This is a genomic window from Burkholderia sp. AU31652, assembly GCF_002223155.1.
Classification (GTDB): Bacteria; Pseudomonadota; Gammaproteobacteria; order Burkholderiales; family Burkholderiaceae; genus Burkholderia.
In genome coordinates, this window is the sequence record NZ_NKFG01000005.1 from 2,561,460 (window position 1) to 2,618,530 (window position 57,071).

Genomic DNA, 57,071 nt, shown 5'->3' on the forward strand with positions numbered 1-57,071 from the left:
GGCAGGCCAGCACCTCGACCTCCCGGGCGCCGAGCGCGAGATATTCGGCAAGCGCCGCATTCGCGGGGTCGCCCGCATGGATCACGTCGAGCTTCGCGCGATGCCGCTCCGCGAGCTGGCGGCCGGTTTCGAGCGCGGCCGCGTCGTTGCGGCTATAGCGCGCGACACCGCTGACCGGATGGCGGCCGACGGACACGAGCACCGCGATGCGTTGCAACTGGCGGGGGGCGTTCATGCGGCGACTCCTTCCGGTTCACGGGTGCCGACCGCGGCCGGCGATTCGCCACGCGCGGCGCGCGCGGCCTGCACCTGTTCGATCAGTGCGGCGATCGTGCCCTGCGCGTCGCCGACCACCGTCAGGTTCGCGCGCTTCGCGATCGGCGCGCTGCCGTCGAGGTTCACCGCGATCACGTGGCGGCAATCCTTGATCCCCTGCAGGTGCTGCACCGCGCCCGAGATGCCGAACGCGATGTAGACGCTCGCCTCGACCGTCTTGCCGGTCGCACCGACCTGCTTGTCGCGCGTGAAGTGGCCGTTGTCGACCGCGACGCGGCTTGCGCCGATCGCCGCGCCGAATGCGCCGGCCAGCCGCTCGAACGCGCCGATGTCGGACACGCCGTTGCCGGCCGACACGATGAAATCGGCTTCCTCGAGCGCGACCTGGGCCGCGTCGATTTCGTCGAGGCCGAGATCGCGGTACGGTTGCGCGGCGTCGTGCGCCGGGCGGATGAAGTCGGCGGCCAGCCGTTCGCCCGCACCGACGAACGGCAGCTTCGCGTCGACCGCGTTCTGCGCGAGCAGGATCACATCGGGCAGCGCTCGGGTGGCAAACGCGCGCCCGGCCTGCGCATACGCGCCGACATGCTTCGCATCGATCTCGACGACGTGGGTCGCGACGCTCGCGCCGGCGGCCGCCGCGTAGCGCCGGCCGAGATCGCCGTCGCCCGTCGCGTTGTCGGGCACGAACACGTGTTTCGGTGCGAGCGCCGCCACGCAGGCCTGCAGCGCTTGCAATTCGCTTTCAGGGTCGAACGTACGCCGATCGAAGCCGGCGAGTTCCAGCAGCTTGTCGACGCCCAGTTCGGCCACGTCGTCCTTCAGCTCGCCGAACGCGAGCAGCGCGACTTCGGTCTGCGCATCGGCGAGCAATGCGGCGGCGGCGATCGCCTGCCGCGAATGATCGTCGAGCGCGCCGCGTTCACTGTGCGCGACCACCAGCATCACGTGCTTCGGATCCTGCACCGCGCGGCGCGGCTTCGCGGCCGCTGCGCCATGACCATGCGCGAACCCGTGCACGGCGTTCGCATCGGCGCTGCCTTCCTCGCCGAGCGTGATGCGCTTCAGGCCGGCGGCCGTGATGATGAACGGCCGGCGCGGATCGATTCGTTTGATCGTGTTCATCGATTCACTCCAGCGAGGCGGCAACGAGTTCGGCCACGTCGAGCACGTCGGGGCGCGGGCCCACGACGCCTTCGAGCATCGCCGTGCAGTTCGGGCAGGCAACCGCGACCACGTCCGCGCCGATCGTGCGGGCGTCGGCGATGCGGATGTCGGGAATGCGCTGCTTGCCGGGGATGTCGGTCAGCGGCGCACCGCCGCCACCGCCGCAGCAGCGGCCGCGCATGCCGTTGCGCTCCATCTCGACGACCTGGATGCCGATCGTCTTCAGCAGCTTGCGCGGCGCGTCCGTCTCGCCGTTGTAGCGGCCGAGGTAGCACGGATCGTGATACGTGGTCCGCTTGTCCTGCAGCGCTTCGACGGCCTTCGGCGCGATCTTGCCGCTGTCGGCCAATTCGGCGAGGAAGGTCGTGTGGTGCTTGACCGTCACGCGCAGCCCGAGCGCACGGTATTCGTTGCGCAGGCTGTGCATCACGTGCGGGTCGGCCGTCACGATCTGCTGGTACGACAGCGTGCCGAGCGTGCCGATCAGGCGCTTCGCCATCTGCTGGAACGTCGCTTCGTCGCCGAGCCGGCGGGCGACATCGCCCGTGTCGGTCTCGGTCGAACCGAGCACCGCGTAGTCGACACCCGCCTTGTTCAGCACCTTGACGAATGCGCGCAGCGTGCGCTGGTAGCGCATGTCGAACGCGCCTTCACCTGCAACGAACAGCACGTCGACCGGCTTGCCCGGTTGCGCGACCGGTGCGCTCAGGTCGACCGACCAGTCGTAGCGCGCGGCCGTGTCGTAGCCGCCCATCGTGCCCGTCTCGCGCAGGTTCGCGAGCACTTCCTGGCCCTTGCCCGGCACCGTGCCGTGCACGAGCGTGCGGTTGCGGCGCATGTCGACGATCGCATCGACGTGCTCGATCAGCATCGGGCATTCCTGCACGCACGCGCGGCAGGTGGTGCACGACCACAGCGTCTGCTCTTCGATCAGACCCGACACGATCGGGCCGTTCGGCTCGCCGCGATGCTGGCCGACCGCGAGGCCCGGCGACGGGCTGCCCGCGTACGCCGCATCGGTGCCGCCCGCCATCCCGACGACCAGATCCTGGATCAGCTTCTTCGGGTTCAGCGGCTGGCCCGACGCGAACGCGGGGCACGCGGCTTCGCACTTGCCGCACTGCACGCACGCGTCGAAGCTCAGCAGCTGGTTCCAGCGGAATTCGACCGGCTTCTCGACGCCGTACTCCTGATGCTCGATGTCCGGCAGCTTCAGCGCGGTCGGCGGCGTGGCCGTACCGTTGCCCGTGAACGAGTCGCGGGTGGCCGCGAAGCGTTCCTGGCGCGGGTGGAAGGCCAGGTGCAGGAGGCCTGCGATCGCATGCTTCATCGGGCCGCCCTTCGCGGCGCCGACCGTCATCGTGAAGGCGCCGACACCGATCAGCACGGCGCAGAGCACCGCGAACGCGCCCGACATCGCGCCGGTCGGCACCAGCATGAACAGCACGAGGCCGAGCGCGAACGAGCCGAGCAACCAGGGCAGCGTATTCCACGGGCCGCGCGACAGGCGGGCCGGCACGTCCTTGGCCGCACGCCGGCGCCACACGAACACCGCGCCGACCAGCATCGCGAGCGCCGCGAGGAAGATCAGCTTGTCGAGCCACGGCGAGTAGATCGCGAGGCCGTAGTTGATGAATACCAGCGCGAGCGCGCCGATCGCGCCGCCGGCCGTCGCGACGTGCGTCTTCGCGATGTACGGATCACGGGCGACCACGTGGTGCAGGTCGACGAAGTAGCGCTTCGGGATCGCGAACAGGTTCGCGACGCCGAACGAGCCGGGCGCGGTGGCCCGGCCCAGACGCCAGTAGGACGAGCGCTTCGCGACCGCGAATGCGAGCCCCGCCACCGACAGCCACAACAGGGCGGTAATGAGGAAGGACGGGTTCATCGTTTAGAAATCCTTCACGAGACGCAGCGAGTCGTAGATCGCCCCGTGGACGTTGTGCATCGAGATGCAGTCGCCGACACGGAACAGCAGGAAACGGCCGTTGCCGAGCTCTTCCGACAGGCACGGCTGCGGCTCGGCCGCGAACAGCGTGTGCGGATCGATCTGGCCGCGGTTCACCGATTCCGGCTTGAGCTTCCAGTACAGCTCGTCGTTCGGCGACGAGCCGTTCTCGATCACCACCTGGTCGACTGCGCGCTCTTCCAGCTCTTCCGTGTACTCGTTGCGCAGCACGGCGATCAGCTTGCCGTCCTCTTCGTAGACGCGATCGAGCATCGTGTTCGGCGTCGGGATCACGCCGAATGCGTACAGGCGGCGATAGAAGATCGGGAACGTCGTGCCGCCGCAATCGTCGGCGACCTTCACGTCCGGCGTGACGACCTCGACCTTCGAGCCGCGGCTCGCCATGAAGTCGGCCACGCCGGCGCCCGCATGCGTGCTCACGCCGTCGAACAGCAGCACGTTCTGCTTCGGCTCGACCTTGCCGGTCAGGATGTCCCACGAGCTGACGGCCAGCCCCTCGGCCACGCCCCAGCCCGGCACCTGCCACGTGAAGCTCGACCCGCCCGTCGCGAGCACGACGATGTCCGGCTTCTCGGCCATGATCATCTTCTCGTCGGCGGCCACGCCGAGACGGCGGTCGACGCCCAGGCGCTTCGTTTCCATGTCGAACCAGCGGATGATCCCCGACATCTGTTCGCGCTGCGGCGCCTTCGCGGCGATCATCACCTGGCCGCCCACTTCGGCATTCTTCTCGAACAGCACGACGTCGTGGCCGCGCAGCTTCGCGACACGTGCGGCCTCGAGCCCCGCGGGGCCCGCGCCGACCACCACGACCTTGCGCTTCGGGCCGCGCGACTTCTCGATGATGTGCGGCATCGTCGCTTCGCGCGACGTCGCCGCGTTCTGGATGCACAGCACGTCGAGGCCGTTGTACTGGCGGTCGATGCAGTAGTTCGCGCCGACGCACTGCTTGATTTCGTCCTCGCGGCCGTCGCGGATCTTGATCACCATGTGCGGATCGGCGATCTGCGCGCGCGTCATGCCGACCAGGTCGATCATGCCGGTCGCGAGCAGGCGCTCGGCCTGGCCCGCATCGCGGATGCTCTGCGCGTGCATCACCGGAATCTTCACGACCGACTTGATGCCGGCCGCGAGGTGCACGAACGGCTCCGGCGGCAGCGCCATCGGCGGCATGCAGTTGGCGATCGTGTTGTGCGTGTCGCCGCCCGAGCCGACCACGCTCAGGTAGTCGATCAGGCCCGTCTCCGACATCGCCTGCGCGATTTCCTTCAGCGCTTCGTGATCGAGGCCGTCCTCGTGGAATTCGTCGCCGCACATGCGCAGGCCGACGCAGAAGTCCTTGCCCACCGCCTCGCGCACGGCCGTCAGCACTTCGATGCCGAAGCGCAGGCGGTTCTCCAGGCTGCCGCCCCATTCGTCGGTGCGGTGGTTCGAACGCTTGCTCCAGAACTGGTCGATCAGGTGCTGGTGGGCGGCCGAGATTTCGATGCCGTCCATGCCGGCCGCCTTCACGCGCTTCGCGGCGGCCGCGAAGTCACCGATGATGCGGCGAATTTCCTCGATCTCGATGATCTTCGCGTTGCCGCGGTGCACGGGTTCGCGCACGCCCGACGGCGACATCAGGTGCGGCCAGTGCTCGCCGTGGAACGACGAGCGGCGGCCCATGTGCGTCGCCTGGATCATGATCTTCGCGCCGTGCTTGTGCATCGTGTCGGCGAGGCGCGTGAGCGGATCGATGATCTTGTCGGTCGACAGGTTCACCGATTTCCACCAGCCCTGCGGGCTGTCGATCGACACCGGGCTCGACCCGCCGCAGATCGCGAGGCCCACGCCGCCCTTCGCCTTTTCTTCGTAGTAGCGGATATAGCGGTCGCCCGGCAGGCCGCCCGGCTCGGCATACACCTCCGCATGCGCGGTGCTGACGATCCGGTTGCGCAGCGTCAGCTGGTTCAGCTGCATGGGTTTGAACAGGTGGGGATAACGCATCGCTGGCGACCTCTGGCGTTCGAATGTCTCGTGTTGCGGGTGTTGTTGTGCTTCGGTGAATCCGTGCGTCAGGGCGTCAGTGCGCGATCGGCGACACTTCGAAGACGCAGTGGTCGTGATGCTCGGCCGCGCACTGCACTTCCTTAGATTGCGCACGCGGCGCGCCCTTGCCTTCCGGTGTCGTGTCGTTGACCCAGTCCATCGCGCCGGCGAACCAGCCCGCGAACATGTAGCAGAGCTTGCCTTCCTTGCCCGGCTGCTGGAGCACGAACGACGAGTGGCGCAGCTCGATCTTCGCGCGCGCGCTGGCCGGGTCGGCCTCGATGATCGAGAACAGCCCCCAGCCGCGCTGCGACAGGCGCTTCAGGTAGTGCTCGAACACGGCCATGCCGGTCAGGCCGTGCAGCTTCGCTTCCTTGTCGCACCAGTGGTAGGCGGACTTGTAGCCGGCCTTGTAGAGGATCTCGGCATACGCTTCGACGCCGAGCGCTTCCTCGACGGCGACGTGGTTGTTCGTGAAGAAGTGACGCGGCACATACAGCATCGGCAGCGCGTCGGTGGTCCAGACGCCGGTATCGGGATCGACGTTGATCGGCAGTTGCGGTTGCATCGTGGTGACTCCGTGAGGAAAGTGGCCGCGCGGCTCGGTGCGCCGGCGCGACATCGTCCGCGCGCCCGTGCGGCTTGCACGGGCACGTCCCGATTTCTTTTAATGTTGAATCGCTGAAGGGGGTTCGGCGTTCGCGGCGCTTATGCGCCCCACACGTCCTTGAACACGCGCACCCAGTTCTCGCCCATGATCTTGCGGATACGCGACTCCTTCCAGCCGTGGCGTTCCATCGCCGCCGTCAGGTTCGGGAATTCGCCGATCGTGCGGATGCCGTCCGGGTTGATCACCTTGCCGAAGTTCGTCAGCTGGCGATAGCGGCCCTTGTCATGCGTCAGCATGTCGAAGAATTCCTTCGCGTAATCCTGCGTGAAGTCCGTGCCGATGCCGACCGCATCCTCGCCGATCAGGTTCACGACGTAGTCGATCGCCTCGATGTAGTCGTCGATGTTCGCTTCGATCCCGCGCTTGAGGAACGGCGCGAACATCGTCACGCCGACGAAGCCGCCCGCATCGGCGATTTCCTTCAGCTGTTCGTCGCTCTTGTTGCGCGGATGCTCCTTCAGGCCCGACGGCAGGCAATGCGAATAGCACACCGGCTTCTTCGAGAACGCGATCGCTTCCGACGACGTATTGCCGCCCACGTGCGACAGGTCGACCATGATGCCGACGCGGTTCATCTCCGTGATCACTTCGCGGCCGAAGTCCGACAGGCCGCCGTCACGTTCGTAGCAACCGGTGCCGACCAGGTTCTGCGTGTTGTAGCAGAGCTGCACGACGCGCACGCCCATGTCGGCGAACGCTTCGATGTAGCCGATGTTGTCCTCGAACGCGTGCGCGTTCTGGAAGCCGAGGATCACGCCGGTCTTGTCTTCCTTCTTCGCGCGGAAGATGTCTTCCGTCGTGCGCACCAGCGTCAGCAGCTCGCTGTTGTCGCGGATCTTCTTCTTCATCACGCCGATGTTGTCGACGGTCTTGGTGAAGTTCTCCCACACCGACACCGTGCAGTTGGCGGCCGTGATGCCACCCTTGCGCATGTCTTCGAACACCGGCTTCTCGAACTTCGAGATGTTCAGCCCGTCGATGATGATGCTGTCTTGATGCAGCGTGCTCATGTGTTGCTCCAGTATTGTCGGGTCGGTGGGATCAATAGATCGGGAAGCGTTCGCACAACGCGAAGATCTCGCGGCGCACGCGCTGTTCGGTCGCGTGGTCGCCTTCCGGGTTCGCGCGCAGCGCATCGAACACTTCCAGGATCAGGCGGCCCACCTCGCGGAATTCCGCGACGCCGAAGCCGCGCGTCGTGCCGGCCGGCGTGCCGAGGCGGATGCCCGACGTGACGGTCGGCTTCTCGGTGTCGAACGGGATGCCGTTCTTGTTACAGGTGATGCCCGCGCGCTCCAGCGCCTGCTCGACCGGCGCGCCCTTCAGGCCCTTCGGACGCAGGTCGACCAGCAGCAGGTGGTTGTCGGTGCCGCCCGTGACCAGATCGACGCCGCCCGCCTTCAGCACTTCGCCGAGCGCCTGCGCGTTCGCGAGCACGTTGTCGATGTAGGTCTTGAAGTCTGCATGCAGCACTTCGCCGAACGCGACGGCCTTGCCGGCGATCACGTGCATCAGCGGGCCGCCCTGCAGGCCGGGGAACACGGCCGAGTTGATCTTCTTCGCGATCTCCTCGTCGTTGGTCAGCACGAAGCCGCCGCGCGGGCCGCGCAGCGTCTTGTGGGTGGTCGACGTGACGACGTGCGCATGCTCGACCGGGTTCGCGTGGCGGCCCGCGGCGATCACGCCGGCGATGTGCGCCATGTCGACCATCAGCTTCGCGCCGACGCTGTCGGCGATCGCACGGAAGCGCGCGAAGTCGAGCGCACGCGGGTAGGCCGAGAAGCCGGCGATGATCAGGTTCGGCTTGTGCTCGTGCGCAAGCGCCTCGACCTGGTCGTAGTCGATCCGCATCGTGTCGCGGTTCACGCCGTACTGCACGGCGTTGAACCACTTGCCCGACAGCGCCGGCTTCGCGCCGTGCGTCAGGTGGCCGCCCGCGTCGAGCGACATGCCGAGCACCGTGTCGCCCGGCTTGGCCAGCGCGAGCATCACCGAGCCGTTCGCCTGCGCGCCCGAGTGCGGCTGCACGTTCGCATAGCCGGCATTGAAGATCTGCTTGACGCGCTCGATTGCCAGCGCCTCGACTTCATCCGCGAATTCGCAGCCGCCGTAATAGCGCTTGCCGGGATAGCCTTCCGCGTACTTGTTGGTCAGCACCGAGCCCTGCGCCTCGAGCACGGCGCGCGACACGATGTTTTCCGACGCGATCAGCTCGACCTGCGACTGCTGACGCTCGAGTTCCTTCAGGATGGCGCTGCGCACCGGCGCGTCGCGCTCGGCAAGGGGCTGCGAGAAGAAAGGCTGGGTGTTCGACATAGTGCGTCCGTGACGAAGAATAAGGGGCTGAAACCGAAGCTCAAGGCCCGCCCTGCCTGGGTTTCCCGCTCGTCCCGTACAAGGCTGCCGACGGCTCTATTCTTGTCGTTCGGATTTTCGGCGGATTGATGAATTTAGACGCGTTCTTTGCCTTTTCCGCCATCCGCGTCCGTTTTATACAAGTGACCGGTCGTGCTTTTTCGGATGACCAACAAAAGTGGTCGAGCCAGTTCACCTATGAACAGGCACGCCGGCGGTGCGATTGCCGCCCGGTCGGGGTGCAGCCCGTCACGAATACGGTGCAGTGCAGCATGCCGCTTTCAGCCAGACAACGTATGGATCTAGGGTTTAGCCGTATGGCACGCTTGTTGCGCTGGCTCACACAATATCGCAGCCCGATCGGTGCCCCCGGGCATAAAGCTATTAGAGATTCTAGGAACGCTCCCCATGTCGCCCGACCGCACAGCGTCGCTGTCCCATTTCGCGTTCATGCCGTTACCGAACTTCACGATGATCGCGTTCACCAATGCGATCGAGGTGCTTCGGATGGCGAACTACCTGAGCGGCCAGCCGCTCTACCGCTGGTCGGTCATCAGCCCGGACGGCGGCCCGGTCACCGCGAGCAACGGCCTGACGGTCGACACCGGCCCGGCCGAATGCGTGGGGCAGCCCGACATCGTGTTCGTGTGCGGCGGCGTCGACGTGCAGCGCGCGACCACGCCCGCCCATCTGTCGACGCTGCGCCGCTTCGCGCGCGCGGGCATCCCGCTCGGCAGCCTGTGCACGGGCACCTATGCACTCGCGAAGTCGGGGCTGCTCGCGGGCTACGCGTGCGCGATCCACTGGGAGAACATGTCGGCGCTGAAGGAAGAGTTTCCGGACACGCGCTTCCTGAAGGAGCTGTTCGTGATCGACCGCGATCGCATCACGTGCACGGGCGGCGTCGCGCCGCTCGACATGATGCTGAACCTGATCGCCGCGCGCGTGGGCACCGCGCGCGTCACGCAGATCGCCGAGCAGTTCATCGTCGAACACGTGCGCGACACGAGCGCGCAGCAACGCATGCCGCTGGTCGCGCGCCTCGGCTCCGCGAACAAGTCGCTGTTCGAAGTGATCTCGCTGATGGAGAACAACATCGAGGAGCCACTGTCACGCGAGGAACTCGCGCGGCTCGCGAACATGTCGCAGCGGCAACTGCAGCGCCTGTTCCGCGAACACCTCGGCATGACGCCGACGCACTACTACCTGACGCTGCGGCTGCGCCGCGCGCGCGAACTGCTGCTGCAGACCGACATGTCGATCATGCACATCACGATGGCGTGCGGCTTCCAGTCGGCGTGCCATTTCAGCAAGAGCTATCGCGACGCGTTCGGCGTCGCGCCGACCCGCGAGCGCCGCAAGCAGGTCGCGCCGCTTGCGCAGGGTGCGGCGAGCGCCAGCCCCGCATTTCCGGTGCACGTGCTGCATGCGTGATCCTCTCCGCGCTTGATGCAAAAAAAAGCGACCTCGAAGGTCGCTTTTTCTTTGCGCTTACGATCCCCACACCTGCATTTCATCGAGCGAATACCCCCACTGCGTCGCGCGCTTCGTGCCGAGCATCCGCACGTAGCGGCCATGCCCGTTCAGGTTCGGCAGCGTCACGTGGCCGTACGACACGCCGTTGTTGGTCGAGTAGATCGTCGTCCAGTTCGCATTGTCGTTCGACGTCTGGATCTGATACACGAGCGCGCCCGCATCCCAGTAGAGATCGATGCTGCTGATCGTCTTCGTCGCACCGAGATCCACGGAGATCCATTGCGGATCGACGCCCGCGCCTTCCGGCGAATCCCAGCGCGTGCTCGTGGTGTTGCCGTCGAACGCCTTGTCGGCCGTGAGCGACGCGTTGTAGCTCGCCGATGCGGCAGCCGGACGACCCTGCGACAGCAGCGTCGGCTGCGCGGCGGCCGGGCCGCCGTAGTAGCTGGACCCGAGCTTGGCCTTCGTCGTGTCGGCGTTCACGCCGAACTGCGACAGGCTCCAGCGCTGGCCGGTCGTCACGTCACCGACGTAGAGCTGGTAGCCGCCCGCCGTCGTCGACGAGAAGAACACGTAGTTGGTGCCGCTCACCGGCGCCGGATCCGAGTTGTTGCTCACGCAGTCGTTGATCGGCAACGCGTTCGGCGTCGACGCCGGGTCCGCGGCCTTCGCATAGATCTGGTCGGCCTGGCCGCTGTCTTTCCAGCGCGCGTAGAACACCATGCCGTCCCCACGCACGATCGGGTAGTACGTCTGCAGCCCGGCCGGGTGATCGAACGTGGCGGTGGCGCCGGTCGCGAGCGTGCGCTTCATCAGCCCCATGTTCGCGCCCGTGCCGGTCGCGTAGTACACGGCGCTCGCATCCGGCGAAAGATACGGCATCGAGTATTCGGCGCCGGACGGTGCGTTCGTCAGGCTCACGACCGACGTGAACACCGGGCCCGCGCTCGTGTACGACAGCGTCGCCTGCTTGACGTCGCCGTTCTGCTTGAACACGAGCGTCTTGCCGTCCGTGCTGAATTTAGGATCCTCGTTGCGCGTGGCGCCCGTGCTGTTGGTCAGGTTGACGGGCGGCGTGCCGGCGCCGAGCTGCAGCATGAACACGTTCCATGCGCCGTTGCTGATGCCCATGAACGCGAGCCACTTGCCGTCGGGGCTGAACACGCCGTTCATCGGATCGGTGATGCCCCACGCGCTTTTGCTCAGTTGCGTCAGCGTACGGGCCGAGAAGTCGTACAGGAACAGCTGGCTCGTGCCGTCGCCGTACTTGACGTAGCTGTGATAGACGAGCTTGCCGGTCAGTGCGGCGGGGAACGACGCGTTGGATTGCGTGGGCGGATTGCTGATGCAGGCGGCCTGCGCGGCGCCGCCGAGGAGGTTGAGGGCAACGCCGGCCACGAGGCCCGCGACGAGAGTATTCAATTTCACGCTGAAGTTTTCCGGTTAGGGTCATGACACCGCTGACTACACCTCGCACGCACAGGCGCACGGGGCACGGATCAGCCGGCGGACAGCGTGAATTCCGTATCGGTCAATGTCGGGAACAAAGATTGCTCGAGGGGCGAAAGCATGCCAGCGCGTCGCGCCGAAAAACAGGATCAGAGCCCGAGAAAAACGAGCGGATCACGGGATAACGACCCTGTGGCGCGGCGCGCGCCGTGCTACTCTTTTTTCGGCACAAAGCTGCTCGACTTGAGGCAGGCATGAAGCGTTATGCGAAGCTCGCCCGAACGATTTCCGAGTCGATCCGGCGGGGAGATCTGGCCCCCGGTACGCGCATCCCCACCGTGCGCGCCGCGTGTCGCGCCTATGGCGTGAGCCCGTCCACCGTGTTTCGTGCGTACTACGCGCTCGAAGGCGAGGGTCTGATCGTCGCGCGTGCACGGTCCGGTTATTTCGTTGCGAACGTCGACGACAAGCGCGTGCGGTTCGGCCATGAACCGCCGCGCAAGCCGGCCACCCCGCCCGTGGGCAACGGCGATACGTTGTTCCGGCTGCTCGACTCGCTCAGATGCGAAAACATCGTCCCGCTCGGCTCCGCCTTCGCCAGCTATTCGTTGTTCCCGATGAGCAGCCTGTGGCGCGCGATGGCGTCGGCGGCCCGCAACATGGATCGCACGGCGCTGCTGTCCGGCGCGCCGCCCGGCCACGACGGGCTGCGCCGCCAGATCGCGCTGCGCTACCTGAATGCGGGCGCGGCGTTGCCGATGGACGAGATCGTCATCACGACCGGCGCGCTCGAAGCGCTGACGCTCAGCCTGCAGGCGTTGACGCGCCCCGGCGATATCGTCGCGATCGAGCGACCGGCGTTTCATGCGGCCCTGGAGGCCGTGCAGCGCCTGCACCTGAAGGCCGTCGAGATTCCGGTCGACCCGCGCACCGGCCTCGATCTCGACGCGCTCGAGAAAGCGCTCGACACGCATCCGGTGCGGGCCTGCTGGTTCATGACGTCGTTCCACAACCCGACCGGCGCGACGCTGACCGACGAGCGCAAGCGCGCACTGATCGACCTGCTCGCGGCACGCAACGTGCCGCTGATCGAGGACGACGTCTACGGCGAGCTGCATTTCGGCACGTCACCCACGCGCCCCGCCAAGCTGTACGACGACAGCGGTCTCGTCCTGCATTGCGGTTCGTTCTCGAAATGCCTCGCGCCCGGGTTCCGGATCGGCTGGGTCGCGGCCGGACGCTACGTGCGGCAAATTCGTCAGGCGAAGGGCGCAAGCGCGCCGGCGGCCGACGTGCCTGCGCAGATGGCGATTTCGAGCTACCTGCGCGACGGCGCGTACGACCGCTTCCTGCGCAAGCTGCGCCGCAATCTCGCCGCGCACCAGGCGCAGATGCTCGCGGCCGTGCGCGCGTATTTTCCGGCCGGCACCGAAGTGTTCGCGCCGCGCGGCGGGTATTTCCTGTGGATCGAACTGCCGCCGCGCCTGGATGCGATGCACCTGTTCGGCGATGCGATGGAAAGCGGCGTCAGCATCGCGCCGGGGCCGATCTTTTCCGCGACCGGTGGATTTCGCCGCTATCTTCGGCTCAATTACGGCCGGCCGTGGACGCCGGCGGTCGAGCACGCGATGGAGACCATCGGGACGCTCGCGGCCCGGCAGCGGCGGGACGGTTAGCGTGGAACCGACGACTCACGACAGCCTGTTTGTGCCTTGCGTTTCACGCGCCGGCGGCCAAGAATGAAGCGGTAGCCCATCACGGACGAACGTGTTCCGCGCACCCGATGTCACGGAGAATCCCATGAACACCGCATGCGAACGACAGTCGACGAGGTACGCTCCCCTGCATTCCGGCACGGGCCGATCGGCTGCCGTGCCGGAACGGATCATGACGGCCGGCGAACATTCGCCTCGTTGACGGCGCCCACCCGCTTCCAGCGATGCGAGTCCTCCCCAATCGCACCATTCGCGCACGCGATGACTGGCGCGCGATCCTGACCGCGCGAGCCGAAGCGCGGCGCACCGCCAGCTTCCGCTGCAGGGAATGCGGCTTCGTGGCCTTCCGTGCGCTCGAGCACTGCCCCGTCTGCGGACGGCGGAACTGGCCGTTCGATTCGATCCCCCGCGCACCGGATGCCACGCATGCTCCGCGCGCCTTTCACACGTGGTCGTCGCGCATCGCGCGCGCGCTTCGCAACGCGGCGTTCCAGCAGCCTCGCGCATCGACCGCGCCGATCCTGAGCATCCTGACACTCGTGCTGCTGGTTGGCGGCTATGTGGTGGTCGACCGGACATGCAAGGCCGATCCCGCCTGTCGCGGTTCGAATGATTCGCGCGCGATGGCGAGCGATGTCGCCCCGTACGCATCGAACGACCCTGTGCTGCCGGTCTTGCCCGCACCCGTCTATCCGTTTCATTCGACTGACGGAACGCAGGCGACGGTCGCCCGACCGGGCAGCCCGGGCCCGGCGGCCGCCCGCGCACCCGCGGGACGGACGGCAGTCGCGCGAGCGGCGCCGGCCATGCGCGCACCCGACCGGCCGCACCCCAGCGCCACGGTTCGCCTGGCAGGCTGGAAAGGCAATCACGGTGCCGCGCATCGCCCACATACCCTCCACCGCGTGAGCACGCACACCGCACGTGCCCGACGCCCCGCCGGCAATACGCAGCAAATCGCGCAGCTCTATCGCGGCCACTGAGCGCGCAGGCGTGGTCCGCGCAGGCGCGTTCGTCGAATCATTTTTCTAAACCACCCGTCACAAAACCTCGTTTGCGTCGCGACTCACGCGTGACGTTCAATGGGTCATTCGCCCGCACCGGCGCATCTCGCATATCGCATCTCGCGTATTGCGTTCCGCGCCGGCCGCCTGATCCACCGAACGGAGTCGTTGATGAATGCACTGCAACTCGTGGCCCTTGCCGCCATCTGGGGCGCGTCCTTCCTGTTCATGCGCATGGGCGCGCCGGAATTCGGCGTCGTCCCGCTGATCGCGCTGCGCGTCGCGATCGCGGCCGTGCTGTTGTCGCCGGTGCTGCGCAGCGCGCAGGCGCGACAGGAATTCCGCTCGCATGCGTTGCCGCTGTTCGTCGTCGGCATCACGAACTCGGCGCTGCCGTTCTGCCTGCTGACCTACGCGGCGCTGTTCGTGTCGGCCGGCACCGATTCGATCCTGAATGCGACGACGCCGTTGTGGACCGCGATCGTCGCGTACGTGTGGCTGCGTGCGCCGCTGACGAAGCCGCAGGCGATCGGCCTCTCGCTGGGTTTTGCGGGTGTCGTCGTGCTCGCCGGTTCGGCAGTCGGCGCCGGCACGCCCGGCGCATCGCGCGCGATCGCTGCCGCGATGCTCGCGACGCTGTCGTACGGGTTCGCCGCGCATTACTCGAAGCGCAGGCTGGCGAACGTCCGGCCGTTCGTGTCGGCGTTCGGCAGCCAGTTGTTCGCGGCGGTCGCGCTCGTGCCGCTCGCGCTGCCGAGGTGGCCACACGGCCCCGTTCAACCATCCGCGTGGATCGCGGTGGTGCTGCTCGGCGCGATCTGTACGGCCGTCGCCTATCTGCTGTATTTCGGGCTGATCCGCAACGCGGGCGCGCAATATGCGGCGTCGGTCACGTTCCTGATTCCGATCTTCGGTGTCGTATGGGGCGCGATCTTCCTGCACGAGACCGTCACCGTGCAGACGCTCGCCGGGTGCGCGATCATCCTGCTCGGCACCGCGCTCGCGACCGGCAAGCTCAAGGGCTTCGCGACCGCCACCGTGCGCGGGTCACGCCAGTAGGTCGCGCGGGCCGTCGTCGCCGTCGCCGATCTCGGTCGCGAGCCAGTCGCGGAACGCGGCGATCTTCCACTCGTGCTGGCGCGCTTCGCTGCACACGACGTAATAGGACAACTCGGTCGGCCAGGGCCGTGCGAGCACGCGCACCAGCCGGCCGGCCGCGACTTCGTCCCGCGCATAGATGTCGCGCACCAGCGCCACGCCCTGCCCGGCAGCCGCCGCCTTGATCAGCAACGCATCCTCGCTGAAGCTCGCGCCGCGCGGCGCACGAGGATCCTCGATGCCCTGCGCGCGCAGCCACAGTGCCCAGTCGGCGCGATCCGCGTCCTGCAGCAGCGGATACGACAGGCAGTCGGCCGGCGCGGCGATCGGGCGGGCGGGATCGAGCAGTCGCGGGCTGCAGACGGGCCACAGCTCGGGGGTCCAGATACGGAACGATGCGTGCCCGGGATAGTGGCCCAACCCGTGCCGGATCGCGACGTCGACATAGTCGCGCCGCAGGTCGACCAGCTGCGCGCGCGTTTCGACGGTGATTTCGATGTCGGGGTACGCGGCATTGAATGCGCCGAGGCGCTGCACGAGCCACGTGTTCGCGAAGGACGCGGTGGTCGTCACCGCGAGGCGGACGACGCGCCGGTTCGCACCGTGCACGTTCGCCCATGCGGCCTCGATTTCGTTGAAGCCGCCGGCGAGCTGGTCGAACAGCGCGCGGCCCGTGCCGGTCAGCTCGAGTTCACGGCCGGTGCGCTCGAACAGCCGCACGGCGAGGCGATCCTCGAGATTGCGGACATGCTGGCTGACGGCGCCCGGCGAAATGCAGAGCTGGTCGGCCGCCTGTTTCATGCTGCCGCAGCGCGCCACTTCGACGAACGTGTGCAACGCTGCGAGGGGAAGTGACTTGGCCATCCGTGGATATGCCGCCGAACGGCGGCGATGGGGTCGGGAACGGGCGATGATTATCGCAGCAATTGCGGGTGCCCGGGATCGCGGGGCGCCCGTGTTCCGGGCCGCGCCGAACGTATGCGTGGCCGGCTCTCCCCTGCACCTCCCCGGCAAGAAACGGCGGCCCGTTTCCGGCAACGCCCGTTTCGCGCGACGCGTCACGCGCGTCGAACGCCGGTGCATCACGCACCCGCCCCGGCACGGACGATGCCACCGGCGCACGCGCCTTGCGTTCTGGCCGGTGCGCGACAAAGAATGAAATCGGAAGGCGGCGTGACGACCGTGACGAAGTGAACGGCGCGCGGTCGGCACGGCCGCGCGGCGGTTTCAGCGGAGGAATTCCATGAGCACCGAGAGCACACTCCAGGCGACGATCCAGGCACTCGTTCAGGATGGCAAAGGCTTGCTGGCGGCCGACGAAAGCGGGCCGACCATCGCGAAGCGCTTCAAGACGATCGCGGTCGAATCGACCGAAGAGAACCGCCGCGCATGGCGCACCCTGTTGCTGTCGACGCCGGGCCTCGGCGAATTCGTCAGCGGCGTGATCCTGTATGAAGAGACGCTCGGGCAACGTACGGACGATGGCACGCCGTTGCCCGAACTCGCCGCCCGCCAGCAGATCGTGCCCGGCATCAAGGTCGACGCAGGCAAGATTCCGCTCGCACTCGCGCCCGGCGACGAAATCACGCAAGGGCTCGATGGGCTTGCGGCACGCCTCGACGGCTACCAGCGGCAAGGCGCGCGGTTCGCGAAATGGCGCGCGGTGTACAACGTGTCCGCCACGCTGCCGGGCCACGCGGCGATCGAAGCCAACGCCGAAGCGCTGGCGCGCTATGCGGCGATCTGCCAGGAGGCCGGCGTCGTGCCGATCGTCGAGCCGGAAGTGCTGATGGACGGCGATCATTCGATCGGCCGCTGCGCGCAAGTGACCGACGCCGTGCTGCACGCCGTGTTCGACGCGCTGCACCGGCACCGGGTCGCGCTGGCGCACATGTTGCTCAAGCCGAGCATGGTCGTCGCGGGCAGCACGCACGCCGAGCAGCCGGCCCCCGCCGAAGTCGCGGAAGCCACGGTGCGCCTGTTGCGCAGCATCGTGCCGGCCGAAGTGCCCGGCATCTTCTTCCTGTCCGGCGGACAGACGCCCGAGGAAGCGACCGCGCATCTCGATGCGATGAATCGCGTTGACGGGCGGCCGTGGGTGCTGAGCTTTTCCTATGGACGCGCGCTGCAGGAGCCGCCGCTGGCCGCGTGGAAGGGACAGGCAGCCAACGTACGCGCCGCGCAGGAGGCGCTGCTGCTGCGCGCACGCCTGAACAGTGCGGCCTGCTGCGGTCAGTACGACGCTGCGATGGAGCGCACCGCGTGAACGGAGCCGGGCGAATGGCGCCCGGTCGATCGTTCACGCGTGAGCTTCCCGCCCGGTTCCATCGCGGGCATTGAGCGCGCGCTTCCGGAACGACAAAGGGCCGAGGCGCTTGCGCGCCCCGGCCCCTTTCGATTGCCGCGCGGTGGTCGGTCGCGTTACGCCGCCAGCAACCCGTGCGGGTCGATGACGAATTTACGCGGCGCGCCGCCGTCGAACTTCTTGTAGCCTTCCGGCGCCTGGTCGAGCGAAATCACTTCGACGTTGACGATCTTCGCGATCGGCAGCCGGTCGAACAGGATCGCCTGCATCAGGTTGCGGTTGTACTTCAGCACCGGCGTCTGGCCCGTGAAGAACGAGTGCGACTTCGCCCAGCCGAGGCCGAAGCGGATGCTCAGGCTGCCGTGTTGCGCCGCCTTGTCCTTCGCGCCCGGATCGTCCGTCACGTACAGGCCCGGGATGCCGATCGCGCCGGCCGGGCGCGTGATTTCCATCAGCGAGTTCAGCACCGTCGCAGGCGCTTCCTCCGCATGGCCCGACGAACCGTGGCCGTGCGCCTCGAAGCCGACGCAGTCGACCGCGCAGTCGATCTCGGGCACGCCGAGGATCTGCTCGATCTGCTCGCCGAGCGATGCGTCCTTCGACAGGTCGACCGTCTCGAAGCCCATCGCGCGTGCGTGCGCAAGGCGTTCCGCGTTCATGTCGCCGACGATCGTCACGGCCGCGCCGAGCAGGCGCGCCGAGGCGGCCGCCGCCATCCCGACCGGGCCCGCGCCCGCGATGTAGACCGTCGAGCCCGGCTTCACGCCCGCGCTCACCGCGCCGTGATAACCGGTGGGCAGAATGTCGGACAGGCAGGTCAGATCGCGGATCTTCGCCATGGCCTGATCGCGATCGGGGAATTTCAGCAGGTTGAAATCGGCATACGGCACGAGCACGTACTCGGCCTGGCCGCCGATCCAGCCGCCCATGTCGACGTAGCCGTACGCGCCGCCGGCACGCGACGGGTTCACGTTCAGGCACACGCCCGTATGCGTGTCCTTGCACATCGCACAGCGGCCGCAGGCCACGTTGAACGGCACCGACACGAGATCGCCGAGTTTCAGCGTCTCGACGTCGCGGCCGATCTCGACCACCTCGCCCGTGATCTCGTGACCGAGCACGAGGCCGACCGGCGCGGTCGTGCGGCCGCGCACCATGTGCTGGTCGGAGCCGCAGATGTTCGTGCTCACCACTTTCAGGATCACGCCGTGGCCGATCGCGCGGCCGCTCGGGTCGACCATCTTCGGATAATCGATTTTCTGGACTTCGACCTGGCCCGGCCCAAGATAGACGACACCTCGATTGCTGCTCATCGTATTGTCTCCATGTCTCGTTGGATGGCGCCGCGGCGCGCCGGCGCCATGCGGCGCACGCGCAACGTGCTGTTCGAGAGTAGTCCCGGAGGCAGGGGCGCCGATGTCTCAAACGCGACACGCGTTTGAACGGCGCCGACATCGATGGCGGAAATGCGAAAGTCGGGTGGGAAACGACGGGAGGGTTTGGCGTGCAGGGGGGCGCGCTGGATGGTGATGGTGCTGGAGGTGCAGGAGGGCGCTGGAGGCGCTGGCGAGCGCCGCAACACGCCGGGCGGCCGGCCGGTCGTGACAACCGGCCGCCCCCACTCTCGGGCCGGCGTTACCCGCCCTGATTGTCGCGGATGATCGCGGCCGCGGCGCTTTCCGCGTCGCTCGCGACGCCGTCGTGCACGCGCGTGCTGACGGCCGGCGTCGGCGGCTCGCTGTCGAGCGCGTGGCCGTTGCGATCGTGCGTGTCGACCGTCGCGCGCATCGACAGCCCGACGCGCAGCGGATGCGCGGCGAGATCGCGCGCATCGAGCGCGATCACGACCGGCACGCGCTGCACGACCTTGATCCAGTTGCCGGCCGCGTTCTGCGACGGCAGCATCGAGAACGCACTGCCCGTGCCCGCCGAGAAGCCCTGCACGCGGCCGCGATAGGACACGCGCGAGCCGTACAGATCCGACACGACCTCGACCGGCTGCCCGATGCGCATGTGGCGAATCTGCCCTTCCTTGAAATTCGCCTCGATCCACAGCTGGTTGAGCTGCACGATCGACATCAGCGGCACGCCGGGCCCGACCTGCTGGCCGACCTGCACCGAACGCTGCCCGATCGTGCCGTCGACCGGCGCGACGATCGTCGTGCGCTTCAGGTTCCGGTACGCGAGCTTGAACTGCGCGGCCGCCTGCACGACGGCCGGGCTTTCGTCGACGGGCAACCGGGTGCCGAGCGCGCGTGCCGCATCGAGCTGCGCCTGCGCGGCCGCGAGATTCGCCTGCGCACCTGCGACCGCCGCGCGCGCACGCGCGAGTTCCTCGGGCGCGACGATCTCGACCGATGCGCCCGAGCGTGCGGCGAACGCGCGCTGTGCGAGTGCCAGGTCGGCGCGCCGCGCATTCACGGCCTCGACGTACATCGTGTTCGAGATCTTCGCGTTCGCGACCTGCCGCACCGCCTGCGCGAGCTGTGCCTTCGCCTGCGCGAACGCGACGGACGCCTCGGTGTCGTCGAGCTTCACGAGGATCTGGCCGGCGCGCACGGCCTGCGTATCGGCCACCACGACGTCGGTCACCGATCCGGGGATCTGCGCGGCGACCTGGACGATGCTGCCGGCGACGTACGCGTCGTCGGTGTCTTCGTAATAGCGATCGCTCAGCAGCCAGTACGCGATCCATGCAAGCGCGGCCACCAGCACGACCGCGAAGAACGCGATGAAGCGCTTGCGGCGCGTCGCGCGGCGCGCGTCGAGTGCCGGGTCGTTCAGTGCGGCCGGCGGCGCGGCGGAATGGAGGTTGTCGTGGTGCATCAGTCGCTTTGCGTAACGATCAGACGATCGTGCTGGAACAAGGGAATCGATGGTGTGACCGACGGGCTCGGCGCCGGATTCGCCGCTGCCGTGTGCGCGAGAACGGCGGTGCTGCGCGGTGTCGCGGCGACGGCCGGCGTGCGTGCCGCGTCGTCGCGTCGTGCGGAACCCGCATTCGATGCAGCGGCGATCGGCGGCACGGCCACGCTCGCCGCACGCACATCGGCCGACGGCGTCGCCATCGGTCGGATCGCGGTCGACGCGTTCGACGCGTTCGATGCGGTCGCAGCGGCCACGGCGGGCGCCGCGGGCGCGCTAGTCGAAGCGCCTCGCTTCGCCGCCCCGCTACGCGCCCGATGCGCGGCCGGCGCCTGCGCAACCGTCGCGCCCGCATCGAATCCACCGCCCAGCGCGCCGATGAGCCCGATGCGCAGCGACCGCTGCCGGCCGAGCAACGCGATCATCTGCGCGCGCTCGTCGATCAGCGTGAGATCGGCGACGTCCACGTCCTTCTGCATCAGCACGCCGCGCCGGTGCCGGTCGGTTGCGATCTCAACGATCTTCTGCGCGGCCGCGACCGCGTCCTGCTGCTGCGCGACGAGCGTCTGCGACGTCTGCAGCGACGTGACGAACTGCGCGACCTGCCCGAGCGCGTCGTCGACGGTCTTGTTGTACAGCCCGATCGCGACGTCGGCCTGCGCGACATCCGCACCGAGCTTCGCCTTCAGCCGGCCGCGATCGAAGATCGGCAGCGAGATCGCCGGGCCGATGGAACCGGCGAGCGCATCGCGCGAGAACAGCGACGCGGGCGTGAGCGCGAACACGCCGCCGAGCGCGACGAGGTTCACGTCCGGATAGAACTGTGCGCGCGTCGAATCGGCATTCGCGAACGCGGCTTCGACACGCAAGCGCGCGGCGACGATGTCGGGCCGGCGCCCCAGGAGGTCGGCCGGCAGCCGCGCGGGCAGCGCGCCGCCCGCGAAGACACCAACGCGTGGCCGCTGCAGCGCGAGCCCGCGCTCTGGACCACGGCCGGACAGCACGCCGAGCTGCAGCTGCGCGAGCTTGATCTGCTCGTCGTTCATCGCGATCTGCGCGAGCAGCTTGCTGCGCTTGATCGATGCGTCGCTCGCGTCGTACGCGTTGTCGAGCCCGCGCGCGGTGCGCTCGCGCAGCACCGTCGTCACGCGCTGGCTGACCTTCAGTTTCTGCTGCAGCAGGTCCTGCGTCGCATACGCCTGGTCGAGCTGGCAGTACACGGTGACGATCGCGATCGCCAGCGTGAGCCGCACCTGCTCGGCCTCGACCCGCGCCGCTTCGCGCAGCGACATCAGGCTCTTCGTCGCGGCGCGGTTCTTGCCCCACAGGTCGAGCTGGTAGGTCAGCCCGACGAACACCGACGACGGCGAGGTGTTCGGATCGCCGAAGATCTCCACCGGCACGCGATAGCCGCTGACCGACACGTTGGCGACGTCGTCGCCCGGCTTCGGCATCCGCGCGCGGCTGACGGTCGCGCCAGCCGTGCCCGTCAGCCCCGTCAACGAATCGAACTGCTGAAGCTGTGCCTGCGCGATCCGCAGCCGCGCCTGCGCGACCTGCAGGTCGGGGTTGTTTTGCGCAGCCTCGGCGACCAGCGCGTCGAGCTGCGGGTCCTGCAGCTGCTTCACCCAGTCGGGCGCGGGCCACGCGCCGTTCACGCCGGGGCCGGCCGTATGCGCGAGCGCATCGTCGGCCGGCGCGCGCAACGACAGCGACGGCAGGAAGCCCGACGGCACGCATCCGCCCAACGCCAGCGACGCGGCCGCGGCGACGATCATCATCGAGCCGCCCTTCACGCCACGCGCCACCTTCGCCGCTTCATTCACACGCCGCATCGCGCCCCTCATCCCTGCTGCACGCGTTGCGCACGCGCGGCCAGACGCGGCCGCGTGCGTTCGAGCGGCCCGAGCCGGCCGAACAGGCCATCCGCGACGCCGAACAGAATGCCGGCGAGCTTCGCGCGCTTGTCGCATTCGACGAGCGCGATCTGCACGACCTGCCATATCGTCAACAGGTTCGGCACGATCGCCACCGGAAAGCGCAACCCGTACTGCATCCCGAGCTGCACCGCATTGCGCGCGCTGTAATAGCGCCGTTGCCACGAGTGATTCATCGACGTCATTTCAAAAGGGCCGAGCGCATGACGCTGCTTCGCGCCGATCCGGTGCGGCAGCACCAGCGACGGCACGACATAGAGCGGCACGTTGCGCGACAACGCGCGGAAGCTGTATTCGGTATCGACGTGATCGATGAACAGCGTCTCGTCGAAGCGGCCGAGCACGTCGAACGCGTCACGCGACACGACGCAGCCCGACGAAATCAGGAACGCGCAGCGCTGCAACGACGCGCCCGGCTCGATGCGCAGGCGGCGCAGCCCGATCCCGTTGGTCGACAGTTCGGGCAGGAAGCTGCGCGCGTTTTCGTCGAAGATGCGCGGGCCCGCCAGGAACGGGCGCCCGCCAAGCCCCGCGCAGACTTCGCGCATCGCGGGGAAATACGCGGCCGGCACCGACGAATCCTGGTCGAACAGCGCGACGGCATCGATCCGATCGCGAAACAGCGCCGCGAGCCCCGCGTTGTACGCGCCCGCGATCCCGCCGCGATTGCCGTGATGCAGCAGCGCGATGCCCTCGCGCGCGCACAGCTCGCGGGCCCGCGCATCGGGCTGCGGCGTGTTGTCGACGACGAGCAGCGCGTCGCACGCGTGCCGCCATGCGCCGAGCGCGTCGAGCTGTGCATCGCTCGGGTGATACAGGATCACGAGTGCGCCGAGTGTCGTCATGTTCCTCTCCTCAATGCCCGAACGACGCCGCCGCGCCGCGTTTCGGCCGCGTCAGCCACATCATTGCCGCGAGGGCGAGACACGTCATGCTCGCCATCCAGAACATGTCGTTGGTCGCCATCATGTAGGCCTGCTGCATCACGACCTGGTGCAGCGTCGACAGCTCGCGCACGCCGTCCACGCCCATCGCGTTCAGCGTATGCACGAAGCGCTGCGTGTTCGCCGACGCGTGCGTGACGGATTGCGACACGACGTCGTAGTGATAGGTCGCGCGGTTGTCCCACAGCGTCACGCTCATCGCGGTGCCGAACGCGGCGGACAGCGTGCGCAGGAAGTTCGACAGGCTCGACGCGGCCGCGAGCCGGTCGTCCGGAATGCGCGACAGCGTCGCGGCGGTCAGCGGAATGAAGAAGCACGGCAGCCCGATCCCCTGGATCAGCCCCGGCGCCGCGATCTGCGCGAACGTCATCTTCAGCGTGAAATGCGCATCCCACGCGAGCACGGCCGCGAACACGAGGAAGCCGAAGGTCGCGAGCACGCGCGCGTCGAAGCGATGCGCATGCAGCCCGACGAGGATCGAGAACACCAGCGCGAGCACGCCGAGCGACGCCGTGGCGAGCCCCGCGTGAAACGCGTTGTAGCCCATCACGGCCTGCATCCACAGAGGAAACACGACGCCGACCACCGAGAAGCTCATCATCCCGAGCGAGATGATCAGGACACAGAACGAGAACGTGCGATCGCGGAACAGGCTGAGATCGACGACGGGATGCGCTTCGCCCGCCTCCCAGATCAGCAGCGACGTGATCGAGAGCGCCGCGACCACCGCGAGCGTGACGATCAGCGGCGAGCCGAACCAGCCGCGATCGTGGCCGAGATCGAGCATCGCCTGCAGCGAGCCGACGCCGATCACGAGCAGCACGATGCCCGGCACGTCGATCGGGCCGGCCGTGCCGCGTTGCGCGTCAGGGCGCAGCATCGCGGTGCAGACCGCGAACGAGAACAGCCCGATCGGCAAATTGATCAGGAAGATCCACGGCCACGAGAAGTTGTCGACGATCCAGCCGCCGACCACCGGCCCGAAGATCGGCGCGAGCAGCACCGTCATCGCCCACAGCGCGAGCGCGATCGTGCGCTTGTCCGGCGGGAACGTGCGCAGCAGGATCGTCTGCGACAGCGGCACCATCGGCCCGGAAAACAGCCCCTGCAGCGCGCGGCAGATCACCAGCACGTGCAGGTCGCGCGCGAGCCCGCACAGCAGCGACGTCAGCGTGAACAGCAGGATCGCGCCGACGAACAGCCGCAACTCGCCGACGCGGCGCGCGAGCCAGCCCGTCAGCGGCACCGCGATCGCGGCCGCGACCGAATACGAGCTGATCACCCACGTGCCCTGGCTGTTCGATACGCCGAGACTGCCGGAGATCGCCGGCACCGCGACGTTCGTCACGGTCGAATCGAGCACCTCGATGAAGGTCGCGAGCGACAGCGCGAACGTCAGCAGCGCGAGCCGGACGCCACGCACCGGCCGCGCGGCCGGCGCTGGCGCCGGCACGTCGAACGCGGACGGCGCGACCGGCCCGTCGTGAAGCGGCGACGCGGTGCTCATGCGCCGGCCACCGCGGCTTCGGGCCGCACGGCAGCCCGCCCGTGCGCCGGTGCGAACCGTTCGATGAAATCGGCGGCGGCGTCGCAGCCGTCCCGCTCGGCGGCAAGCAGCGCGCGCGTGCACGCCGCGTGCACCGCGAACGACGGTTCACCGAGCACGCGCGCGAGCGCCGCGCCGAGACGCGCACCGTCGACCGGGCCGTCGACCCGCACGCCGCAGCCGCTCACGGCGACCCGTTGCGCGTTGTCGAACTGGTCGTGCGCGAACGGCGTGACGACCTGCGCGATCCCGGCTTCGAACGCGAGCGCCGCGGTGCCGATCCCGCCGTGATGCACGAGCGCGCGGCAGCGCGGCAGCAGCGTGCGCATCGGCACGAAGCGGCGCACGAGCAAGCGGTCACTGTCCGGCGCCGCATCGTGCGGCGTCAGCAGGATCCCGCGCGCACCGGTCGCGCGCAGCGCGTCCGCCACCGCGCGCGCGTATGCCGCGTGATCGACGCGTGTCGAACCGGCCGTGAACACGACCGGGGGTTCACCGGCCGCGAGATACGCATCGAGTGCCACATCGTCTTCGGGGGTCGCAATATCGTTGAACAACGGGAAGCCGCTTTGCAGATGATTCGACGGCCAGTCCGGCTGCGGCGGCGCGAACCAGCCGGGAAACAGGCACAGCACGCCATCGGTCGAATGCAGCCAGCGGCCCAGCACACGCCGCGCCGGCGCGAGCCCGAGCGCGCGGCGCACCGCGTTGAGCGCGGGGCCGCACGTGCGATCGAGCACCTGCCGCTCGATCAGCGTCATCAGCGCCGCCTTCACGGGCAGCGGCCAGCGCGCGGGAATCGTCAGGCGCGGGTGCGTCGGCGGCGCATGCGCGGACAGCAGCGTCGACGGCGACACCTGCACCGACACGTACGGCGTACCGTGCAGCTCCTGCATGAAGCGCGCGGAGAACGCCCACAGCGTGCCGACGAGCACCGTATCGTCGTCGGTCAGCGCGCGCAGCGCGTCGTAATGCGGGCGCAGCGTCGGCGCGATCACCTCCCACAGCGTGCGAAACGACGTGCGCGAATCCCACAGCGCGGGGTTCGCCATCGCGGCTTCGTAGTCGGTCGCGGTGCCGATCGGCACGAAGGCGAACCCGCACCGGCGCACCGCCGCCTCGAACGGCGCATGCGTGCAGAACACGACGTCGTGACCGCGCGCCGCGAGCGTGCGCGCGACGCCGAGCAGCGGATGCACGTCGCCCGCCGAGCCGATCGCGGTCACGATCATCTTCGCCATCGCGCGCCTCGCGGGGTTCAGTAGAAGCCGGGAATCAGCGCCGCGACTTCGCGACGGTACTGCGTGTACGCCGGCCCGAAATACCCGGTCAGCCAGCTCTCCTCGACGCGCACCTTGTACGCGAGCGACGCGAACACGAGCAGCACGCCGATCGCACCGCGCCATTCGCCGCCGATCAGTGCGGCGCCGACGAGCGCGATCAGGCAGCCCGTATAGATCGGGTGACGCACGAGCCCATACGGCCCCGTGCGGACGAGCTCATGGTCTTCCTTCAGCGTGACCGACACGCTCCAGTTCGTGCCGAGGTGCAGCCGCGCCCACACCGAGAACAGCAGGCCGGCCACCAGCACCGCGAGCCCGCACTGCGCCTGCAGGCCGAAGCGCTGCCAGTCCGGCACGAGCGCCTGCCACGACGGATCGGGCAGGATGATCAGCGCGCCGCCGACGATCAGCGGAATCGACTGCAACGTGCGCGAGCGCGACGCTTCCTTGCGCACGGTCGTCTTCACGCCTTGCGAAGTGGCGATCCAGTAGGCGAGCCACACGGCCCACGGAACGACGATGGCGATGGTCTGAACGATATTCACGGCGGGCCTGCCTCGTTGGGATGGGAGTTCGGGAGCGCCGCGCGTATCGGACGCACGGCGTGCGGTGTCACGACGACAGCGCGTGCATCGGTGCGGGCACGCACGACTGCGCGGCGGCGAGCGCCATGCCGGCGGCGAGCTGCGACCCGCCGCAGAAAAAGTCGAGCAACGCCGAGCGCGTGTATTCGCGCTGCGCGCGGCCTTCGATGTCGAGGAAGTGGCCGGCGTCCGGCACCGTCGCGAACCGTGCGCGCGGCACGTGCGCGCCGAGCTGGCGCACATCGGCGGGCGTCGTGTATTCGTCGCGCTCGCCGTTCAGGAACAGCAGCTCGCAGCCGATGTTCGAGAACTCGCTGAGGTAGCGCTCCGGCTGCAGCGACAGGATCTGGTCGACGTGGAACGCGACCTGGTCCTGCTCGTCGCGCGGCAGGCGCGTGAGATACCGGTAGTTGTACAGCTTCATGATGCGCGGCAGGTAGCGGCCGACGGTGTCGTTCAGCAGCTGCGCGGCCTTCAGGTTCTCGCCGGCCGCGATGTGGTCGCGGGCGCGCGTCACGTAGTCGACCATCGCGTCGTTCAGGAACGGCGAGAACGAGCAGATCGCCGCGCGCCGCACGCTCGGGCAGCCGCGTGCGAGCGCGAACAGCGACGCGACGCCGCCCCACGACACCGACACGAGGTACGCCGGCGCGAAGCGCTCGACCAGGTGCTGCAGGATCGCGGCTTCGTCGTCCTTCGTCAGGATGAAGCAGCCCGGGTTGTGCTGGCGCGACTGCCCCGCATACGGCAGGTCGAAGCAGATCGTGTTCATCCGCTCGCCGAGATACTGGACGGTCTGCCCGAACGACGCGGTCGTCGCGAGCGCGCCGTTGACGAGCATTGCCGTGTCGAACGCCGGGTCGAACACGTTCCGTTCGACGTAGACCTTCAGACCATTCGGCAATGGGACCACGTGTTTTTCGGTCAGCATCGTCGTTCTCCGGTGGATGCGGCGTCTCGACGTCGCGGCATGCTGCAGGTGCGCAATGACTGCGCCGGTTTGTCACGCGCGTCCGAATCGCGCGATTGGCCAATGCACCGCGGCAATACCGGCGGCATCGATTCATTCCTCGTAGTGCGGCGCCATACTAATACGGACAATATTACTGACTCAAGTCATTCCAACGATACCCTCTACTCTGTTAGGAAATACGGCAGATTCAAATTATTCCAGCATTTTTTATGGTAAGCGGAATCCGATCGAGGGCGGTCGCAATCGTTTGCGGAGCGGCAGCCGATCCCTATTTAATCGAAACATTTCCATTTACAATCAATACGTTAATTCGTTTCATTCGCCTATTTCAAACGGATTTTCATGAATGAATCGTGACGCTGTTTCGCGCGTCGGCTTCCACGCTTAACCAAATATCACACAGCTCATTATTCTTTCATTCCGTAATCGATTCGACACCTGCAACGATTAACCGGATTGATTGCTCGCTTCAGAAAGCGTTTTAAACAAACTTCATCTTTCTTAATCATCTTTCAATCATTTTTCCGCACCTGCACAACGCGGGATCGGAGGGCCTCGCGCACCTGCCGGGTACCCGTCTTCATCGTCAGACCCCGATTTTTTGTTGATTGAACGATCAATAAAAAACCGCTAAGCTCTCGACTTCCATGGACGGCCCGTCCGGGCGAAGGGAGTCGCGATGCCGAAAGTCGGAATGCGGGAGATTCGCCGCGCGCAGTTGATCGACGCCACGCTGCGCTCGATCGACGAAGCGGGCCTGCCCGGCACGACGCTCGCGTCGGTCGCGCAACGCGCGAACATCTCGACGGGCATCGTCAGCCACTACTTCGGCGACAAGGACGGCCTGCTCGAAGCGACGATGCGGCACGTGCTGCGCGACCTGTGGTCGGCCACCACGCGCCGCCGCGTGGCGGCACGCAAGGATCCGCGCGCCCGGCTGCGCGCGATCGTCGCCGCGAACTTCGACGTCACGCAGGTCAGCGCGCCCGTGATGAAGACCTGGCTCGCGTTCTGGTCGCAGAGCATGCACGACCCGATGCTCAAGCGCCTGCAGCACGTCAACACGCGGCGCCTCCACTCGAACCTGTGCGCCGAATTCGCGAAGGCGTTGCCGCGCACGCAAGCGCGCGAAGCCGCCAGCGGCCTCGCCGCGCTGATCGACGGCCTGTGGCTGCGCGGCGCACTCGCCGGCGGCCCCATCGACACCCGGGCTGCATTGAAGCTCGCCCACGATTACATCGACCTGCTGCTCGCGTCCGACTGACGCGCGACGCAGTCGCCCTCAAGGAGATCCTCATGTCCGTATTCGGTTTGCAGCGCCTCTACATCGGCGGCGGTTACGCCGACGCCACGAGCGGCAAGACTTTCGACACCTTCGATCCCGCCACCGGCGAACTGCTCGCGCAGGTGCAGCAGGCCAGCGCGGCCGACGTCGACCGCGCGGTGGCGTCCGCGCAGGAAGGCCAGCGTGAATGGGCCGCGATGACCGCGATGCAGCGCTCGCGCATCCTGCGCCGCGCGGTCGACCTGCTGCGCGAGCGCAACGACGAGCTCGCGGCGCTGGAAACGCGCGACACGGGCAAGCCGATCGGCGAGACGCTCGCGGTCGACATCGTCACCGGCGCGGACGTGATCGAGTATTACGCGGGCCTCGCGACCGCGATCGAAGGGCTGCAGGTGCCGCTGCGCGCCGAGTCGTTCGTCTACACGCGCCGCGAGCCGCTCGGCGTGTGCGCGGGCATCGGCGCGTGGAACTACCCGATCCAGATCGCATGCTGGAAGACGGCCCCCGCGCTCGCGGCCGGCAACGCGATGGTGTTCAAGCCGAGCGAAGTCACGCCGCTCACCGCGCTGAAGCTCGCGGAAATCTATACGGAAGCCGGCGTGCCGGCCGGCGTGTTCAACGTCGTGCAGGGTGACGGCTCGGTCGGCGCGCTGCTGACCGGCCACCCGGACATCGCGAAGGTGTCGTTCACCGGCGGCGTCGAAACCGGCAAGAAGGTGATGTCGCTGGCCGGTGCATCGTCGCTGAAGGAAGTGACGATGGAGCTCGGCGGCAAGTCGCCGCTGATCGTGTTCGACGACGCGGACCTCGACCGCGCGGCCGACATCGCGGTGACCGCCAACTTCTTCAGCTCGGGCCAGGTCTGCACGAACGGCACGCGCGTGTTCGTGCACCGCTCGATCAAGGATGCATTCACGCAGCGTGTGCTCGAGCGCGTGAAGCGCATCCGCGTCGGCAAGCCGACCGATGCCGATACCAACTTCGGCCCGCTCGTGTCGGCCGCGCAGCTCGACAAGGTGCTCGGCTTCATCGAAAGCGGCAAGGCAGAAGGCGCGAAGCTGCTTGCGGGCGGCACGCGCCTGACCGACGGCCACTTCGGCAGCGGCCAGTACGTCGCGCCGACCGTGTTCGGCGATTGCCGCGACGACATGAAGATCGTTCGCGAGGAAATCTTCGGGCCGGTGATGAGCATCCTCGATTTCGAATCGGAGGACGAAGTGATCGCCCGCGCGAACGACACGCACTACGGCCTCGCGGCCGGCGTCGTGACCGAGAACCTGTCGCGCGCGCACCGCACGATCCATCGTCTCGAAGCCGGTATCTGCTGGATCAACACGTGGGGCGAATCGCCGGCCGAGATGCCGGTTGGCGGATACAAGCAATCCGGTGTCGGACGCGAGAACGGCATCACGACGCTCGAGCACTACACTCGAATCAAGTCGGTGCAGGTCGAGCTCGGCCGCTACAACCCGGTGTTTTAAGGATCACGAAAGGAGACTGACCGTCATGACGACACGCGAATACGACTACATCATCTGCGGCGCAGGTTCCGCGGGCAACGTGCTCGCAACGCGCCTGACGGAAGATCCGGACGTGACGGTGCTGCTGCTCGAAGCAGGTGGCCCCGACTACCGCTTCGACTTCCGCACGCAGATGCCGGCCGCCCTCGCCTATCCGCTGCAGGGCCGCCGCTACAACTGGGCCTACGAAACCGACCCCGAGCCGCACATGGACAACCGCCGGATGGAATGCGGCCGCGGCAAGGGGCTCGGCGGCTCGTCGTTGATCAACGGCATGTGCTACATCCGCGGCAACGCGCTCGACTACGACAACTGGTCGACGCACAAGGGCCTCGAGAACTGGACGTATCTCGACTGCCTGCCGTACTTCAAGAAGGCCGAAACGCGCGACGTCGGCCCGAACGATTATCACGGCGGCAGCGGCCCCGTGTCGGTCACGACCAGCAAGCCGGGCGTGAACCCGCTGTTCGAGGCCATGGTCGATGCAGGTGTGCAGGCCGGCTATCCGCGCACGGATGATCTGAACGGCTATCAGCAGGAAGGCTTCGGCCCGATGGACCGCACCGTCACGCCGAAGGGTCGCCGCGCCAGCACCGCGCGCGGCTACCTCGACCAGGCGAAGGTGCGGTCGAACCTCGAGATCGTCACGCACGCGCTCGCCGATCGCATCCTGTTCGACGGCAAGCGCGCGTCGGGCGTCACGTACCTGCGCGGCAGCGAACGTGCGACCGCGCATGCGCGCCGCGAAGTGCTCGTGTGCAGCGGTGCGATCGCGTCGCCGCAACTGCTGCAGCGCTCGGGCGTCGGCCCCGGTGCGTGGCTGAAGGCACTCGACATTCCCGTCGTGCTCGACCTGCCCGGTGTCGGCCAGAACCTGCAGGATCACCTGGAGATGTACATCCAGTACGAGTGCAAGGAGCCGGTCTCGCTGTACCCGGCGCTCAAGTGGTGGAACCAGCCGAAGATCGGCCTCGAATGGATGCTGAACGGCACCGGCCTCGGCGCGAGCAACCACTTCGAGGCGGGCGGCTTCATCCGCACGCGCGACGACGATCTGTGGCCGAACATCCAGTATCACTTCCTGCCTGTTGCGATCAACTACAACGGCTCGAACGCGATCGAGATGCACGGCTTCCAGGCGCACGTCGGCTCGATGCGCTCGCCGAGCCGCGGCCGCGTGAAGCTGCGCTCGCGCGATCCGAACGACCATCCGAGCATCCTGTTCAACTACATGGCCGAAGCGCTCGACTGGCGCGAATTCCGCGATGCGATCCGTGCGACGCGCGAGATCATGCGGCAGCCGGCACTTGATCGATATCGCGGCCGCGAGCTGAACCCGGGTGCGGACTGCAAGTCCGACAAGGAGCTCGACGCGTTCGTGCGCGCCCGCGCGGAGACCGCGTTCCATCCGTCGTGCTCGTGCAAGATGGGTTACGACGACATGGCCGTGGTCGATGAAGAAGGCCGCGTGCACGGGTTGGAGGGGCTGCGCGTCGTCGATGCGTCGATCATGCCGATCATCACGACCGGCAACCTCAATGCGCCGACGATCATGATCGCCGAGAAGATCGCGGACAAGATTCGCGGGCGCAAGCCGCTTGCGCGCGTGGACGTGCCTTACTTCGTCGCGAACGGGGCAATGGCCCGCAATATCGCGAAGGCCGTGCGGCAGCCGGAGACGGTCTGACGACGGCGGGCGTGGTGCCCGCACATCGACGTACTTTCGAAACGCCGCCGACAGCAATTGTCGGCGGCGTTTTGCATGGATTCGTCAGCCGCTGTTCACTTCTCGCTTCAAGCGCTCGACGTCGACGTGTTTCAAGTAGTTCGTAATGTTCTGCCAGATCGGATGGAACCCATAGCCGCCGTGCTGCAGTTCATCGAGCGCCTGCTCGCGCGTCCAGCCCTGGTACACCATCCGGTACAGCGCCGACACGAGGCCGGTGCGATCGGCGCCGTGCTGGCAGTGGATCAGCACCGGGCCGTCCTGGTCGGCCGTGCGCAGCGCCTTCAGCGCGGTCACCATGTCCTCGTCGCGGATGTCCCACGTGTTGATCCGGATGCGCTGCATCCGGATCTGCGTGCCGGCCAGGATGGTGTCGTCCGCGTGAAACGAACGGAAGCTGATGACCTTGCGGATGCCGAGCTTCTGCAGTTCCGGCACGTCCGAGCGCGACAGCTGGGCACTGCGATACAGCGTCGGCGTGATGCGATGCAGGTTGTTCACATGCGCGTCGGCCACGCTCTGCGCCCATTTGATCGGCCGGGCGGACACCTCGGAGGCCGGGTCCGCGTGGGCCGGCTGCACGCGCCCGGCAAACGCAACGGCGATCGCGGCAATGATGGCGATTTTCATGTCGGGTCAGGGATCAATAAAAGGCGCGCTTGCGCTCGCGGGAAAGCATGAACAGCACGATCGCAGCGGCGCTCATCGTCCAGTAGTCGGTCGGGGCCACGCCCAGCCAGTGGATATGCCACGGCACATTCGCCGGATTGAAGCGGGCCAGGCCATACGCCGGATTCAGCACGAACCACAGGAAATCCTCGGTCAGCCAGAACACCATGATGCACGCGATGATGCGGGCTTCGATGCGCCACGACCACCGTCCGTTGAACACGGCCGGCAGGTGAAAGAACAGCGCGACGAACGGGAACACCCACGCGTGGTAGCCGGTCATCGGCCGCCCACCCCAGAAGAGGTCGAGCAGCCAGTGATGCTCGATGCGCCACGTCGGCAGGTTGGCGGCCCAGCCCGCGCTGCCTTCGATCTGGATCTCGACGTTCGCGAAGAAGTACGCGAGCAGCACGACCCACGCAACGACGAACACCGTATGGCGCGTCGGCACAAAACGCGCGACGCTCATGCGGCCGGCTCCAGGCCCAGCACGCGATCGAGCACGAAGCGGCCGGCGAGCGGCCGCCCGAGCGGCGCGAGACGGCGGCGCATGTCGGCGAGACGCTCGGGCGTCTGCAGCAACGCGCGGATCCGGTAGACGAGCGCATCGTCGTCGATCGCCTTCAGCGCGACACCCTGTTCGAGCAGGAAATCCGCGTTGCGCTCTTCCTGGCCCGGAATCGGCGAGTTGACGATCATCGGCAACTGCATCGCCAGACATTCGGACGTCGTCAGGCCGCCCGGCTTCGTGATCACGAGATCGGCGCAGGCCATCAGGCGCTCGACCTGCTGCGTGAAGCCCTGCGGAAACAGCCGGCCCGGATGCTGCGCGGCGAGTTCCTGCAACGACGTCAGCATCGCCTTGTTCTTGCCGGCCAGCGCGATCAGCTGGAAGTCAGCCTCCATCTCGAGCAGGCGCGCGGCCAGCACGTCGAGCCCGCCGAGGCCCGCGCCGCCGGACATCATCAGGAAGGTCGGGCGCGCGGGATCGAGGCCGAATTCGGCCGCGCAGGCCGCGCGATCGAGCGGCTGGCCGAACGCCGGCATGATCGGGATGCCGCTGACGTGCACCGTGTCGGGCGCCATGCCGCGCGCGTGCATGCGCCACGCGATCTCGTCGTTGGCCGCGAAATAGCCGCGCATGTTCGGTACGACCCACATGCTGTGCAGGTCGAAATCGGTGACCTGCACCCACACCGGCGTGTCGACGCGCCCCTTGCGGATCTCGCGCGACAGCAGCTCGGCGGGCAGGAAGTGCGTGCAGATGATCGCGTCCGGGCGCTGCCGCTCGATCTCCGCGAGCAGTGCCCGGCAATTGAGGCGCTCGATCGCGCGCCGGATCTTCTGCGACGGCGCGGCGGGATCGACTTCGTCGGTCTTCTGGTACAGGTAGCCCCACAGCGCAGGCTGGCTGCTGACGAGCTTGATGTAGAGATCGGTGTACAGCTTGCGGAAGCCGGTGGACACGAAATCCATCACGTCCAGGTGGGTGGCTTCGATGCCGGCGGGATGGTGGTCGGCGAACGCGCGGATCGCTTCGGCCGCCCGGGTATGGCCGGCGCCGGCGCTGACGCTCAGGAGGAGGATCTTCTTGTTTTGCTTTGACATCTGACTGACCGTTTCGATGAAAGGGGGTCCGGCGGCGGGTTCGCGGCGGCGCTCTCACGCGGCGGCTGTTTGCGTCCGGCTTACAACAAGCTTGGCAGATCTTTGGCGGTGCGGGCGGGCCGTTATAGCGGAGCGATCGCCGGCATCGACTGCGGAATCATACTGCGTTCGGTCGATGGTGCCTGGATCGGGGGTGGCGCGAGACGGTCTGGCGGTCTGGCGGTCTGGCGGTCTGGCGGTCTGGCGGTCTGGCGGTCTGGCGGTCTGGCGGTCTGGAAGGATAGATGGCGTGGACGGCGTGGCGCGCGGCCGGTGTGGACGCTGACAGCACGAAGGCTCAGCGCGCCGCCTGACGCCCGTTCGCGCGTACGAACGAGGCCCGTCATTTCGGCGCGAGCCAGGGTGATCGTGCGCGATTCGTTTGGAATCCTTGAGTATCGATTCGGCAAAAGCGATGCATTAGCCTGCCGTGTCCCCGTGTTCCTCAAATCAGGGCGTTACAACACCCCGCTTCCGCATCCGCTTCCCGCGGACGATCGGATTCCATCGCGACGTCAGGCTCATTGCACCGCGCAGGCCTTCGAACGCGTCGTCCTCCTTCGGCCCGAATCGACTGACCGCCGGCCACGCGAGCACGTGATCGAGCCACGCCTGCCATTCATCACCATGAAAGCGGCGACCGACTTCCCGAACGGCATCCGGCGCTGCAATCACGATGCCCGCCAGCAGGTAGTACGCCCAGAAGCTGCCCGCGCCGACGAGCCGATCGAGCCGACACACGGACAACGCCGCGAGCAGCCCGTCCACCGACGCGAGATCGGCGCGATGCGTGCGGATCGCCCGGGCAACGAGGTTGTGCTGACCGCCATACGCGGCAACAGAGGCCCCGTCGCCAGCGGCGAGTGCGGCCGAGAACGTCACGAGCGCCGCCATCTCGTCGATGCGCGATGCATCGTCGCGCGGCCCGCACACGCGCAGCACGATCGCGTCGATGACGGTGCCCGACATGACCGACGTTTCCCCACTCGCCGCCGCGACCACGGCCAGTCTTTCTCTCAGGTTCTTCGCTGGCGGCATGTCGTCCTGCGCGCCCTTTTCATGTTCAGTGCATTCGCCGTCATCGCCCCCGCCGCATTCGACACCACCGGCAATCCGATCGAGTGCGGCCCAGCCGACATCGGGGTCGTCGAACGTGCATGCATCGATCACACCGTGCGCAGTGTCGAACACGGCGCGCGAGCCGGGACAACTGCGTTCAGCGTCGGCGAGCTGCTGCATCGACGGCACATGCGAGCATGCACTGCGCGGGTCGCTCAGATCGCATGCGCAAATGCCGCCGTCCGAGGCGATCCACGGCGCGAGCCGGTGAAGCATCGCTGTCGCTTCCCGAGACAGGTTCGCGCCAGCCCGCATGCGTATCGCGTGCGATGCGATGACGGACGTGTCGCCGGCGTCACCCGCCTCCGCCGCGCACGCATCAGCATCGAGTCGTTCGATCAGGTACTGCAGCCACGCGGCCGTGCGCAGCCGGTCAGGCGTCGCGCCGCGGGCATCTCCATACTTTGCTGGATCGGTAAGCATGGGTCTTCCGGGAGTTTTCTGGCCAATTGGAATCGTGTTTAATTCAGTCGGATCGGATGGCGCGGTACGCCGTGCCGCCCCTGCAACACCGTGCGCATCGGATCGCGATACGTACGGTCAGCCTGTCGTCGCGCTGATATGGACGAAGGCTCGAAAGCATCGAGGAAGCGGAAAGCCGCTAGCATCCCGCACGCTCTTAGTGCACAGCGAGCGCCCCGCTTCGATCTGCGATCGCTTACTGAACGTGGAACTTCGGCGACGTCATGACCGTGCCGTTCACGTTGCAATCGGGCATCAGCACGGTGTTGTTGAACGCCGTCGACGAGTTCTGATCGTTCCACGCCGCCGTGACCTTGCTCGGCCCGCATGTGCCGAGCAAGGTCACATTCAACTTCACGTTGTTGATCGACACTTGCGTCGTGCTGTCCACCTGCCCCGTCCACGGCGCCGCACTGGACGCACTACCCGTGATCAACCCGCACAAGGCATCACCGGTGAATTGGGTCGACGTGATATTGATGATGCCGGTCGACGTGACGGTACCGTTGAGCGTCAACGTACAGTTGATCGGACTGACCGCACCCTTCTGGAGCGTCGAGAGCCCCGCCGCCGAAAACGGCTCGCCGTTCGGATTCATCGGCTGGCCGTCCGCGCGCGAAACGGTCACCGCAAAAGCAGGTGCAGCCGAAACCGCAGTGAACACCACTGCAGCAACAAGCGATGCAATTTGACGAATTTTCATCTGTATGGCCCTCTCTCTTGATATATGGCGGCCTTCCACGAGAAACGCGACCGCTCTGCAGAATGAATCCGGCCGCCGCGCCGATACACGCGACGGCACGAACCCATCGAAACCGCGGAAGCCCGCCGCACATACCGCACGGCCCTCGCGCGCGGCGGGCACCCGCTTAGATCCGCGACGCTTACTGCACGTGGAACTTCGGCGACGTCGTGACCGTGCCGGACACCGTGCAGTTCGGCGTCAGGACGGAGTTATTGAACGTCAGCGACGAGTTCGCATCGTTCCATGCCGTTACCACCTTGCTCGGGCCGCACGCGCCGAGCAGCGTGACGTTCACGTGCACGTTGTTGATCGACAACTGCGTCGTGCTGTCGGCCTGGCCCGTCCACGGCGACGTGCTGCTCGCCGTGCCGCTGATCAAGCCGCACGTGCCGCCGCCGGAAAACTGCGTCGACGTGATGTTGACGATACCGGTCGACGTAATCGTGCCGTTGAACGTCGCGGTACAGGCTGCACTGATCGATCCCTTGCTGAGGTTGGTGAGCCCCGATACGGAGAACGGCTCGCCGTTCGGGTTCATCGGCTGGCCGTCGGCACGCGAAACGGTGACAGCGAAAGCAGGCGCGGCCGAAACCGCGGTGAAAGCCACTGCAGCAACAAGCGATACGATTTTGCGAATGCTCATTTGAACTGCCCCCTCTCTTCACAAATGGCGGCACGCCGCCAGGAACGCGACCTTCCTGCCGGAAGGGTCCGGCCAGCCGGTCGCAGGAAGCCGCCGACGCGCGTCATGCGCGCCGGACGGCTCAGAACTTGTAGGAAATCCCGACGAACGTGATCAGCGGATCGGCCTTCAGCCGCGTGCGCGTGGTGGCGAGCGTCGAGCCGTCGGCCGCCTTGATCACGAGCGACGAGTAGGTCTTCAGCGGCATGTACGTCAGCGTCGCCGTTAAGCCCCAGTGCTTGTCGATCGCATAGCTCGCGCCGACGTTGTAGACCGGCGTGAACGACGACGACGCCTTGCCCTCCACCGACGTCGGGCCCGGCTTGCCGGCGCCGGCCGCGAGCACGCTGCCGAGGTTCTCGTTGATGTCCTTCGCGAAGTTGCCGTTCAGCTCGATGTTGCTGAACCAGCTGTAGGCCACGCCGATCCCGACGAACGGGCGGAACCGCGCGGTCGACGAGTTGAAGTAGTACTGCAGAATAATCGTCGGGCTCCACTGCCGCGCGTTCTTCACCGCCGGCTGGTTCGCCGGGTTGTCCATGTTGACGCTGCCGAGCGCGCCGGCCGGGCCGGGCGGCCGGATCGAGCCGTGCCCGGTCAGCGTGAACTCGGGCGGCACGCCGAGCACCGACGTCACCGCGATATGGTCGGTGAAGAAGTGCGTGAGCGTGAGGCCGACGGTATCGGCGTTGTTGACCGTCAGGCTCGTGCCCGGCGACGTGAACGACCCGGGCAGGCGCAGCGGCCCATTGATCGGCATGCCGGCAAGATTCGTCGTCAGCCCGTTGGTCGAATCCTGCGGCATGATGTGCAGCCACCCCAGCGTCGCGACGTTGTCGCCCGCCTGCTGGGCCGATGCGAGCGTCGACACGCCTGCGACGACACCCGCGACAATCAGCTTCTTCATGAAGTCTCCCCTCATTCTGTCCGGGCCCCGCGCTTCCGCGCGCGGCGCCACCGTGTCTCCATCCAGGCGTGCGTCACTGCACGAATGCGCCGACCGTGAAGTACGGGTTGCTCGTATCGTTCATGTCGAGGAACCCGAATACGCCGCCGGTGAACACGAACTTGCCGGTCGCCGGCCCCGACGCCGCATCCGCATGCACGGTCGTCACGACGCCCGGCATCTTCTGCGTGTAGTCGAGGTTCAGCGCACGCGTGAGCGCGGCCTGCGACGCATTGAACGGATCGAGCAGCGTGGCCTGCGCGCCGACGAGCGCGGTCGCGCGGTAGTTGAACGCGCTGTCGACGCCCGTGTACTCGCCGTTCTGCGAGCCTTGCGCGATCGCCGTCTGCGGGCTCAGGAACGAAATGCCGGATTCGTCGTCCGCGCTCGGCGGGCCTTGCGTGAGATCCGCGTTGGCCGCGCCGGTGCGGATGAAGATCGGCACGAGCTGGTTGCGCAGCTTGCCGACGATCAGGATCCCCTTGCCGGCCTTCGCCGGATCGACCGCCGCGAGCGTCGGCGGAATCTGCGGCAGGTAGTTGAGCGACTGGAACGCCGGCGCATCGGGCCGCAGCATGAACGGCTGGTTCACGGTCGCGCTCGATGCAAGCGGCTGCCCGCCGTTCTTCTTGCCGAAGTTGTCGGTCTCGACGTAGCTGCCGTCCGCGTTGATCGTCACCTGCTGGTCGAGCGCCACCGGCTGGAAGCTCTGCGACGGCACCTGGTGATAGCCGAGCTGGTTGTACTTGCCTGCGATCTTCGTCAGGTCGGTTTCCAGCGACGAGAAGCTGATGAACGGGTAGTACGGGAACGTCGTCTTCGTGATCTTGCCGACGCCGATCACGCCGTCGAACTGAATCGTCGCGCCGGGAATCGCGCCGCCCAGCACGCCCTCGCCGAGGAACAGCCGCGCGGGCCGGTTCGGGTCGAGGCTCGCGTTCTGCATCCGGAACGTGCACTGGTTCAGCTTCACCGTCGGCAGCCCCGTTTCGTCGGAGAGCGTGCCGTCGACCACGTTGGCCGGCGCCGTGTCGCGCGTCGGCTGCACGGTGCCCGTGGTGGTCGGCACCGGCGATGCGAGATACGTCATCCGGTACGTCATCTTCGTCGTATCGAGCTGCACCTTCACGAGCTCGCCCGATCCCGACCCGCCGATGAACACCGTGTTGTAGTCGATCGTCTGCGGGCACAGCCGGACCGCCGGTGCGGGCGGCGGGTCGCCGTCTCCGCCGCATGCTGCCAGCACGGGCGCGAGCGAGGCCGCGGCCATCCATTGCTTCAAATTCATAGGAATCCTCTTTAAATTCGATTCGCCGGCGGCGACGCATGCGCCGCCGGTGTTACATGTTCAATGCAGTGTTACTGGACGAATGCGCCGACCGTGAAGAACGGATTGACCTGGCTGTTGTTGACGACCATCGCGTAGACGTTGCCGGCCTTCACGATCCAGCCCGTATCGCCCTTCTTGAAGATCGCCACGTCGCCGCCGGCGCCCTTCGCGTTGAAGTTCTGCGTGGCCGTGACCTTGATCTTGCCGGGTGTCGCCTGCGTGTAGTCGAGCCCGAACTGCGAGGTCACCGATGACGTCTGCGGATCGATGAATGCCGCGGTAGCCCCCTGGAACAGCGTCGACGTATAGTTCGCGGCCATCGTCGACACGGCCGTGCCGTCGTTGCAACTGCCGGCCTGTGCCAGGAAGAAGGTGCCGTCGAAGGTGCCCGGCAGATCCGGATGCGGGATGTTGTTGTTGAAGCTCGGTCCGGACGTCGCGATCGCAAACGTGGCAGTGCTGGGCGCCACGATACCGCACGCTGAAGCGCTCGTTGCGCCTATGAAGCCACCCTTCAGCGAATTGGCCGCGACGGCGGCGGTCCGCGACAGCATCGAGATTCCCACCTCGGCGTCAGCGACCGATGCCAGGAGGTTGCTCGCGTCGATATGCGTGTAACCCACGCGAATCACGATCGGCACCAGTACGCCGTTCAACTTGCCGACGATCATGATGCCCTTCGCCTGACTAGGTGCGGCAATCACGATCGCGGACCCCTGCCCCGCGAGCGGATACATGGGCACGCCGCCCGCGGTCGCCACGGGATTGCTCACGAACACGTTGTCGGACGAGCCGTCCGCGTTCTTGCGCAACGCCCACGGCGTTCCTGTGGTCTGGCACGAGTAGTCGCTGCCTGCCGTGATGGTGCACGAGCCGTCGGCATTGAACGTCTGGTTCCAGTTGACGACATCGGGTTGCCAGCCGACGGCCCCCGCGCTGCTCTGCGCGTTTCCGCCGACCGGCGACAGGTGGATCCCGAGTTCGTTGTAGTTACCCGCCACTTTCGTAAAGTCCGTTTCGGTGTTGGTGAAGCCGATGAACGGATAGAAATCGAAAGTGCGCGACGGCACGACGCCAAGCACGACGCCCGGGAACGGCTCAAGACCGGCGAACGCAATCGTCGCCCCCGGAATCCCCCCGCCCACCACGCCATTGCCGACGAACAGCATCGGCGGATCGGCACGGTTGATCGTCACCGAATACGCACCGTCGCTCGTCGCGCCGCTGTCGAGCACGAATGCGCAGCGGTTCTGCTCGGCCGTCGGGAGCGTGGTCGGATGATGGAATGCGCCGCTGATCGTCAAGCCCGCGCGGGTATTGTTGACTTGCCCTGCCGACGTCGGCACCGACGATTCCAGGAACTGCATCTGATAGGTGAGCTTCGTGGTATCGAACTTCACCTTCACGTACTCGCCGCTACCTGCGCCGCCCGTATAGGTCGTCGTGTAATCGAGCGCGTCCGGACACAGCTTCGTCACGACCGGCGGCGTCGTTTCGGCCCCGCTCGGCCCGCATGCGCTGCCCGAGCACTGCGGCACGTTGATCGGCCCCGGATCGTCGCCGCCGCCGCAACCGGCAACGAACGGCAGCGCCAGTACCGCGCACGACAGAATCGCTTTCCGCCATTCAGGAATGCAAATCATCAACCCCTCCTTTTCAGGTACGACAAGTCTCGTCCGGACAGGCTGCATGGCCCGCCGGTTGGTATCGCGCCGCGGCACGAAAGCGCGGCGCATGACGGTGCGCGCAAGACAGCCGCGATGCCGGTCAGGCACATGCGGCACACGCCGCGGCGGCAGGCAAGCGCTCTCCCGCGGCGCCGTGATGCGGCACGGCGCCGTGAGAACGATCGAAACGGGAAATGATTCGCCGCTACACGGCGACAGGACAACGCAGGTACGCAATCGGCATCGCGCCTGCATTCAGCGAAAAAACGGGAAACGGCAGTCCGACTGGCCCCGCGGATAGGCGTCTCATGTATGGGTCTCCATCCGTACGCTTGATTCGTTATCGTGATGCGTCGTTGGTGGAGACTATGATCGGACGATACCCACAAGTAAATGGATGCAGAGTTCCAAACGACCGAAACCACGCCATCCTAGCGTTTACACGGTATTTGACAGATTTTCAAACAGCCTTCAATTTATTTGCTCAGACAAATACCCGGGCGGTATAACACGCGTTTGAATGGCGGCCGCCAATCCGCGCCTGGCCAAGCCAGCCGGGCCTCAGCCGCCCGCCTGCATGTTGCGGCGCAACCTTACACGTCGATGATCGCGAGCGTGCCGTGGCTGCCCGGCAGCACCGCATGAGACACACCGGCGCGCGCGAGGTACATCTGACCGGCCTCCACGATGATCGTCTCGCCTGCGACCTCGAGCATCATCCGGCCGTCGAGCACCAGCAGGCCTTCGTTGTAGTCGTGCACTTCCGCTTCGTAAGCCTGCGCATCCATGCGCAGCACCTTGATCCTGGCCGGCCCGACCTCGCCGACGATCGTGGATTTCCATGCGACGGCCTGCGCCGCCGCCACGGATTTGAAATCGACCAAAGACATGCGCGCCGCTCCGTAAACGATGAAAGAAACGCATTATCGCGAGCGCCGCGCACGCCGTCCCGGTACGGCGCGACGGCCTTCGGGCGGCACAGTCGGCCGGCCGGCCGCGCCGCCACCGAGCGGAAACACGATCGCAGCCCGGTTCGCCGAAAATGGCTCAAATTGTTCGCGCACCGCAAATAAATCGCCGCGTTATTCAGCGATGCACAGTCAATTCATGCAAATCCAGCACCAGCAACCCACGCCCTTTCCACGAGAATGCATTTCCATCTATCGATTGCTAATATGGCGATCCTGCGATCCCGCACCACAACGCCGTTCGACATGACGCCCGTTCGCCATGCCGTCCCCGGTCCCGGCCGCTTCGCAGCGGCGGCGACGCCGGGCACGTGCGGCGCACGCCGTCGCGCCGGCCGGCCGCCCCATCCGTGAGCATGCAACCGATCCTTTCCGTCTCCGACCTCTCCAAGACTTACGCGTCCGGCTTCCAGGCGCTGAAGCACGTGACCCTCGACATCCGCCCCGGCGAGATCTTCGCGTTGCTCGGGCCGAACGGCGCCGGCAAGACGACGCTGATCGGCTCGATCTGCGGCATCGTCACGCCGACCGAAGGCCGCGTGACGGTCGGCGGCCACGACATCCGCGATCACTACCGCGCGGCCCGCGAAATGATCGGCCTCGTGCCGCAGGAACTGACCACCGACGCGTTCGAGACCGTCTGGGCGACCGTGTCGTTCAGCCGCGGCCTGTTCGGCAAGGCGCCCGATCCCGCGTACATCGAGAAGACGCTGAAGGCGCTGTCGCTGTGGGACAAGCGCGACAACAAGCTGATGACGCTCTCGGGCGGCATGAAGCGCCGCGTGATGATCGCGAAGGCGCTGTCGCACGAGCCGCGCATCCTGTTCCTCGACGAACCGACGGCCGGCGTCGACGTCGAGCTGCGCCGCGACATGTGGAAGCTCGTCGATTCGCTGCGCGACAACGGCGTGACGATCCTGCTGACCACGCACTACATCGAGGAAGCCGAGGAGATGGCCGACCGGATCGGCATCATCCTCGGCGGCGAGCTCGTGCTCGTCGAGGAAAAGCACGAGCTGATGCGCAAGCTCGGCAAGAAGCAGCTCACCGTGCAGCTCGAGCATCCGCTCGCGGACGTGCCGCCCGCGCTCGCGCCGTTCGGGCTCGAACGCGCGGCCGACGGCGCCGCGCTCGTCTACACGTACGACTCGCAGCGTGACGACGCGAGCATCGCGAAGCTGATCAACGCGCTCGGCTCGGCCGGCATCGGCTTCCGCGACCTGCACACGACGCAGAGCTCGCTCGAGGACATTTTCGTCAGCCTGATCGACAACCGCCGCAACGGCATGCAAGGAGCCTGACACTTGAACCTGCATGGAATCCGCGCGATCTACCGCGCAGAAATGGCCCGCACGCGCCGCACGCTGATGCAGAGCATCATCGCGCCGGTGATCTCCACGTCGCTGTACTTCGTGGTGTTCGGCTCCGCGATCGGCTCGCGCATCAGCGACGTGAACGGCATCGGCTACGGCTCGTTCATCGTGCCGGGCCTCGTGATGCTGTCGCTGCTGTCGCAGAGCATCTCGAACGCGTCGTTCGGCATCTACTTCCCGCGCTTCACGGGCACGATCTACGAGATTCTCTCCGCGCCCGTGTCGTACTGGGAGATCGTGATCGCGTACGTCGGCGCGGCCGCGTCGAAGTCGATCCTGCTCGGCGTGATCATCCTCGCCACGGCCGGCCTGTTCGTACCGCTGCACATCCTGCATCCGTTCTGGATGGTGCTGTTCCTCGTGCTGACGGCGGTCACGTTCAGCCTGTTCGGCTTCGTGATCGGCATCTGGGCCGACAGCTTCGAGAAGCTGCAGCTCGTGCCGCTCTTGATCATCACGCCGCTCACGTTCCTCGGCGGCAGCTTCTACTCGGTCGACATGCTGCCGCCCGCGTGGCGCGTCGTCACGCTGTTCAACCCGATCGTCTACCTGGTCAGCGGCTTCCGCTGGTCGTTCTACGGGATCGCCGACGTGCACGTGGGCGTCAGCCTCGGCGCGACGTCGCTGTTCCTCGTGATCCTGCTGGCGATCGTCGCGTGGATGTTCCGCACCGGCTACAAGCTGAAGAATTGACGCAAGACGGCCGCATCCCGCACTGCTGCCGATGACGCATTTGGGCAAGCAGGCGGCGCTTTTCCTCTGATGCGGCATTTTGTGGTCGCGTCTACTGAAGATGAAGCATCGGGGCCGCGAAGCACGCGCTTCGCGGCCCCTTTTTATTTCAGAGGACGCCATGCCCGCCGCCACCGCTCCCGCCTCCGCCGCCGCCCGGCTCGAACGCCTGCCGTTCTCCGGCTATCACAAGCGGATCTTCTTCATCATCGCGATCGCGTTCTTCTTCGACTCGGTCGACCTCGGCACGATGACGTTCGTGCTCGGCTCGATCCGCAAGGAGTTCGGGCTGTCGACCGCGGCCGCCGGCCTCGTCGCGAGCGCGAGCTTCTTCGGAATGGTGCTCGGCGCGGCCGTCGCCGGCCTGCTCGCCGACCGCTTCGGCCGCCGGCCCGTGTTCCAGTGGAGCATGGTGCTGTGGGGCGCGGCCTCGTATCTGTGCTCGACCGCGCAGAGCGTCGACGCGCTGATCGTCTACCGCGTGCTGCTCGGGATCGGGATGGGGATGGAATTCCCGGTCGCGCAGACCTTGCTGTCCGAATTCGTGCCGACCGAGAAGCGCGGCCGCCTGATCGCGCTGATGGACGGCTTCTGGCCGCTCGGTTTCATCACGGCCGGCATCGTCGCGTACTTCGTGCTGCCGCAGTTCGGCTGGCGCACGGTGTTCGCGCTGCTCGCGATTCCCGCCGTGTTCGTGCTCGTCGTGCGTCGCATCGTGCCGGAATCGCCGCGCTGGCTCGAGCATGCGGGCCGACATGCGGAAGCCGACACGGTGATGCACACGATCGAGGCGAAGGTGATGCGCTCGGCCGGCGTCACGACGCTGCCGCCGCCGTCGCGGCTCGCCGAGCCGGTCGCCGCCCGCGGGCGCGGCGCGCTGCGCGAGATCTGGAGCGGCGTGTACCGCCGCCGCACGGTGATGGTGTGGCTGCTGTGGTTCTTCGCGCTGCTCGGTTTCTACGGCCTCACGTCGTGGCTCGGCGCGCTGCTGCAGCAGGCCGGCTTCGAGGTCACGAAATCGGTGTTCTACACGGTGCTGATCTCGCTCGGCGGCGTGCCGGGCTTCCTGTGCGCCGCGTGGCTCGTCGAACGCTGGGGTCGCAAGCCGACCTGCATCGCGTCGCTGATCGGCGGCGGCGTGATGGCGTACGCGTACGGCCAGAGCGCGCTGTATGGCGGCAGCATGGCGCTGCTGATCGGCACCGGCCTCGCGATGCAGTTCTTCCTGTTCGGGATGTGGGCCGCGCTGTACACCTATACGCCGGAGCTGTACGGCACCGGCGCGCGCGCGACGGGCTCGGGCTTCGCGTCGGCGATCGGGCGCGTCGGTTCGTTGATCGGGCCTTACGTGGTCGGCGTCGTGCTGCCGGTGTTCGGCCAGGGCGGCGTGTTCACGCTCGGCGCGCTGTCGTTCATCGCGGCCGCGCTGGCCGTGTGGACGCTCGGGATCGAGACGAAGGGCCTCGCGCTGGAACAACTCGCGGCGGGCGACGAAGCGGATGGCGGTGGCAGGTACGCGGCGGCGGCGGACAAGATGTCCTGAGCGCCTGATCGACCTGGGGGATTCGTGACGACCGGGAACGCGCTCGCTCAGTGCCGGGCCCGGCCGGCTGCTGCATGACCTGACAGGATTCGCGGCCGGATCGACACTGCTAGACTGAGTCGAGGCACCGTGTCGCGTGTCGCGCGCCTGCCTGGCGCATCGCGGCGATCGCGCGACGGTGGTGTCCGGCCGCCACTGCCCGCGCAAGGATCGCATCGATGGATAACGCTCGTATCGAAGAAATCCGCAGCGGCCTGTTTCGCGCAACGACCTATATCGACAAGCTGAAGCTCGGCTTCAGCCAGTTCTTCGTCCGGTCGCCGAACGGCGACGTCGTCTGCATCGAAACGGGTACGCGTTCCAACTTTCCGCAACTGACCGCGAGCCTCGCAAGCGTCGGCATCACGCCGTCGAGGGTGAGCAGCGTGATCGTTCCGCATTTCGAGGTCGACGAGATGGGCGCACTGCCCGACTTCCTCGCGGCCAATCCGGCGCTCGTCGCGTACGCACATCCGATCTGCACGCACGGGCTGGCCGACATCTTCGGTGTACGCACGAAGCCGCTGAAGGACGGCGAGCCGACGACGATCTCCGGCGTCGAGCTCGTACCGATCTTCACGAAGCACGTCCATCAATGGGATGCGCTGGTCGTGTACCTGCCGGCGTACAAGGCGCTGCTGTCGTCGGACATCCTGATGCGCTACGGCGACGAAGCCGCCGACGATCCGCTGCCGGCGATCGTCGATTCGATCCGCCGCTCGGACTACCTGCCGTCGCTCGCCCACCTGGCGAGTGCGCTGCGCCGGATCCAGGCGCTCGATCTTGACGTCATCCTGCCGATGCACGGCCCGGCCATCACGCACGACATCCCGCGCGTGCTCGCCGGCGCGATCGCGCATTGCGAGGCCGCCGCCGCGTAAGTGGCGGAGGCGGCAATCCAGCGGCGGTGCAGCAGGTTCCGGTCAGGCGCCGGCGACGACGAACTCTTCGGCCGCCTTGCGCTGCACCGCGGCCATCACCGCCAGTTCGCGCTTGCTGCGCGTGTCGCCGGACACGACGCCCGTCGCGTTCTTCGCCTTCGCACCCAGCGGGAAAAAGACAAACGACGCGCCGGCCGGAGCCGCCGGCTCGGCGCGCAGGCGTTTGTTCAGGATTTTCAGGTACTTCTTCTTCGAGACTTCCTTAGCAGCCATGGCGTCCTCCGCGTGAACGTGGTGAAGATCAGCATACCAGTTTTGACGACGGGTTCCGCAGCGTGGCCCGCCGGTGCGGCCGCACGCGAAAATTCTTCACGCCCAATGTCGATTCGCGCCATCTTCACGCGTCGTGTTGTCGTAACCGCTCGTTTTGCCGTCGGCACGGCCGGCGGCGCCCCCTCGTTCCACTCAAGGAGAGTCCACCATGCGCGTCCTCGTCATCGTCAAGGCCACCACCGATTCCGAATCCGGCCGGATGCCCGACCCCGAAATGATCGCCGCGATGGGCCGGTTCAACGAAGAACTGGCGCAAGCCGGCATCCTGCTCGCCGCCGACGGGCTGCACCCGAGCATGCGCGGCAAGCGTGTGCATTTTGCCGGCAAGAACCGCACCGTCGTCGACGGCCCGTTCGCCGAAACGAAGGAACTCGTCGCCGGCTTCTGGCTGTGGCAGGTGAAATCGATGGAAGAAGCGGTCGAATGGGTGAAGCGCTGCCCGAACCCGATGCCCGGCGACTCCGACATCGAGATCCGCCCGCTGTTCGAGGCGGAAGACTTCAGCCCGGCGTTCACGGAAGCATTGCAAGAGCAAAAGGCGCGGCTGAGCGCGCAAGCCGAGGCCGGGAAACACGCGTAAATCGCGGCGGCGTCAGACGGTTTCGCATCACCGCCGGACGCCGCTCCGACCCGCTGATGCGTGCGCGGCTCACCCGCGTGTGCGCGGCACCGCGAGCCGCTCGACCGCGCCGCCGGTCACGTCCCGGAACATCCCGGCATTGCCGTACGCCCGCGCGGCGAGCATCGCGCCGTAGACCAGCGACACGAACGTCGCGGCCTCGGTCTGCACCGATATGTCCGGCTGCACGACGCCGTCTTTCACCCCCGCCTCGAGCACGCGCACCAGCCATGCGGCGAGATCGTCAAAATGCGCCCTCACCGCCCGCGCGACGTCGTCGGGCAGCGCGGGCAGCTCCGCGCCGAGCATGCCGGCGACGCAGAACGGCGCGCTGTCGTCCGCGATGCAGCGTTCCCAGTAGCCGACATACGCGCGCATCTGCACCAGCGCGTCGGCGCCGCTCGCGTCGAGCAGCGACATATCGGCATCGAAATTCGCCTGCGACTGCTGCAGCACCGCGACCGCCAGATCCGCCTTCGTCGGGAAATGGTGGTGGATGCTCGCCTTCCGGATGTCGATCGCTTCGGCGATGTCGGCATAGCTGAACCCGCTGTAGCCGCGCCGCATGATCAGTTGGCGCCCGGCCTCGAGAATGCGGCCCGCTGTACTGTCCCCCGATACCGTCATATTTGCCTACCATCTAGTCGGATGAAAAACAGCGATAGTTTACTGCCCTGAGATAGTCTTTTCCAGCCTCAAATTCTCCTTGTCGATCATTCTACCTACTAGTAGGATGACCCCATCGACAGAACAAGACGCCTGTCGATATCCGACGGTTTCCCCACCCTGCCTTCCTTCTGGAGAATGAAAATGAAGCGCTTTTCCCAACTTCGCCACATCGGCGCGGCACTCGCCGTTTCCGCCGCCGCATTCGGTTCGCACGCGGCCGTCGCCGCCCCCGTCAAGAACGTCGTGCTGGTTCACGGCTACTTCGCCGACGGCTCGGGCTGGCAAGCCGTCTCGAACATCCTGACGCGCGACGGCTACAAGGTTTCCGTCGTTCAGCAACCGGAAACGTCATTCGACGACGACGTGAAGGCAACCCGGCGTGTCGTCGACGCGCAGGACGGCCCGAGCATCCTCGTCGGCCACAGCTACGGCGGCGCGGTGATCACCGAAGCCGGCAACGACGACAAGGTCGCGGGCCTCGTCTACGTGGCCGCGTTCCAGCCCGACACCGGCGAAAGCCCGCTCGACCTGACCAGGAAGACGCCGCCCGCGACGAAGGCGATCAAGGCCACCGAAGACGGCCATCTGTATTTCGACGAAGCGTCGTTCCACGCCGACTTCGCGGCCGACGTACCGGCCGCCGAAGCGAAATTCATGGCGATCTCGCAAGTGACGCCGGCCGCGCAGTCGTTCGGCGTGCCGATCACGCATGCCGCATGGCGGACCAAGCCGAGCTGGGCGGTGGTCGCCACGGCAGACCGCGCGATCAACCCCGAGCTCGAACGCTTCATGACGCAACGCGCCGGCAGCAAGACGATCGAGCTCAAGTCGAGCCACGTCGCGTACATCTCGCACCCGGCCGAAGTCGCGAAGCTGATCGAACAGGCAGCCAAGGGCGCAGGCAAGGAGTGACCCAACGTCGTGCACGATTCCGCCTGTTGACGTCCCCTCGGCGAGTAACGTATCGTTTTGAGACGTTACTCGCCGAAACCCTCCCGTCATGCATTCCCGCTTCGACCGTTTCCGCCTCACCGCGCTCGGCGTCCAGCTCGAAGCGCTGATCGCGCAACCCGAGCGCTACGTCGAATTCGCGGCGCTGTCGCGCGTGGGCGTCGCCGCGATCGGTGCGATCCAGCACGAGATCGCACTGAAATTCCCCGAAATCGAAACCGACACCACCGCCCGCCAGTTCTGCGGCGCGATGGTCGCGGAAGTCATGCGCCGTCACGGCCACGACGTCGTGCAGGCGCGCGGGCGGCTCGGCGGCACGCTGTTCAGCTATGGCGCGGTGTTCAGCGCGAATCCGCAGGTGCTGCCGTTCACCGACGTCGTCGCCGCGCTGGCGCGCCTGCCCGATCGGCTCGCCGCGTATGCGGCGCACGTGCCGGCCGCGCTGTGGACACGCCGCCCCGACGGCACGGGCTTCTCGCTCGTCGAGCATGCGTGCCACCTGCGCGATCTCGACGCGGTGTTCGCCGAGCGCATCGACGCCGTATGCACGCTCGACCTGCCCGTGATGGCATCCGTCGACGGCACCGCGCTCGCCGCGCAACGCGACTATCTCGCGCAACCGCTCGACGCTGCCGTCACGGCATTCCGCACGGGCCGCGCCGCGCTGTGTGCAACCGCGGCCGCGCTCGATTCCGCGCAACTCGCACGCTGCGGGCTGCGCGACGGCCTGCGCCGCATGTCGCTCGACGAACTCGTGCGCGAGCTGCTCGACCACGACCGTACCCACGTGCTCGAACTCGACGAACTGCTCGCCGAACTCGCGTTGCCGCCCCTTCCTGCCGCGCCCGCCCCATGACCCAGCCCACGCCCGTCGTCTTCATCCACGGTTTCATCGGCACGCTCGACGTGCGCGGGTGGAACGGCCCGCATCTCGCGCCCGACCTGCTCGGCTACGGCGCGCATCGCGCAGTACCGTTCGACTTGATCACACTCGCCGCGCAGGTCGAGCACCTTCGCCATACCGTCGATACGCACTTCGGCGCGCAGCCGGTCGATGTCGTCGGCCACTCGGTCGGCGGCGCGATCGCGATGCTGTTCGCGCATGCGCACCCGGAACGCGTGCGGCGGATCGTCAACGTCGAGGGCAACTTCACGCTCGACGATGCGTTCTGGTCGGCGTCGGTCGGCCGCATGACGCCTGCCGAAGCCGATGCAATGCTGGACGGCCTGCGTGCCGATCCGCACGGCTGGCTGCGTGGCGCGATCGACGCGCCGTCGCCGGGCCTCGTCGACGACGCCCGCCGCTGGCTCGCGCATCAGCCCGCATCGACGCTGCGCGCGATGGGCCGCTCGGTAGTCGCGACGACCGGCGAACCGGGCTATCTGCAGACACTCGCGCAAGTGTTCGAGCGTCATCCGGTCTGGCTGATGGCCGGCGAACGCTCGCGCGCAGGCTGGCACGTGCCCGACCGGGCGCTCGCGCGCTGCGCCGGCTTCGACACGATCGAGCGCTGCGGGCACCTGATCGCGGCCGAGCAACCCGATGCGTTTCGCGCGGCGCTCGGGCGCATCGTGTCCACGCCGCCCGCCTGACAACCCGTAGGATTCGCCGAAATATGGTTGAAAGGCGCGGTTGCTAGAGTCGTCCGAACAGGGTTTTCCCGGCGCCCGGCGCCGGATGGGGTCGACACATGCGAGGATCGATGTACCTGGCACGCGCCTTCTGGCTGCTTCTGCTGGTCGCCATTTCAGGCCCTGCTCTCGCCTTTCACGCGCGGGTCGTCGTGATTCCCAGCGCCGCGATGAAGGAGACGCTCAAGGCCACCGTCGTGCTGCCCGACGCCTATGCGCGCGGCACCCGCGACGGCGACCGCTATCCGGTCGTCTATCTGTTGCACGGCTCGGGCGGCGATCACACCGACTGGACGTCGAACACGCGCATCGCCGCGCTGGCCGACCGCTACCACGTGATCCTCGTGATGCCCGACGGCGGGCACGAGAGCTGGTACATCGACAGCCCGTTCGATTCCGGCAGCCGCTACGAAACCTTCATTGGCGACGAAGTCGTGTCGTACATCGACTTGCACTTCCGCACGATCGCCACGCAACGCGCCCGCGCGATCACCGGGCTCAGCATGGGCGGCTTCGGCGCGCTGCGCATCGCGCTCGACCGGCCCGACACGTTCGGCGCGGTCGGCAGCATCAGCGGCGCGGTCGATCCGCGCTGCTGCGCGGACGAGCCGGGCATCGACCACGTATTCGGCGACCCCGGCCGCCATCCGTCGTTCTGGGACCGCAACGTGATCGTCGCCAGCGCCAGCGCGTTCGTGCGGGCGCATCTCGACCTGACGATCGATTGCGGCCGCGACGACGCGTTCGTCGGCTCGAACCGTACGCTGCACGAACGGCTCGTCGCGCTCGGCGTGCCGCACGACTATGCGGAGCGGCCGGGCGGCCACACGTGGGATTACTGGGCGAATGCGATCCGCTACCAGATGCGGTTCTTCGCGACGTCGTTCCAGCAGCGCGGCTATGCGTACCGTCCCGCGCCCCATGCGCCGGGCATGACCCGCGCGGGCTGACGCGCGCCGCATCGCCGCGACACGACGCAGCGACACGACGCGGCCCGTCGAACCCGGTGGTACGATGCGCGGGCCTCGACCACCCGACACCTTCCATGCCGCGCGACAACTTTGCGGATCTCCTCGCCTTCATCGCCGTCGCGCGCGAGCGCAGCTTCACGCGGGCGGCCGCGCAGCTCGGCGTCTCGCAATCCGCGCTCAGCCATACGATCCGCTCGCTCGAAACCCGCCTCGGCGTGCGGCTGCTCACGCGCACGACACGCAGCGTCGCGCCGACCGAAGCCGGCGAGCGCCTGCTGCTCAATCTCGCGCCACGTTTCGACGAAATCGAGGCCGAACTGGCTGCGCTCGCGGAACTGCGCGACCAGCCCGCGGGCACCGTGCGCATCAACGCGACCGACTTCGTGATCCGCACGCTGCTGTGGCCGAAGCTCGCGCCGGTCCTGCGCGACTATCGCGACCTGAAGGTCGAGTTCGTGAACGACTACGGGCTGTCCGACATCGTCGCGGAGCGCTTCGACGTCGGCGTGCGGCTCGGCGACCAGGTCGCGAAGGACATGATCGCCGTGCGCATCTCGGCCGACATGAAGATGGCGATCGTCGGCGCGCCCGCGTATTTCGCGGAACGCGCGCGCCCCATGTCGCCGCAGGATCTCGTCGCGCACGACTGCATCAACCTGCGCCTGCCGACGCACGGCGCGCTGTACGCGTGGGAGCTCGCGCGCGGGGACGAGATGCTGCAGGTGCGCGTCGACGGGCAGGTCACGTTCAACGGCACCTACGAAACGCTCGACGCGGCGCTCGCGGGCTACGGGCTCGCCTACGTGCCCGCCGAACTCGCGGCGCCGCATGTCGACGCCGGCCGCCTCGACAGCGTGCTTGCCGACTGGTGCCCGACGTTCCCCGGTCATCACCTGTACTACGCGAGCCGGCGGCAGTCGTCGCGCGCGCTCGCGGTGATCGTCGAGGCGCTGCGCTATCGCGCATGAGCCCGCTTTGCGCCGCACCTGCGCCGCGATTCATGAATCGGGTCGATAAGTGCATGCGGATTGACGGGGATTATCGATAGACGCATCGGTGGCTACCATCGACGGTGTTCCCCACCTTCCCCGGAGCCCTCGATGTCCGAACCGACTTCCGCCGCACGCAAAGCGTTCGGCGCCATCGCCCCCGCCCTCGCCGACTACACCGACAACGTGCTGTTCGGCGACGTCTGGCAGCGCCCCGGCCTGTCGCCGCGCGATCGCAGCCTCGTCACGGTCGCGAGCCTCGTGTCGCTGTATCGCGTCAACGAACTTCCATTCCACCTGAAGAAAGCGCTCGACAACGGCCTCACGCGCGACGAGCTGGTCGAAGCGATCACGCACCTCGCGTTCTACTCGGGCTGGCCGACCGCAAGCTCGGCGCTGACGATCGCGCAGCGCGTGTTCGACGAAGCCGGCGTGTAAGCGCAGCATCCCTACATTCAACCGGCGGGCACGCGCCCGCATGGAGCCTTCATGGATTACCGCTATCTCGGGCGCAGCGCGCTCAAGGTGTCGCCGCTGTGTCTCGGTGCAATGATGTTCGGCGGCGAAACCGACGAAGCGACATCGGCGCGCATCATCGACAAGGCGTTCGACCAGGGCATCAACTTCATCGACACGGCCGACGTCTATCACGCCGGCCGCTCGGAAGAAGTGGTCGGCCGCGCGATTGCGTCGCGTCGCGACAGCTGGGTCGTCGCGACGAAGTTCGGCTATCCGGCCGGGCCGGACGCAGGGCCGAACCGGCAGGGCCAGTCGCGCAAATGGATCGTCGAATCGGTCGACGCGAGCCTGAAGCGGCTCGGCACCGACTACATCGACATCCTCTATTTCCATCGCGCGCTGACCGATGCGCCGCTCGACGAAGGCATGCGCGCGATCGCCGACCTGATCCGGCAAGGCAAGGTGCGCTACTTCGGGCTGTCGAACTTCAAGGGCTGGCGCATCGCCGAGATCGTGCGGCTCGCGGACCAGCTCGGCATCGATCGCCCGGTCGCGAGCGAACCGCTGTACAACCTCGTCGATCGCACGGCCGAGGTCGAACAGCTTCCGGCCGCCGCGCATTACGGGATCGGCGTCGTGCCGTACAGCCCGCTCGCGCGCGGCGTATTGACCGGCAAATATGCAGTCGATGCGCAGCCGCCCGCCGATTCGCGCGCGGGCCGCGGCGACCGTCGCATCCAGCAAACGGAATGGCGCCCCGAATCGTTGCACATCGCGCAGCAGGTGGCCGCGCATGCCGCCGCGCGCGGCACGACGTCGGTTGCGTTCGCGCTCGCGTGGGTCATGAAGAACCGCATCGTCAGCTCGACGATCGCGGGGCCGCGCACCGAAGCACACTGGGACAGCTACGTCGATGCGCTGAAGCTCGCACTCGGCCCGGACGACGAACGGTTCGTCGATGCGCTCGTGCCGCCCGGGCATGCCTCGACGCACGGCTATACCGATCCCGGCTATCCGGTAGAAGGCCGCAAGGTTTGAAGTCGGAACGGGATGACTGAATGACATGCCGGGAGCGATGCCCGGCAAGATAATGAAAGCGCGTCGCCCGACGCGCTTTCACGTTGATGCGGCTCGATCAGTTGTCGTGCGCTGTGTCGGCGCTGACGACGCGATCGAAAAATTCCTGCGCACGCGCCAGCTCGTCGAGCGCACGATCGAGGCGCGACATCGCAAGTGCGTATTCCGCCGACGAAACGTCGTCGTCGCTTTCGCCGCGCACGGCGCGAAACGCCTGATCGACGTTGCGCGTGGCTTCGACGAAGCGCTGCGCGGCCCGGGCTTCCCGCGAACAGATGTGGGTCGACATCGACACTTCTCCCTCAGGGTTGCAGTGTGAAGCACGCCGACGCTCAGTGTGCGTGGTGCGCATGTCGGCGGCGTGAACCACGACCCATCGAGGTTCGACGCATCGGCCGCCGCGCAGCGCGCTTCGTGCCGATTGTCTCTCTGCGCTCGCCGCTCCGCTATGGCGAGATTGCAACAAATTCTTGCGCGATCTGCTGCGCGCGTTTCATCACGCGCGCCCGATACGGGGATGCGCAAGGCCCGCGAACGCGGCCGCTTCACCCGGCGACAGGTCGAACAGGTCGCCGGTGAGATCACGCGGATGCTCGGCCGCCGGCCGGTTGCGCAATCGCGCCGCGTGCGTGGGCGCAACATACGCGGCGGCCGTTTCGATCGGCGGCACATCGAAAAGATCACGCGTGACACCGCGCACGGCGTCCGTCGGCGAGCGGCCGCGCAAACGCGCGACGAGCTCGACGAAGCGATCGAAATCGCCCGCGCGCGTGGCCTTGTTCACTTCCGCGAGATCGCGCGCCTTCAGCACGCAAGGCTGCGCGAGCCGCACGAAATACGGTGCTTCGAGCTCGACCGACAGCGCGAGCGGATAGCTCTTGCCCGTCTGCTCCTTCGCCCGCCCGACGCAATCGACCACGGCCGCGCCCTGTGCGGCGCCGAGCGGCTGGCCGGTGCTCACGCTGCGCAGGTGATCGGGAAACACGCGCAATTGCGTGCCGACCGTCAGCGCCGTGGACGACGCGCACACGAGCGCGTAGTGCTGTTCGCGGCGCCGGCCCGACGGCAGGGTCGAGCGACTGGCGATGAACGTGTGCGGCGGCAACGGGCGCACCTGCCCGCTTGCGTCGACCCATGCGTTCCACAGCAGCATGTCTTTCCGCTCGCCCGCGCGCGGGCGCGATGCGACCGGCGAAAACAGCGCGAGCAGCGAGCCCGTGCGATGCGCGGCGACTTGCGCGCTGCTGCCGAGCGGCTGGTTGATGCCCCACAGAAAACGCCCGCCCCCGAGCCGGCGCTCCCATTCCTTGCGGAGCACGACGGTCGGCAAATCCTCGCCGGACTCGGTACCGATCTTGGTCCAGCAGAACGTGGGTGGGAGGTGTTTCAGTGTCATCAACTTTCTCGGGGATACAGCCTCGCTGGTGACAGCAAGCCCATTCAACAGCCGTAACTGTATAGGTATAATGCATCGCATGGAAGCCCCGGACCAAGATTTTCCCGTTCAAGACCTGTTGCGCCGTCTGATGGCAGACACACGCTCGTCCAGCGAAATCGCGCGACTCTCCGGGGTCAGCCAGCCAACCGTATCGCGCCTGAGGCTGTCGAACGGGCACCGGCTGCGCCGCAGCGCGCCATTCAATAAGCTATGCAATTTCTATGGTGTCGACACCGGGCCGTCGCGCCGCCAGTACAACGACCTGCTGCGCGACGCGATCGTCGACGCGTGGGACGGGTCGGATGAGCACGGGCGCGCGCTGCTGGTCGTGATTCAGGGGTTGAAGGGGCTGCAGGCGAAGGCGGATGATGGGTGATGGGGTGGGCGGGGCATTACGCGCCAGCGGCTACGTCAAGCGCCGGAAGAAAAGAAGAAAAGGCGCGTTGGCGATTGCAATGGATGTTGCCTGACGCCCCGCAAGAGACATGCAGCATTCTTGAAATGCCGCCACTCGGCCGAACCCAGCATTGGCTTCGATATGCGGAATCAGCAATCGAGGCAGGCTGAATCGGTGCTGCCAACCCGGCCTGCAAACCGGGCAAGTTGCGGTCTCCTGTCAATCGAGATACTTGCCGAAATACTGCTTCACGGCCGCTTCGTTGTATTTGTCCTCTCCGCGCCAGTGCTCCACGAAATGCCAATCGTGCCTGCCTCGCGAGGGCCTGTCGTAAGACGACGGTCGCAGAATATCAACGCAAGCCAGAATTTCGACCAACACGTCGCGCTCGTTTTTCGACGATTTGATGACCGGCGCCAGGTTGTCCCTCAGCGCACTCGGGTAGTCACCTGGCTGGCTATGAGCGATCACTGACAGCATCGACTTGAGAATGTCGATGTCGGCCTGCGTGGGCTCCGAAATTTCTTCGCGCAGGAATTGCTGCAAATCGAGCAAGGT

The 57,071-nt window shown here is 67.0% G+C and carries 53 protein-coding genes (2 of these 53 cut by a window edge); 21 read left to right on the forward strand and 32 right to left on the reverse strand.

The annotated features are described in order from the left end of the window. From CFB40_RS29025 to CFB40_RS29055, 7 genes are all read right to left on the reverse strand, one after another. Positions 1-235, reverse strand: the beginning of a protein-coding gene (locus tag CFB40_RS29025) for an electron transfer flavoprotein subunit beta/FixA family protein (protein ID WP_089433121.1). The gene continues 551 nt to the left of window position 1, outside the view; 235 of the gene's 786 nt are visible here — the first part of the coding sequence; the start codon lies at positions 233-235; its stop codon lies off the left edge, out of view. After that, positions 232-1,401 (reverse strand): electron transfer flavoprotein subunit alpha/FixB family protein, encoded by a 1,170-nt coding sequence (locus tag CFB40_RS29030; protein WP_089433122.1) that lies wholly within the window; start codon positions 1,399-1,401, stop codon positions 232-234. Before CFB40_RS29030 ends, CFB40_RS29025 begins: the two co-directional genes overlap by 4 nt. 4 nt (positions 1,402-1,405) lie before the next feature. Then, positions 1,406-3,331, reverse strand: coding sequence for a (Fe-S)-binding protein (locus CFB40_RS29035; protein ID WP_089426838.1), 1,926 nt, complete (start codon positions 3,329-3,331; stop codon positions 1,406-1,408). Positions 3,332-3,334: 3 nt separating this feature from the next. Continuing rightward, complete coding sequence (locus tag CFB40_RS29040) at positions 3,335-5,398, reverse strand: NADH:flavin oxidoreductase (protein WP_021160633.1); 2,064 nt, start codon at positions 5,396-5,398, stop codon at positions 3,335-3,337. Between the two features lie 76 nt (positions 5,399-5,474). Then, the gene (locus CFB40_RS29045) at positions 5,475-6,008 is read right to left on the reverse strand and encodes a DUF5943 domain-containing protein (RefSeq protein WP_006488993.1); all 534 of its coding nucleotides are present in this window, start codon (positions 6,006-6,008) and stop codon (positions 5,475-5,477) included. A 140-nt stretch (positions 6,009-6,148) separates the two neighbouring features. Continuing rightward, the gene (locus CFB40_RS29050) at positions 6,149-7,120 is read right to left on the reverse strand and encodes a dipeptidase (RefSeq protein ID WP_042588480.1); all 972 of its coding nucleotides are present in this window, start codon (positions 7,118-7,120) and stop codon (positions 6,149-6,151) included. A gap of 31 nt (positions 7,121-7,151) precedes the next feature. Next, entirely contained in the window at positions 7,152-8,426 is a 1,275-nt protein-coding gene (locus CFB40_RS29055) for a serine hydroxymethyltransferase (protein WP_059600252.1), read from the reverse strand. 447 nt (positions 8,427-8,873) lie between these two features. Here CFB40_RS29055 and CFB40_RS29060 point away from each other — a divergent pair, with 447 nt between their 5' ends. Beyond that, positions 8,874-9,899 (forward strand): GlxA family transcriptional regulator, encoded by a 1,026-nt coding sequence (locus CFB40_RS29060; RefSeq protein ID WP_089426837.1) that lies wholly within the window; start codon positions 8,874-8,876, stop codon positions 9,897-9,899. Positions 9,900-9,956: 57 nt separating this feature from the next. Here the strand turns inward: CFB40_RS29060 and CFB40_RS29065 are convergent, their stop codons facing one another. Further along, on the reverse strand, positions 9,957-11,369 hold the full coding sequence (locus CFB40_RS29065) for a discoidin domain-containing protein (protein WP_089433123.1): 1,413 nt from the start codon (positions 11,367-11,369) through the stop codon (positions 9,957-9,959). A gap of 275 nt (positions 11,370-11,644) precedes the next feature. Here CFB40_RS29065 and CFB40_RS29070 point away from each other — a divergent pair, with 275 nt between their 5' ends. The 3 genes from CFB40_RS29070 to CFB40_RS29080 all read left to right on the forward strand — a co-directional run bounded on the left by CFB40_RS29070 (position 11,645) and on the right by CFB40_RS29080 (position 15,168). Continuing rightward, a complete protein-coding gene (locus CFB40_RS29070) occupies positions 11,645-13,066 on the forward strand; it encodes an aminotransferase-like domain-containing protein (protein WP_089433124.1) in 1,422 nt (473 codons plus the stop codon). 263 nt (positions 13,067-13,329) lie between these two features. Further along, positions 13,330-14,088: a hypothetical protein gene (locus tag CFB40_RS29075; protein ID WP_089433125.1), complete on the forward strand. Its 759-nt coding sequence runs from the start codon at positions 13,330-13,332 to the stop codon at positions 14,086-14,088. Positions 14,089-14,280: 192 nt separating this feature from the next. Further along, a complete protein-coding gene (locus CFB40_RS29080) occupies positions 14,281-15,168 on the forward strand; it encodes a DMT family transporter (RefSeq protein ID WP_089433347.1) in 888 nt (295 codons plus the stop codon). Here the strand turns inward: CFB40_RS29080 and CFB40_RS29085 are convergent. After that, positions 15,157-16,071 (reverse strand): LysR substrate-binding domain-containing protein, encoded by a 915-nt coding sequence (locus tag CFB40_RS29085; protein WP_089433126.1) that lies wholly within the window; start codon positions 16,069-16,071, stop codon positions 15,157-15,159. The genes CFB40_RS29080 and CFB40_RS29085 overlap by 12 nt on opposite strands. Positions 16,072-16,450: 379 nt before the next feature. On the opposite strand from CFB40_RS29085, the gene CFB40_RS29090 reads away from it, so the two are divergent. Then, the gene (locus tag CFB40_RS29090) at positions 16,451-17,473 is read left to right on the forward strand and encodes a class I fructose-bisphosphate aldolase (RefSeq protein ID WP_089433127.1); all 1,023 of its coding nucleotides are present in this window, start codon (positions 16,451-16,453) and stop codon (positions 17,471-17,473) included. A 155-nt stretch (positions 17,474-17,628) separates the two neighbouring features. Here CFB40_RS29090 and fdhA read toward each other — a convergent pair whose 3' ends face one another. The 8 genes from fdhA to CFB40_RS29135 form a co-directional block, all read right to left on the reverse strand. Next, positions 17,629-18,825, reverse strand: coding sequence for a formaldehyde dehydrogenase, glutathione-independent (gene fdhA, locus CFB40_RS29095; protein ID WP_059525191.1), 1,197 nt, complete (start codon positions 18,823-18,825; stop codon positions 17,629-17,631). 322 nt (positions 18,826-19,147) lie between these two features. Further along, positions 19,148-20,338 (reverse strand): HlyD family secretion protein, encoded by a 1,191-nt coding sequence (locus CFB40_RS29105; protein WP_089433128.1) that lies wholly within the window; start codon positions 20,336-20,338, stop codon positions 19,148-19,150. Continuing rightward, positions 20,338-22,212 (reverse strand): efflux transporter outer membrane subunit, encoded by a 1,875-nt coding sequence (locus CFB40_RS29110; protein WP_089433129.1) that lies wholly within the window; start codon positions 22,210-22,212, stop codon positions 20,338-20,340. The genes CFB40_RS29105 and CFB40_RS29110 overlap by 1 nt, the downstream gene beginning before the upstream one ends. A gap of 8 nt (positions 22,213-22,220) precedes the next feature. Further along, on the reverse strand, positions 22,221-23,159 hold the full coding sequence (locus tag CFB40_RS29115; RefSeq protein WP_089433130.1) for a glycosyltransferase family 2 protein: 939 nt from the start codon (positions 23,157-23,159) through the stop codon (positions 22,221-22,223). 10 nt (positions 23,160-23,169) lie between these two features. Continuing rightward, complete coding sequence (locus tag CFB40_RS29120; protein ID WP_089433131.1) at positions 23,170-24,765, reverse strand: DHA2 family efflux MFS transporter permease subunit; 1,596 nt, start codon at positions 24,763-24,765, stop codon at positions 23,170-23,172. After that, positions 24,762-26,045, reverse strand: coding sequence for a glycosyltransferase (locus tag CFB40_RS29125; RefSeq protein ID WP_089433132.1), 1,284 nt, complete (start codon positions 26,043-26,045; stop codon positions 24,762-24,764). Before CFB40_RS29125 ends, CFB40_RS29120 begins: the two co-directional genes overlap by 4 nt. Before the next feature lie 17 nt (positions 26,046-26,062). Beyond that, a complete protein-coding gene (locus tag CFB40_RS29130; protein WP_046549619.1) occupies positions 26,063-26,632 on the reverse strand; it encodes a methyltransferase family protein in 570 nt (189 codons plus the stop codon). 67 nt (positions 26,633-26,699) lie between these two features. Then, entirely contained in the window at positions 26,700-27,602 is a 903-nt protein-coding gene (locus CFB40_RS29135) for an alpha/beta fold hydrolase (RefSeq protein ID WP_089429040.1), read from the reverse strand. A gap of 721 nt (positions 27,603-28,323) precedes the next feature. On the opposite strand from CFB40_RS29135, the gene betI reads away from it, so the two are divergent. Genes betI through betA form a run of 3 tightly spaced genes read left to right on the forward strand, consistent with a single transcriptional unit; the run spans position 28,324 to position 32,136 of the window. Further along, positions 28,324-28,908: a transcriptional regulator BetI gene (gene betI, locus CFB40_RS29140; protein WP_089426825.1), complete on the forward strand. Its 585-nt coding sequence runs from the start codon at positions 28,324-28,326 to the stop codon at positions 28,906-28,908. 32 nt (positions 28,909-28,940) lie between these two features. Beyond that, positions 28,941-30,410, forward strand: a complete 1,470-nt coding sequence (gene betB, locus CFB40_RS29145; RefSeq protein WP_089433133.1) for a betaine-aldehyde dehydrogenase — start codon at positions 28,941-28,943, stop codon at positions 30,408-30,410. Between the two features lie 25 nt (positions 30,411-30,435). Then, positions 30,436-32,136: a choline dehydrogenase gene (betA, locus tag CFB40_RS29150; protein WP_089433134.1), complete on the forward strand. Its 1,701-nt coding sequence runs from the start codon at positions 30,436-30,438 to the stop codon at positions 32,134-32,136. 84 nt (positions 32,137-32,220) lie between these two features. Here the strand turns inward: betA and CFB40_RS29155 are convergent, their stop codons facing one another. The 10 genes from CFB40_RS29155 to CFB40_RS29200 form a co-directional block, all read right to left on the reverse strand. Continuing rightward, positions 32,221-32,805: a dual specificity protein phosphatase family protein gene (locus tag CFB40_RS29155; RefSeq protein WP_089433135.1), complete on the reverse strand. Its 585-nt coding sequence runs from the start codon at positions 32,803-32,805 to the stop codon at positions 32,221-32,223. A 13-nt stretch (positions 32,806-32,818) separates the two neighbouring features. Continuing rightward, positions 32,819-33,313, reverse strand: a complete 495-nt coding sequence (locus CFB40_RS29160) for a hypothetical protein (RefSeq protein WP_089426822.1) — start codon at positions 33,311-33,313, stop codon at positions 32,819-32,821. Next, complete coding sequence (locus CFB40_RS29165; protein ID WP_089433136.1) at positions 33,310-34,452, reverse strand: MGDG synthase family glycosyltransferase; 1,143 nt, start codon at positions 34,450-34,452, stop codon at positions 33,310-33,312. The genes CFB40_RS29160 and CFB40_RS29165 overlap by 4 nt, the downstream gene beginning before the upstream one ends. A gap of 489 nt (positions 34,453-34,941) precedes the next feature. Then, the gene (locus CFB40_RS29170; RefSeq protein ID WP_089433137.1) at positions 34,942-36,033 is read right to left on the reverse strand and encodes a hypothetical protein; all 1,092 of its coding nucleotides are present in this window, start codon (positions 36,031-36,033) and stop codon (positions 34,942-34,944) included. Positions 36,034-36,268: 235 nt separating this feature from the next. Further along, on the reverse strand, positions 36,269-36,775 hold the full coding sequence (locus CFB40_RS29175) for an activator protein (protein ID WP_089433138.1): 507 nt from the start codon (positions 36,773-36,775) through the stop codon (positions 36,269-36,271). 181 nt (positions 36,776-36,956) lie between these two features. Continuing rightward, positions 36,957-37,460, reverse strand: a complete 504-nt coding sequence (locus CFB40_RS29180) for an activator protein (protein ID WP_089426818.1) — start codon at positions 37,458-37,460, stop codon at positions 36,957-36,959. A 121-nt stretch (positions 37,461-37,581) separates the two neighbouring features. Then, complete coding sequence (locus CFB40_RS29185; RefSeq protein WP_071332061.1) at positions 37,582-38,406, reverse strand: OmpW/AlkL family protein; 825 nt, start codon at positions 38,404-38,406, stop codon at positions 37,582-37,584. 73 nt (positions 38,407-38,479) lie between these two features. Beyond that, positions 38,480-39,733 (reverse strand): DUF2957 domain-containing protein, encoded by a 1,254-nt coding sequence (locus CFB40_RS29190; protein WP_089433139.1) that lies wholly within the window; start codon positions 39,731-39,733, stop codon positions 38,480-38,482. Positions 39,734-39,804: 71 nt separating this feature from the next. Further along, a complete protein-coding gene (locus CFB40_RS29195; RefSeq protein ID WP_089433140.1) occupies positions 39,805-41,418 on the reverse strand; it encodes a DUF2957 domain-containing protein in 1,614 nt (537 codons plus the stop codon). Between the two features lie 617 nt (positions 41,419-42,035). Beyond that, positions 42,036-42,332, reverse strand: a complete 297-nt coding sequence (locus tag CFB40_RS29200; RefSeq protein ID WP_089426814.1) for a cupin domain-containing protein — start codon at positions 42,330-42,332, stop codon at positions 42,036-42,038. Positions 42,333-42,766: 434 nt separating this feature from the next. On the opposite strand from CFB40_RS29200, the gene CFB40_RS29210 reads away from it, so the two are divergent. The 4 genes from CFB40_RS29210 (at position 42,767) to CFB40_RS29225 (ending at position 46,978) form a co-directional block, all read left to right on the forward strand. After that, positions 42,767-43,711 carry an ABC transporter ATP-binding protein gene (locus tag CFB40_RS29210; RefSeq protein ID WP_089433141.1) on the forward strand — a complete coding sequence of 315 codons (945 nt, stop codon included), beginning with the start codon at positions 42,767-42,769 and terminating at the stop codon, positions 43,709-43,711. A 3-nt stretch (positions 43,712-43,714) separates the two neighbouring features. Further along, a complete protein-coding gene (locus tag CFB40_RS29215) occupies positions 43,715-44,476 on the forward strand; it encodes an ABC transporter permease (protein ID WP_083266168.1) in 762 nt (253 codons plus the stop codon). A 160-nt stretch (positions 44,477-44,636) separates the two neighbouring features. Continuing rightward, positions 44,637-46,058, forward strand: a complete 1,422-nt coding sequence (locus CFB40_RS29220; RefSeq protein WP_089426812.1) for an MFS transporter — start codon at positions 44,637-44,639, stop codon at positions 46,056-46,058. 218 nt (positions 46,059-46,276) lie between these two features. After that, entirely contained in the window at positions 46,277-46,978 is a 702-nt protein-coding gene (locus CFB40_RS29225) for an MBL fold metallo-hydrolase (protein WP_089433142.1), read from the forward strand. A gap of 42 nt (positions 46,979-47,020) precedes the next feature. Here the strand turns inward: CFB40_RS29225 and CFB40_RS29230 are convergent, their stop codons facing one another. After that, positions 47,021-47,251, reverse strand: a complete 231-nt coding sequence (locus CFB40_RS29230; protein ID WP_046549636.1) for a hypothetical protein — start codon at positions 47,249-47,251, stop codon at positions 47,021-47,023. A gap of 208 nt (positions 47,252-47,459) precedes the next feature. Here CFB40_RS29230 and CFB40_RS29235 point away from each other — a divergent pair, with 208 nt between their 5' ends. Then, positions 47,460-47,891, forward strand: a complete 432-nt coding sequence (locus tag CFB40_RS29235; protein ID WP_089426811.1) for a YciI family protein — start codon at positions 47,460-47,462, stop codon at positions 47,889-47,891. Positions 47,892-47,960: 69 nt separating this feature from the next. Here the strand turns inward: CFB40_RS29235 and CFB40_RS29240 are convergent, their stop codons facing one another. Continuing rightward, complete coding sequence (locus tag CFB40_RS29240) at positions 47,961-48,557, reverse strand: TetR/AcrR family transcriptional regulator (protein WP_089426810.1); 597 nt, start codon at positions 48,555-48,557, stop codon at positions 47,961-47,963. A 183-nt stretch (positions 48,558-48,740) separates the two neighbouring features. Between CFB40_RS29240 and CFB40_RS29245 the strand changes: the two genes are divergently transcribed. The 7 genes from CFB40_RS29245 to CFB40_RS29275 all read left to right on the forward strand — a co-directional run bounded on the left by CFB40_RS29245 (position 48,741) and on the right by CFB40_RS29275 (position 54,639). After that, the gene (locus tag CFB40_RS29245; protein ID WP_089433348.1) at positions 48,741-49,511 is read left to right on the forward strand and encodes an alpha/beta hydrolase; all 771 of its coding nucleotides are present in this window, start codon (positions 48,741-48,743) and stop codon (positions 49,509-49,511) included. Between the two features lie 88 nt (positions 49,512-49,599). Next, the gene (locus CFB40_RS29250) at positions 49,600-50,406 is read left to right on the forward strand and encodes a DinB family protein (RefSeq protein ID WP_089433143.1); all 807 of its coding nucleotides are present in this window, start codon (positions 49,600-49,602) and stop codon (positions 50,404-50,406) included. Further along, positions 50,403-51,143 (forward strand): alpha/beta hydrolase family protein, encoded by a 741-nt coding sequence (locus CFB40_RS29255; RefSeq protein ID WP_089433144.1) that lies wholly within the window; start codon positions 50,403-50,405, stop codon positions 51,141-51,143. The genes CFB40_RS29250 and CFB40_RS29255 overlap by 4 nt, the downstream gene beginning before the upstream one ends. Positions 51,144-51,253: 110 nt before the next feature. Further along, a complete protein-coding gene (locus CFB40_RS29260; RefSeq protein WP_174973825.1) occupies positions 51,254-52,132 on the forward strand; it encodes an alpha/beta hydrolase in 879 nt (292 codons plus the stop codon). A 95-nt stretch (positions 52,133-52,227) separates the two neighbouring features. Further along, positions 52,228-53,121, forward strand: a complete 894-nt coding sequence (locus CFB40_RS29265) for a LysR family transcriptional regulator (RefSeq protein ID WP_089433145.1) — start codon at positions 52,228-52,230, stop codon at positions 53,119-53,121. Positions 53,122-53,253: 132 nt separating this feature from the next. Then, entirely contained in the window at positions 53,254-53,580 is a 327-nt protein-coding gene (locus CFB40_RS29270; RefSeq protein WP_039369463.1) for a carboxymuconolactone decarboxylase family protein, read from the forward strand. A gap of 51 nt (positions 53,581-53,631) precedes the next feature. Beyond that, positions 53,632-54,639 carry an aldo/keto reductase gene (locus CFB40_RS29275; protein ID WP_089433146.1) on the forward strand — a complete coding sequence of 336 codons (1,008 nt, stop codon included), beginning with the start codon at positions 53,632-53,634 and terminating at the stop codon, positions 54,637-54,639. A gap of 97 nt (positions 54,640-54,736) precedes the next feature. On the opposite strand, the gene CFB40_RS29280 is transcribed toward CFB40_RS29275, so the two are convergent. Both CFB40_RS29280 and CFB40_RS29285 read right to left on the reverse strand, forming a co-directional pair. Next, the gene (locus CFB40_RS29280) at positions 54,737-54,967 is read right to left on the reverse strand and encodes a hypothetical protein (protein WP_089429039.1); all 231 of its coding nucleotides are present in this window, start codon (positions 54,965-54,967) and stop codon (positions 54,737-54,739) included. A 207-nt stretch (positions 54,968-55,174) separates the two neighbouring features. Then, on the reverse strand, positions 55,175-56,074 hold the full coding sequence (locus tag CFB40_RS29285) for a hypothetical protein (RefSeq protein ID WP_089426803.1): 900 nt from the start codon (positions 56,072-56,074) through the stop codon (positions 55,175-55,177). 79 nt (positions 56,075-56,153) lie between these two features. On the opposite strand from CFB40_RS29285, the gene CFB40_RS29290 reads away from it, so the two are divergent. Continuing rightward, positions 56,154-56,492: a helix-turn-helix domain-containing protein gene (locus CFB40_RS29290; RefSeq protein WP_089433147.1), complete on the forward strand. Its 339-nt coding sequence runs from the start codon at positions 56,154-56,156 to the stop codon at positions 56,490-56,492. A gap of 240 nt (positions 56,493-56,732) precedes the next feature. On the opposite strand, the gene CFB40_RS29295 is transcribed toward CFB40_RS29290, so the two are convergent. Then, on the reverse strand, positions 56,733-57,071 hold the end of the coding sequence (locus tag CFB40_RS29295) for a hypothetical protein (RefSeq protein ID WP_089433148.1). The gene runs 471 nt beyond the window's last position; 339 of the gene's 810 nt are visible here — the last part of the coding sequence; its start codon lies off the right edge, out of view; the stop codon is at positions 56,733-56,735.

Coding starts and splice junctions, on each gene's coding strand:
- CFB40_RS29285 (WP_089426803.1), bottom strand. CDS start 56,074: ATGACACTGAAACACCTCCCACCCACGTTCTGCTGGACCAAGATCGGT.
- CFB40_RS29255 (WP_089433144.1), top strand. CDS start 50,403: ATGACCCAGCCCACGCCCGTCGTCTTCATCCACGGTTTCATCGGCACG.
- CFB40_RS29260 (WP_174973825.1), top strand. CDS start 51,254: ATGTACCTGGCACGCGCCTTCTGGCTGCTTCTGCTGGTCGCCATTTCA.
- CFB40_RS29125 (WP_089433132.1), bottom strand. CDS start 26,045: ATGGCGAAGATGATCGTGACCGCGATCGGCTCGGCGGGCGACGTGCAT.
- betA (WP_089433134.1), top strand. CDS start 30,436: ATGACGACACGCGAATACGACTACATCATCTGCGGCGCAGGTTCCGCG.
- CFB40_RS29180 (WP_089426818.1), bottom strand. CDS start 37,460: ATGAGCATTCGCAAAATCGTATCGCTTGTTGCTGCAGTGGCTTTCACC.
- CFB40_RS29175 (WP_089433138.1), bottom strand. CDS start 36,775: ATGAAAATTCGTCAAATTGCATCGCTTGTTGCTGCAGTGGTGTTCACT.
- CFB40_RS29290 (WP_089433147.1), top strand. CDS start 56,154: ATGGAAGCCCCGGACCAAGATTTTCCCGTTCAAGACCTGTTGCGCCGT.
- CFB40_RS29045 (WP_006488993.1), bottom strand. CDS start 6,008: ATGCAACCGCAACTGCCGATCAACGTCGATCCCGATACCGGCGTCTGG.
- CFB40_RS29050 (WP_042588480.1), bottom strand. CDS start 7,120: ATGAGCACGCTGCATCAAGACAGCATCATCATCGACGGGCTGAACATC.
- CFB40_RS29085 (WP_089433126.1), bottom strand. CDS start 16,071: ATGGCCAAGTCACTTCCCCTCGCAGCGTTGCACACGTTCGTCGAAGTG.
- CFB40_RS29225 (WP_089433142.1), top strand. CDS start 46,277: ATGGATAACGCTCGTATCGAAGAAATCCGCAGCGGCCTGTTTCGCGCA.
- CFB40_RS29160 (WP_089426822.1), bottom strand. CDS start 33,313: ATGAGCGTCGCGCGTTTTGTGCCGACGCGCCATACGGTGTTCGTCGTT.
- betB (WP_089433133.1), top strand. CDS start 28,941: ATGTCCGTATTCGGTTTGCAGCGCCTCTACATCGGCGGCGGTTACGCC.
- fdhA (WP_059525191.1), bottom strand. CDS start 18,825: ATGAGCAGCAATCGAGGTGTCGTCTATCTTGGGCCGGGCCAGGTCGAA.
- betI (WP_089426825.1), top strand. CDS start 28,324: ATGCCGAAAGTCGGAATGCGGGAGATTCGCCGCGCGCAGTTGATCGAC.
- CFB40_RS29190 (WP_089433139.1), bottom strand. CDS start 39,733: ATGAATTTGAAGCAATGGATGGCCGCGGCCTCGCTCGCGCCCGTGCTG.
- CFB40_RS29135 (WP_089429040.1), bottom strand. CDS start 27,602: ATGCTGACCGAAAAACACGTGGTCCCATTGCCGAATGGTCTGAAGGTC.
- CFB40_RS29035 (WP_089426838.1), bottom strand. CDS start 3,331: ATGAACCCGTCCTTCCTCATTACCGCCCTGTTGTGGCTGTCGGTGGCG.
- CFB40_RS29275 (WP_089433146.1), top strand. CDS start 53,632: ATGGATTACCGCTATCTCGGGCGCAGCGCGCTCAAGGTGTCGCCGCTG.
- CFB40_RS29250 (WP_089433143.1), top strand. CDS start 49,600: ATGCATTCCCGCTTCGACCGTTTCCGCCTCACCGCGCTCGGCGTCCAG.
- CFB40_RS29165 (WP_089433136.1), bottom strand. CDS start 34,452: ATGTCAAAGCAAAACAAGAAGATCCTCCTCCTGAGCGTCAGCGCCGGC.
- CFB40_RS29075 (WP_089433125.1), top strand. CDS start 13,330: ATGCGAGTCCTCCCCAATCGCACCATTCGCGCACGCGATGACTGGCGC.
- CFB40_RS29080 (WP_089433347.1), top strand. CDS start 14,281: ATGAATGCACTGCAACTCGTGGCCCTTGCCGCCATCTGGGGCGCGTCC.
- CFB40_RS29170 (WP_089433137.1), bottom strand. CDS start 36,033: ATGCTTACCGATCCAGCAAAGTATGGAGATGCCCGCGGCGCGACGCCT.
- CFB40_RS29200 (WP_089426814.1), bottom strand. CDS start 42,332: ATGTCTTTGGTCGATTTCAAATCCGTGGCGGCGGCGCAGGCCGTCGCA.
- CFB40_RS29105 (WP_089433128.1), bottom strand. CDS start 20,338: ATGCACCACGACAACCTCCATTCCGCCGCGCCGCCGGCCGCACTGAAC.
- CFB40_RS29280 (WP_089429039.1), bottom strand. CDS start 54,967: ATGTCGACCCACATCTGTTCGCGGGAAGCCCGGGCCGCGCAGCGCTTC.
- CFB40_RS29115 (WP_089433130.1), bottom strand. CDS start 23,159: ATGACGACACTCGGCGCACTCGTGATCCTGTATCACCCGAGCGATGCA.
- CFB40_RS29040 (WP_021160633.1), bottom strand. CDS start 5,398: ATGCGTTATCCCCACCTGTTCAAACCCATGCAGCTGAACCAGCTGACG.
- CFB40_RS29245 (WP_089433348.1), top strand. CDS start 48,741: ATGAAGCGCTTTTCCCAACTTCGCCACATCGGCGCGGCACTCGCCGTT.
- CFB40_RS29230 (WP_046549636.1), bottom strand. CDS start 47,251: ATGGCTGCTAAGGAAGTCTCGAAGAAGAAGTACCTGAAAATCCTGAAC.
- CFB40_RS29265 (WP_089433145.1), top strand. CDS start 52,228: ATGCCGCGCGACAACTTTGCGGATCTCCTCGCCTTCATCGCCGTCGCG.
- CFB40_RS29120 (WP_089433131.1), bottom strand. CDS start 24,765: ATGAGCACCGCGTCGCCGCTTCACGACGGGCCGGTCGCGCCGTCCGCG.
- CFB40_RS29220 (WP_089426812.1), top strand. CDS start 44,637: ATGCCCGCCGCCACCGCTCCCGCCTCCGCCGCCGCCCGGCTCGAACGC.
- CFB40_RS29070 (WP_089433124.1), top strand. CDS start 11,645: ATGAAGCGTTATGCGAAGCTCGCCCGAACGATTTCCGAGTCGATCCGG.
- CFB40_RS29030 (WP_089433122.1), bottom strand. CDS start 1,401: ATGAACACGATCAAACGAATCGATCCGCGCCGGCCGTTCATCATCACG.
- CFB40_RS29185 (WP_071332061.1), bottom strand. CDS start 38,406: ATGAAGAAGCTGATTGTCGCGGGTGTCGTCGCAGGCGTGTCGACGCTC.
- CFB40_RS29055 (WP_059600252.1), bottom strand. CDS start 8,426: ATGTCGAACACCCAGCCTTTCTTCTCGCAGCCCCTTGCCGAGCGCGAC.
- CFB40_RS29090 (WP_089433127.1), top strand. CDS start 16,451: ATGAGCACCGAGAGCACACTCCAGGCGACGATCCAGGCACTCGTTCAG.
- CFB40_RS29240 (WP_089426810.1), bottom strand. CDS start 48,557: ATGACGGTATCGGGGGACAGTACAGCGGGCCGCATTCTCGAGGCCGGG.
- CFB40_RS29195 (WP_089433140.1), bottom strand. CDS start 41,418: ATGATTTGCATTCCTGAATGGCGGAAAGCGATTCTGTCGTGCGCGGTA.
- CFB40_RS29210 (WP_089433141.1), top strand. CDS start 42,767: ATGCAACCGATCCTTTCCGTCTCCGACCTCTCCAAGACTTACGCGTCC.
- CFB40_RS29235 (WP_089426811.1), top strand. CDS start 47,460: ATGCGCGTCCTCGTCATCGTCAAGGCCACCACCGATTCCGAATCCGGC.
- CFB40_RS29155 (WP_089433135.1), bottom strand. CDS start 32,805: ATGAAAATCGCCATCATTGCCGCGATCGCCGTTGCGTTTGCCGGGCGC.
- CFB40_RS29270 (WP_039369463.1), top strand. CDS start 53,254: ATGTCCGAACCGACTTCCGCCGCACGCAAAGCGTTCGGCGCCATCGCC.
- CFB40_RS29060 (WP_089426837.1), top strand. CDS start 8,874: ATGTCGCCCGACCGCACAGCGTCGCTGTCCCATTTCGCGTTCATGCCG.
- CFB40_RS29110 (WP_089433129.1), bottom strand. CDS start 22,212: ATGCGGCGTGTGAATGAAGCGGCGAAGGTGGCGCGTGGCGTGAAGGGC.